The sequence below is a fragment of the Chryseosolibacter histidinae genome (assembly GCF_018598225.1).
Lineage (GTDB): Bacteria > Bacteroidota > Bacteroidia > Cytophagales > Cyclobacteriaceae > Chryseosolibacter > Chryseosolibacter histidini.
Window position 1 is genome coordinate 1 of the sequence record NZ_JAHESF010000018.1, and the last position, 57671, is coordinate 57671.

The window sequence follows — 57671 nt, forward strand, 5'->3', positions numbered from 1 at the left end:
CCTGTCGCGCAAGATCACGGTTGACGTGCAGGGCGAGATCCTCGAATTGAAAAATACCATCAACACCATGGTGGACCAGCTGCGCGGCTTTGCCTCTGAAGTAACCCGGGTGGCCCGCGAAGTGGGTACGGAAGGAAAGCTCGGCGGACAGGCTAACGTGCCTGGTGTTGCCGGTACCTGGAAAGACCTTACCGACTCCGTGAACCAGATGGCGGGTAACCTTACCGCCCAGGTGCGTAACATCGCCGATGTGGCCATCGCGGTGGCGAACGGAGATCTCTCGAAGAAGATCACCGTTGACGTGCGCGGTGAGATCCTGCAGCTGAAAGAAACACTCAATACCATGGTGGACCAGCTCCGCGCCTTTGCTTCTGAAGTAACACGCGTGGCCCGCGAGGTGGGTACCAATGGTAAGCTCGGCGGCCAGGCATTCGTGCCCGGTGTTGCCGGCACCTGGAAAGACCTTACAGACTCTGTAAATAAAATGACCGGTAACCTGACCGACCAGGTGCGTAACATCGCCCAGGTAACGAAGGCAGTGGCTTCCGGTGACCTGTCGAAGACCGTGGCCATCGATGTGAAGGGCGAGATCCTCGACCTGAAGAACACCATCAACACCATGGTGGAGCAGCTCAACTCCTTTGCGTTTGAAGTAACCCGCGTGGCCCGCGAAGTGGGTACAGAAGGTAAGCTGGGCGGCCAGGCTGAAGTGAAAGGTGTTGCCGGTACCTGGAAAGACCTTACCGACTCCGTGAACATGATGGCATCCAACCTCACCTCGCAGGTGCGTGGTATCGCCAAGGTGGTAACGTCCGTGGCAACCGGTAACCTGCGCCAGAAGCTCTCCATCAATGCAAAAGGTGAAGTGGCGCAGCTCACAGAGACCATCAACGAAATGATCGAGACCCTGGCGGTGTTTGCCGATCAGGTGACCACGGTGGCCCGCGAAGTGGGCGTTGAAGGACGACTCGGCGGACAGGCCAACGTGCCCGGTGCATCGGGTATCTGGAAAAACCTGACGGAGAACGTGAACCAGCTTGCCCAGAACCTCACCACGCAGGTGCGCTCCATCTCAGAAGTAGCTTCGGCGGTAACCAAGGGTGACCTGACCCGAACCATCCGCGTGGAAGCCAAAGGTGAAGTGGAAGCCTTAAAAGACACGATCAACCAGATGATCGCCAACCTGAGGGCCACGACGTTGCGTAACCAGGAAACCGACTGGCTCAAGTCCAACCTCGCCAAGTTCACACAAATGTTGCAGGGTCAGAAAGACCTCAACACCGTGACCAAACGGATCCTTTCAGAGCTTGCACAGGTGGTGAACGCGCATTACGGTGCCTTCTACATTCTGAAGCAGGATGACGAGAACATGACGGTGAAGCTTTCCCTGTATGCCACTTATGCCTACAAGGAAGACAAGAACGTACCCAAAGAATTTGCCATTGGCGAAGGGCTCGTGGGTCAGTGTGCTTTTGAAAAGGAAAGGATCCTGCTTACCAACGTTCCTTCCAACTATATCAAGATCAGCTCGGGGCTTGGAAAATCGAAACCTACCAACCTCATCATTCTGCCGGTGCTTTTCGAAAACAGCGTGAAGGCCGTGATCGAGCTCGCTGCCTTAGACGCTTTCAGTCAAACGCACCAGGACTTCCTGAGCCAGCTCACGGAATCCATCGGTATCGTGCTCAACACCATCGAGGCCAACACCCGTACGGAAGAGCTGCTGGCGCAGTCGCAGTCGCTGGCCAGCGAGTTGAAAGTGCAGCAGGAAGAGCTCCGCAGAACGAACGACGAGCTGCAGGACAAAGCGCTGCTGCTGGTGAAGCAGAAAGAAGAAGTGGAAGAGAAGAACAAGGAAGTGGAAGAAGCGAGAAGATCGCTGGAAGAAAAGGCAGAGCAGCTGCAGCTTACTTCCAAGTACAAGTCCGAGTTCCTCGCCAACATGTCGCACGAGCTGAGAACACCTTTGAACAGCTTGCTCATCCTGGCGCAGCAGCTGTATGAGAACGCCGAAGGCAACCTGAACGAAAAGCAGGTGCGTTACGCCAAGACCATACACTCCTGCGGTGATGACCTGATCCAGCTGATCAACGACATCCTTGATCTTTCGAAGATCGAATCGGGTTTCATTTCAACCAACATCTCCCCTGTTCATATCTCAGAGATCGCCGCCTTCGTGGAAACCACCTTCAGGCCGATCTCCGAAGCGCGCAACCTGCGCTTCAGCATCCAGCCTGCACAGGATATTCCGCCGCAGATCGATACGGATATTCAGCGCCTGAACCAGATCCTGAAGAACCTGCTGTCGAACGCATTCAAGTTCACCGAAAAAGGTGGCGTGAACCTGCGGATCTACGAAGCCAAAAAAGGTGCATGGAAATCCAACCCTAACCTTGACCAGGCGCGGAAGGTTATCGCCTTCTCCATTACCGACACGGGTATCGGTATACCACAAGACAAACAGATGATCATATTCGAAGCCTTCCAGCAGGCAGAGGGTTCTACGAGCCGTAAATATGGTGGCACTGGCTTGGGCCTTTCCATCAGCCGCGGTCTCGCCGAACTGTTGGGCGGAACCATCGAGCTTGAAAGCTCACCGGGCAGGGGAAGCACGTTCACATTGTACCTGCCGAGCGAGAGCATGCCCATCTCTACGTCCAAGCAGACAACCGATAACATCAAAGCCATCCAGCAGCAGCTTCAGCTCGAGAACGACGACCAGGAGATCAACAGCCTGCTCACCAACCTGCGCATCACCAACGAAGGTATCGAGAACAGGAACCTGGAGATCGTGAGCGAGCTGATCAACGAAACCGGCGACGACCGCAACAACATCCAGAGCGGCGAAAAAGTAGTGCTGATCGTGGAAGACGACCTGCGTTTTGGCAAGATCGTGATCGAAAGGGCACACCGCGAGAACTTCAAGGCCATTGTGGCTACGAACTACCTGGAGGTGTTCGATTTCATCAACCGCTTCAACCCGATCGCCATCACGCTCGACGTGAAGCTACCCGATACCAGCGGCTGGAAAGTGATCGACCTGCTGCGCAACGATCTCAACTACAGGCATATTCCCATCCACGTGATCTCGGGAGAAGAGAACCGGGTGCTGGCGCTGAAACGCGGCGCCAGGAGCTTCATGCTGAAACCCATCGGCAACGAAGCGCTGGACGAGCTGTTCGACGACATCGTTAAGTTCAGCCGGAAAGATCGCAAGCATGTATTGGTGGTAGAAGACAACGAGATCGACTCTTCACAGATCGCCAAGATCCTGAGAGAAGACAGCGTTGATGTGGAGATCGCGCCTACGGGTGAAAAAGCGCTCGAGCTGATCCAAACCGGCGATTATGACTGCATCATCCTCGATTATACACTGCCGGATATCTCGGGGCCTGACCTGATCATGAAGGTGAGCAAAGCCAAGCAGAAGCTCACACCCGTGATCGTTTACAGTGCCAAGGATTTCAACAGGCAGGAGCTGGCGCAGATCAACCTCAACTCCAACGCCGTGCTGCTGAAGGGTGTAAATTCTATCGAGCATTTGCTTGAAGAGGTTGTTACTCATTTGCATATTGCGCACAAGGAGCTTCCACCGGAGAAGCGGCGGATCATTGAAAATATCCGCAGCAAGGAGGACATCCTGACGGGTAAAACTGTTCTTGTAGTGGATGACGATGTGCGGAACCTCTTCGCCCTGACAACGGTGTTCGAACGTTTCAACATCAATGTGATCACGGCAGAAAGTGGCAAGGAGGCTATCCAGATCCTGAACGAGAATACGAAAATAGAAATGGTGCTGATGGATATCATGATGCCGGAAATGGATGGTTACGAGACAACGCAGAAGATCAGGCGTGAGCATAAGAACAGCTCGCTGCCGATCATCGCCGTAACCGCCAAGGCCATGAAAGGAGACAGGCAGAAGTGTATCGAGGCAGGCGCTTCGGATTACATCACTAAACCCGTAAAAATAGACCAACTGCTTTCATTGATGAGGCTTTGGTTTTGTAAATAGATATGCAGCCTAAGATCCTGTTAGTAGACGACCGAGAAGATAATCTGTTGTCGATCGAAACTATTTTCGAACCGGACGGCTATAAGCTGGTAAAAGCCAATTCAGGCAGGCAGGCGTTGAAGATCCTGCTGACAGAAACGGATTTTGCCCTCATCCTCATGGATGTAAAGATGCCGAACCTGAATGGTTTTGAGACAGCTTCGCTCATCTACGAGCGCGAGAAGCTTAAACACATACCGATCATCTTCATCACGGCCAATAACTTCGGCGACGAGAACATTTACAAGGGTTATCAGTCAGGCGCGGTGGATTACATCTACAAGCCCATCAATCCGGATGTGCTCAGGGCCAAGGTGTCGGTGCTTATTGACCTTTACAGGAAGAACCGCCAGCTGCTCGCACAGGAACAGCGCCTGGTAGCCATCAACAAAAGTCTCGAGATCGAGATCAAGGAACGGAAAGCCAGCGAAGAGAAGGTGAAGCAGCTCAACCGTCAGCTGCTGGAGAACATCGCCAGCCTGGAATCGGCCAACAAGGACCTGGACCGTTTTGCCTTCATGGCCTCGCACGATCTGCAGGAGCCGCTGCGCAAGATCAGGATGTTCAGTGACCGGCTTTTTTTGAAGTATAAGGAGGCCATCGACGACGACGGGCGCACCACCATTCACCGCATACAGAAGGCCGCAGAGCGCATGCAAACGCTTATAACGGATATCCTCACGTTCTCCAAGATCTCCGTGGATAAACCGTCTTTTGTTGAAAGCGACCTGAATGCGCTGATCAGCGAGATCCTCACCGAAATGGATGAAGACCTGCGTGAAAAAAAGGCCCGGGTGCTGGTAGACAAGCTGCCCTCGCTGTTTGTGAACCCCAGCCTGATGAAGCCACTTTTTCACAACCTCATCGGCAACGCGCTCAAGTACCGCAAAAAGGACGTGGACCCGCAGATCCGCATCACGTCAGACATCACCGGTCAGATCAACGGAAAAACACTCAAAGATCCCCAGCAGAAGTATTGCCGGATCTTTATCGAAGACAACGGCATCGGGTTCGACCAGAAATATGCAGAAGAGATCTTCGGCATGTTCAAACGCCTGCACCACAACACCGAGTTCGAAGGAACGGGCATCGGGCTGGCGCTGTGCAAAAAGATCGTGGAACAGCACAAGGGTTATATCTCCGCCCGCAGCAAGGTGAACGAAGGTTCCACTTTTATTATTTCCATTCCCATGCACCTGCAGCAGGAATCGCTTCCCGTGAACTGAGCTACAGCTTGCGCCAGTCCTGGCACAGGATCAGCTTCAGCGACCGGCACAGGTCTTCGAAGCGCGACGGCTTCTGAAGGTGGTGTGCGGCGCCTAGCGTATCGATCTCTTCCAGGTCGCGGGGGGCGAACGATGTTGAGTACATGATCACGGGGATCGATCTCAGCTGTCGTAGGTTCTTGATCTCCCTGAGGATCTGCTTCCCGTTCAGCTTGGGCATGTTCAGGTCAAGGAATATCAGGTCGGGCAACATGATCATTTCGCGCTCAAGCTGTTTGAGGGCTTCTTCTCCGCTGGTAGCCGTGTAACATTGAATGGACTTATCCACTTCACTCACTGCTTCCATAAAGATCTCCTGGTCTTCCACATCGTCGTCGATAATAAAAAGCCTTTTGTGCAGGATCTCTGCGCGGGGATACGTCTTTAAAGTAGTTACTTCCAAGGGATAAAGGTTAGCGATATTTTCTAAGAAACGCTTTCCGGATGCTGCATCTCCCCTTCCTCCTTCACCATTGCTTTCTTTGATTCAGCCTCCTCGGGCACCGGGCAGAGGCCCTGTACGGCAGGGGGAAGTTTCTGGCGAAGATCCATCCCCTTGTTTGCGGCCTCCTGGTGAAATACCCTGAATACAGATCTCAGGTTGTTGCGCAGTGTCGCATCGTCAGCGGGCAGCTGCGCTCCTGTATGCGGGTACTTCATTCTCACCGCGGTTAACAAATCTTCCTCATTGAAGAGACGTTGAGGCAGGCTGCTCAGTTTCCAGCCGTGCGCATAAACGCCTTTGACATGCATGGGTAAAAAAGAAATGATCTCCAGTGATTCCTCCAGCGAGATCCTTTCGCGCAAAACGTTGAGCAGCGTTGTCACTAACCGGTCTGCATACCCCAGATCGCCTGTCTGCAGCTCGCGGGCAACGCGTTTGTAAAATTTTATTCCTTTGTGTCTGTACTCATCAAAGTTTAAGACCATCGTTAAAAATTAGTTTTAGTTGTCGGCAGGTAAGATTCAAACTAGTTCAGGGAGGGCAGTCTGGCGATGATGTTTCTGGCCTCTCCTTCACTGAGGTATTTTTTTAAGACACGTATAACAGCCTGGACTTCTTGTTTAGCAGTGTCGTCGCTGATCAGATATCTTTCAGCGATGTGCTCATCCTGCGAGCGGAGTTGATCGAGCAGATCGGCCATTGAACCCGGCTGCATCTGCGCAATGCCAGGTTTCCATCCATCGACGTAGGCAGCCTTGATGTACAGCGGAAGCTGCGAGATGAGGTGAAGCGACTCTCCGGGTGACAGGATATCCCTGAGTGTGTGCAGCACAGAAACAATAACACGGGAGGCATGATCCGTGTTCTCGGCATCGTTGAGCTCCCGCGCTACATGGCGAATAAATTCATTGCCTTTAAGCACATATTCCTCTACCCTAATGGCCATGCGTAAAAATGTTACAAATCACAGATTATTAAAATGGTACTTTCTGGTGTGGCCCCCCATAAATGCCATGCTGTATTTTACACTGCAGAACATTCCTTCGTTGGTTGCGTTTCCATTCTTCCACTTACTGTGGACTTCCAGAAACAATTCACGCCGGGTAACTTACTTCGTTTTATGCGAAGAAAGGCCTGACTGAGCTGATTTCCCTGATGCTGGATTTGCCAGGACGAGAGGTATTGCCCATGGATAGCCGTTAATAATGCCGTTTCGAAAAAAATCATACCCAAATTCAGTTATTTTGGGTCATGCAAATGGTTTATGGCCCCCAGAGGCACGTTCTTTTAGACCGCCGGTTGAACATTTATGCGAACCAGGACTAAAAGGATATGGGCCATTGTAATGATACTGGGCATCGGCGTGGCCGTGCTGATCGCGGCCCGCTCTTACATTTTTGATCGTCTGAAAGAAACGTTACACGAAAAGGTCAGGAGCCTCAACAAAACAGATCTCAACATCCGGTACGATTCAATTTACATCGACTGGCGCAGGAACCTCATTATGGTTGACAAGCTCGTGGTGGAAAAAGATGCTTATGACACTACCTGCGCTTACCCGGAGTTTATCTCAGTGGAGAAAGTGAGGATCGAAGGATTCAGCCTTCTGTCTTATCTGTTCCGCAAGACGGTAAGCTTCGAAAACGTCTCATTGATGAAGCCACACATTGTCATGAGGCAGGCTTCCCGTCTGCTGCAGGATTCTTCCAGGGGAAAAGAGAACGGGTTCAGGCTCGCCATCGATGCAGTTCATCTCTACGGTGCCCATTTTGAATACACAGACAGTGCAGCCTGCAAACCCATCACAGAAGTTAAGTCAACCCTTCATGCGCTGTCCCTTGCCGTTGATGCACAGCCCGGCAGGACACCCAAATTTTCGCTGCAGGCTGTTCAGCTCGACAGCACAACGGTAGAACTGCCCGATGAATTTTATACCCTGCGCGTGAAAGCCCTTGCCGCAGACCTCAAAAAGGGAACGCTCAGGCTCGATACACTCAAAGTGAGCCCACACCACCCCAAACTCGCCTTTGGCAGGAAGAAGGGTTTTGAAACAGATCGCCTGGAAGGTGTAGTGCCCTTTCTCAATTTATCGGGCCTCAAGCTGCGATACGTTGATACGTTCGCCATCGAGGCAAAGAGCGCCAGCGTTCAGACATTCATGAAGATCTTCCGCGACAAGCGGCTGCCGGATAAAAAGAAGGTTACACTGCTGCCGCTCCCGCAACTGCGAAAACTGCCATTCGGCATCAGCATCGATTCACTTCGGCTGGTGAAGAGCTACATCTCCTATGAGGAGTTCCAGGTCGAAGCCGGCGTGCCGATCACCGTGTTTTTCGACGATATCACGGCCACCGTCCTGCACCTCAACAACGACCGGAGCCTGGCACAGGGAGAAACGATCTTAAAGGCAAAGTGTGCTTTTATGAGCAAGGGCAGTGTCGAGCTGGTTGCGGTGATGCCATGGCAGGAAGAGAAGAATTGTACGGTTGAGGGGAACCTGAAGAATTTCAACCTTGAAAACATCAACCCCCTGCTCGAGCCGCTGGCCAACATGAAGATTGAATCAGGCATCATGAAAAGGCTTCACTTCAAGTACGCCTACAACAGCACCCGCGCCGATGGTGAAGTGGCGCTCAACTATGAGAACCTGAAGGTGATCAGTTACAAAGACGACGAGAAATTAGAAAAAGACAAAAAACGCAAGCGCAACAGGAACAAAGACCCAGAAGACCTGAAAAAAGATAACCTCAAAAGTTTCATCATCAATGCTTTTGTGATCCGCAAGAACATGGATGAGAGCGTGCCCGAAGAAAAACGAACAGGAACAATACTGTTTTATCGCGACACCTCGAAATCACTCTTCAATTACTGGTGGAAGTCAGTCTTCTCCGGTGTCAAGGCTGCGTATAACCTCGACAAGCTGGAAGCGCTGGCGAAGAAAAAGAAGAAGTAGGGAGTAGGCAAATAGTAGCAGTAGGCAAATCCGATCGCAAGCGATCGGGCAGTAGGCAAAGGACGAGTTACGGCAATTCTGGAGAGCTTCGTATGTTTAGCGCGAGCACAGTCTCGTAAGTCAACGCCTCGCACGTTGCCTGCTGCATGATAGCGCAGCTATCATATTTTGCCTACTGCCTACTGATTTATAGGTAGTTCTTCAGCGTACTCAAGCTCAACGGCTTTTCAAGGATCTTGACAGAAGTACGGCCGGTGAGCTCCGGCGGCAGGTATTTGTATGCGCTGATGAGGTTGATCTTACATTCGGGATATGCCTGCAGCAGGTAATCCATCTTTTCCCAGCCCAGACCGTCAGGAAGGTTATTGTCGATAAATACGATATCCGGAGAAACTTCTTTCATCAGCGTTAAGCCCGTACCGAGGGTGTTGGCTAAAAACACATCGTAATTCAGTTCAACAAGGTAAGTTTTCATGAGATGACACAGGTCTTCTTCGTCATCGATGATCACTATCTTTTTTTTATTCATAGCTGCTCCCTTGCATTTATCGTCAAAATCTATGCAAATGTTTCCGCTTTACAAGAAAAAAAATCTTGTACCTGAAGATGTAGATATTTTTTCACACGGCAAAATGTGTTAAAAAGGCTCTTTAGGTACAGTTTTTTTTGACGTTTTCCTCATCAAACAAAACCTTAAAGTATAAAATATTATGAACTCAACAGGCAAAGTACTCTTGGCAATTATCGGCGCAGCAGCCGCAGGTGCAATCATAGGGATGCTCGTTGCTCCTGAAAAAGGAAGCGACCTGCGCAAAAGAATCTCTGACACTACCGGTGACTGGGCTTCTCAACTGAGCAACCTTCTGGCACAGGGAAAAGAACAGCTTGAGAATTTAAAACAGTCGGCAATGAGTGAAGGAGAAAACGTTGCTGGTGAAGCAGAAGGTCGTTTTAATAAAGTAAGAGAAAAAGTTTCTTAAAAAACGGTGGTTGTCTCAAAAGTCATCCGTTATGCACGGGAGATCATGACTTTTGAGACAGCCTTTTCGTTTCTTAAAACCGCACAAAGATCCCAGAGAAACCATTCTCTTTTGCCCCGCACATTTTGCCTGATCATGGCCCTCAGAAACACAAAGCGTTGTTTCCACTTCATCCGGAGCATTATCGTCAGAAAGCATACGAATTAACACACGCTTCAGCGGATCAGTTTTTCCGAATGGCTTTTAGCATGAACGCAGCCGCCCACATGCCATTGGTTTGTTCAACCTGTCAAAACCGCCAGCAGCGTACAAGATCCCGCAGGAAGGTGTAGAAGCACATCTACATACCAGATCAATCTTTTTCGGGGAAAGTGAACTCCTTCTCCGGGGGCACCATTTTTTCTTCCTAAGTAATGGAACAAAACATGATTGCCATGGAAAAGAATAAAAATCAGCGGCAAGCAGGCCCTTCGGAACGACGCACCAGCAGACCCGGGCGGCAGGAACACACCAACAAGGGCAGGCCTGATCGCAGAAGTGAACCTTCGGCACGTCAGGAAACTGAGCAGGATACAAACGCCGCAACAGGTCATGCGAAACCTATCACAAACCAGGATGCGCAGCGGAGGGCAACCAACGCCGGCAACTCAAACGATGTTATGGGCGAGCAGGAAACGGAAGGCGACCGATGGCGAAACGATAGATCCAGACCCTATGTGAACAGTAACGATTTTATGAACATTCAACGCAAAACACCAACGATGGAATAACAAGTATGTAGACACCGACGAGGCCAAGCAGGCCCGCCGTTAAACATGACAACATTATGAAAAAGCAATCGATCTTCGTGATTGGCATTGTCGTAGTTGTGATCAGTTGCTTAGGTGAAGGTGCCCTGTCTATCCTTGAACATGAACAGTGGTCAAACTACGTTCAGACCTGGCAGACACCATGGGCGTCCGTAAACAAGAAAAAAGTTAAAAAATCAGAGCAGGAAATACCTTTGTGTGCTGAGAAGCTCGCAAGGGTGAGAATTTAGGAAATAGAGTGAAGTTATTTTAACCGCAGAGAACGCGGAGAAGGCGCCGAGGGCCGCAGAGATTTTTTGGTAACCCTGAAAGATGCTCTATTAAGAGCACGATGAGATTTGCCTGCATTTTCTTTGCGCACTTTGCGTTTTCTTTGCGGTCTTTGCGTTTTGCATTTCTACCCGTGATTAAAGATCACCACAAAGGTGGTTCCCTCATCCACTTTAGACCGCACTTCCACGGTGGCGTTATGGGCCTGGATGATGTTGAGCGTGGAAGCAAGGCCGAGGCCGATGCCGTTGCGCTTGGAGGTAAAATAAGGTTCGAACAATTTTGAAAGGTTCTCGGTAGGGATACCGCAGCCATTATCGGAAATTTCAACCGAGTTGCTTTCTTCCGTGGAGGTTACCGCAATGCTGAGCTCTCCATGGTCATGCGAAATAGCCTCGATGGCGTTGATGATAATGTTCAGGAACGCGATCTTCAACTTGTTCTTGTCGCCCCTGATATAACACGGGGTCTCTGGATAGTTGAGCTTAAGCTTGATCTGCTTCAGGGTGATCCTGTCGAGCGCAATGGCGATGGTATCGTCGATCACGGTTTGCATGGCGATCTTTTCGAAGCTCATTTCCGCGGGCTTCGATGATGTCAATAGCTCGGTAATGAGGTCGTTGATCCTTTTGCCGTTCCTGTCGATGATGTCGAGGTAGATCCTGTCTTCGTCCCTTGTAAGACCATTGAGCTGCTCCAGCGACATGTGGATGTTGCTTAGCGGATTCCGCACTTCGTGGGCCAGTGTTCTCACAAGCCTGCCTGTGGCCGCCAGTTTTTCCGCCAGCAGTGTAGCACGTTCTGTTTTCTTCTGGTTGGTGATATCGTGCAGGATGCCCTGTACGTAGACGTTGTTATTACTATCGCGCTCCAGCGAAAGGTTCAGGATGCAGTATCGCTTTTTGCCTTTCGTGTTATTGAATTCCAGCTCCATGTCGTTGATCTCACCCGCTTTGGCCAGTCGCTCCTGGATCTGTGCGCGTGTGGATTCATTGTCGATGAGCTGATAAAGGTTGGAATTGAGCAGCTGGTGCTTGTCGCAGCCCGCGAGCCTTGACATGGCGGTATTCACATCTCTGAAAACGAGCGCCTGATCTGTGGTAAACACCGCCTCTTTCGATTTTTCGAAGATGTTCCTGTATTTCCTTTCGTTAGACCGCAGTGCCTTGGTGGAGGCTGCCCGTTCCAGCGAGTAGCGGATGCATCTTTCGAGCTTTTCAGTGGTGAGCTCGGCTTTCACCAGGTAATCGACGGCGCCCATTTCCATGGCCTGCTTATCGATGTTCGGGTTGCCTTTGCCCGTGAGCAGAATGATGGGCTCTTCACAGTTCATGCTCATGGCTTCCTTCAGCAGGTCGATACCTGTTTTCGCGCCAAGCCTGTAATCCACGAGATAGAGATCAAAAGCTTTGGACGCGATCTGCTGAAGCGCCGCCTTGTAATTATAGCACCACTGGATATCGAGGGTTCGGTCTTCGATCCCTTTCAGAAAACCACTGGTAAGTATGAAGTCATCCTCATCATCATCAATGATCAGTATACGCACAGGCTTGGACGGATCGTACATGGGTTAAAATTGCTTTTCCGGAAGTATGACGGTAAAAGTAGCCCCCTTCTCGGGCTCGCTGTGAGCGAAGATTATTCCATTATGATTATCGACAATTTTTTTACAAATGGCAAGGCCGATGCCCGAACCCGGGTATTCTGTTTTGCCATGGAGCCGCTGAAAGATCAGGAAGATCTTGTCGGCATATTCTTCATCAAACCCGATACCCTGGTCGCGGATATCGATCTTATAGAAGGTGCGCTCCGCCGGAAGCTGCCACGCCTTCTTCTCTTCCCGCGCCAGCTTTGAACAAATGATGTCCACCATAGCGGGAGCGTTGTTTTTCCTGAACTTGATGGCGTTAGACAACAGGTTATTGAACAACTGCTTCATTTCCGAAGGCACGGCTTCTACTTTAGGCAATGTTCCGGAGACCCTGATCGTGCTTCCGGTCTCCTCGATCTTCAATTCAAGATCGGCAATGGCCTGGTCGATCACCGTCTGGAGCGCGAGCAGGTTGAAATTGTGCGAGCTCCGGTTGATCCTTGAAAATTCCAGGAGATCGTCGATGAGCAGGCGCATGTTGGCAGAAGCAACCATGACCCGTTCGATGAACAGCTCTCCTTCGCGGTCAAGGGCGTTGCCGAGCTTCAGCTTCAACCGCTCGCTGAACATGGAGATCTTGCGCAGCGGTTCCTGCAGGTCGTGGGAAGCCACATAGGCAAATTCCTCCAGCTCCTTGTTCGAGCGGTTCAGTTCCCGGATGCTTCGCTCCTGCTCTTTTTCAAAATTGCGGATGGCGGTAATATCGCGGGTGATGCCCAGGATTTTTTCAACAGTGCCCTGATCGTTCATCACGACCTTGCCCTTGGTGAATACCGTCTTGCGGACACCGTTGCGTGTCTGAACAACATATTCGTAATCGAATCCACTTTCAGCCAACATGGCCTGGCTGATGATCTCGTTCAGTCCATCGCGGTAGCCATTCACGATATGATCGAAATAAACACTCTTGCTGACAGGTGCACCTGCCTCTTCTTTCGGGTAGCCCAGCAGCAGGCAGAGACCCGGCGTCCAGGTCATCGTGTCACCGGGTACTTCCAGGGTCCAGGTGCCGAACTGGAGCAGCTCTTCTGTTTCAACAGACAGCTTCTTCAGCGAATCGGCCTCCTGTCGCGATCTCAGCGTCTCGGTAATATCCTGTGCGATAAAAAGCAAAGACGCAGCCCTGCCATCCGCATCTCTCACAACATAACCGTTGGTCTTGAAATGACGGCAGTTGCCATCCCGGCCGCAGAGCCTGCTTTCGTAGGTGCAGGCATCAACGTCCGGATCGTCGGCGTAAAGTTTATCGAGCTCGTGCTTTACAAGGTTTACATCATCGGGGTGCACCAGGTTGTAAATGGCGTTGGGTGTGTGGCGGATCACTTCATCCGGATAGCCGAAGTATTCGGTAAACTGGAGATTCATATAATCCAGCTTCCGGCTTTCAATATCACAGGTGTAAATAATGGCGGGAAACAGATCGGCGATCTGCCCCGTCAGTGATTTGTCATCCGCATATTTCCCGGATTCAAAAAAGGATCTTAAAAAGTCGATCTTGACACTCATATACTGCCCCCTCATAACTGTGATATTACAGTTCCTGGTTATTCAGATCCTTGTATTGTTTGATCTTATTGTACAAGGTCTTCCTGTCGATCTTCAGCAACTTGGCAGCTTTGCTTTTGTTAAAATCAACTTTCTTAAGCGTTTCAAGGATCCATTCATATTCAGCGTCGATGCTGACGCTTTTCAGGCCAGGCTCTCTTATCACAGGTGGCTGATTCACGGCTATCGCCGGATCTTTGGGTACGGCAGGCTGCTCGCCCGTATTTTCGAACTGCAGCTTGCGGTAGTTCACTAACTCGAAAGGAATGCTCTTGATATCGATCACACTGCTGTCGGCCAGCAGTGTTGCACGCTTCACAACATTCTTAAGCTCGCGCAGGTTGCCATGCCACACATATTTTCTGAACACTTCTTCCACTTCGGGAGAGAAACGTTTCACATTTTTTCCGAGCTCTTTATTGGTTTGCGTCAGGAAGTGGTTGGCGAAAACCATGATGTCGTTCACCCGTTCACGCAACGGCGGAACGTTGATGGCAAATTCATTGAACCGGTGATAGAGGTCTTCGCGGAAATGACCGGACTTGGCGGCATCCCACAGTTTCCGGTTACTGGCCACGATGATCCTCACGTCGAGGTCGATGTCTTTGGTACCGCCTACCCTTCGCATCTTGCGCTCCTGGGTTACCCTGAGCAGCTGAACCTGCACATCGTAGGGCAGGTTGGAGATCTCGTCGAGGAAGATCGTGCCGCCATTGGCAAGCTCGAAGCTTCCCATTTTTTGTCCGATGGCACCGGTGAACGAACCTTTCTCATGACCGAACAGCTCGCTGCCGGCCAGCTCGCGCGATAAGGTTCCGCAGTCGATGGCGATAAAAGGTTTGCTGCTGCGTTTGCTGCGTTTATGGATCTCCTGGGCGATCACTTCTTTACCACTTCCGCTTTCACCATAAATGATGATGCTGTAGTTGGTGGGCGCCACCAGGTCTATCTGGTTGAGGATATTCTTGAAATCGGAGCTGTCGCCGAAAATATAGCTGCCCGATTCGGTGTGTGCTCTTTTGGCATTTAATAAATTAACGCGTTCCTGCTCTTTCAGGGCTGCGTCCTGCTCATTGGCGTCTGCCGAAGCTTTGTCTTCAGCCGACGTGTTCAACGCTTTTTTGATGGTCAACAGGATCTCATCGGGCAGCAGTGGTTTGGTGACATAGTCCATGGCACCCAGCTTCATTACTTCCACCGCGGTTTTGATGTTGCTGTAACCGGTAATGATGATCACGGGCACGGAAGGATTTTTCTCCTTGATCTTCTTCAGGATAGAGCTCCCGCTCATGTCCTCGAGACGGAAGTCGCACAGGATCAGGTTGGGTTCTACTGAATCCAGGATCTCCAATGCGGCTCTGCCGGTAGTTGCCTCCAGCACTTCAAATCCGTGTTTTGAAAGGAATCGTTTAAGAACAAAACATAAGTCTTTATCATCGTCGATGATCAGTATTTTTTCCATGAGCGTTGTTATGTAAAACTATTTAAGACATCAGCTATCAGGCCAGAAAAGCACGCATCTGGGCCGCGGGTATATGCAACTGTTCGCGGTACTTGGTCACTGTTCTTCTCGCGATCTCAAACCCTCGTTTGGCCAGTACTTTCACCAATTGCTGATCGGAATACGGACACTTCTTGTCCTCTGCCTGGATTACCTCTTCTATCGTCTTCTGAATAACTTTGTTGCTTACAACTTCGCCTTTATGGTTTGCAATACCTTCGGTGAACAACGACTTCAGCAGCACGTTCCCGAAATGCGTCTGCACGTATTTATTGCAGGTGATACGCGACACCGTCGAAATATCCACACCCACCATATCGGCAACGTTTTTCAGGATCATGGGCTTCAATTTGGTAATATCCCCTTCCTGAAAAAAATCGTGCTGAAGACGCACGATCGCCTCCATCACTTTAAGCATGGTGTTCTCCCTTTGCCGTATGGCGTTCACAAACCACTCGGCAGCGTTGAGCTTGCTTTTCAAATATTGCTTGGAACGGTTGTCCGTCTGGCTTTTTTCCGTGTCGTATACCATTTTCTTCCATGACGAGCTGATGCACAACTTCGAAGAACGTTCGCGGGCCAGCGAAACGTGCGTGCCCTCCTCATCCTGACTCAATATAAAATCGGGCAAAATAGTTTCCGTTTGTGTTGTTGTGCTGGCGGCGGCCACCGGTTTTAATTTCAAGGTGCCGAGCAGGTGAAAGATATCCTTGAGGTCGTCTTCCTCGATCTTGAGGTCGTTGATGATCCTTTCAAAATTCCGGTGCATGAGCTCCTGGTAATAAGTATCCAGCAATCGGATGGCGAGCTTTACGTCAGGGCTCTGTTGCATTTTCCGCAGCTGCGCGATGAGGCATTCTTTGATGTTGCCTGTTCCCACGCCCACAGGCTCGAGCTGCTGGATCACGTGAATGATCTTCTGAACAGTTTCAGGTTCTACCCAGCGGCTGAACTTCATGGAATAATCATCCGCAAGATTCTCAGTGGTGAATTCGAGGAAGCCTTCATCCGTCAGGCTATCGATGATAAAATAGCCGACCTCTGTTTCGAGTTCGGTGAGACTCTGCAGCGCAAGCTGGTTCTTCAGCTCCTGCCGGAAGTCTTCCACTTCTATGATCGGTTTTTCAAGCGGTGCCTGGGTCTGAAAGTGCTGCGCATTCTCGAGCTTGTAATCGGGAATATCGTCATAGCAATATTCATCATAGTCCTTGAAGTCCTGTGAATCCTGAGTGCCTGTCTCGAATGCGGTTTCTTCTTCAGCCTTCTCCTCAATCAGCGGATTCTCTTCCAATTCGTTTTGAATGCGCTGCTCCAGTTCCACTGTATTCAGATGTAATAGCTGCAACATTTGGAGATGCTGAGGGTGTATCTTCAACTGTTGTTTTTGTGTCAGGTTTTGGTAAAGCATAATATAAGGGCCGGTTAAGTTCCTCCCAAACATTACAAGCTTGGCTCCATTTTCTGCCAAAACCCGGACCGTTTTAATAAACATCTGTAAATCAGTTAGTTAAATTCACTTAGTACGACAGCGGCTGTAATCGTTTAAACAGCCGTGTAGAATGATTTCCCATTTTGTTGCTATCTAAGTTAGCTCATTTGAGGAATAAATTCCACACCAAAAATGGGTTTTTCCGGCGAATTTAGAGGTTTTTAGATGCGATGAAGTGAAGCTGAAAGGTGAAAAATAGCGATCTGAAAACAGCCATTTTCAATAAAATCTTACAGGGAAATAGAAAATACCGGAGAGGCTACTGTAAATGGTAATCGGTTTTAATAGTAATCGGTATTCGGTAATCGGGTATTCAGGTAATGGAGTCCGGTATTCAGTAGTCGGTTGGGGTCAGTTACCGATCACCGATTACTGTTTACTGATAACCGATTACCAGTTTACTGATTACTAATCACCGATTACTGTTCACTAATTACGGTTTGTTCCGTGACAACGGAGGAGTCAGGCGACGCCTCTACAGGAGATAAAACTGAAAGCAGCGCGAAGGCTACGGCGGAGGTTTCCTTCTTCCACTGCATGAAGTATAACCAGCATATCTCAGTTCCGTTCATCGTGCCCGGGAGTATACAACCATCCACTATGCTGCGCAGCAGTGTTCTCACAAATACAGTTATTGTCATCAGTTCCATTCTGTTGCTGAGAAAAAAAACGAAATGCCCGCTGCTTATAGCAGGATTTCCGTTTCTATACGGCACCACTGTGAGCATTTTTTTACACACCCATCCGCATCTGCACTGTGTAATTGACCGGAAGCCGCGTTTTGCTCTGGCATGTTAATGGTGAAGACATCAGTGGATAACCAAAATTGTAATACTATGCTACGATGGACATTAACATTTCTGGTAATAGCGCTGATCGCTGCTATTTTTGGTTTCACGGGGATCGCCGCAGGCGCGGCTTCAATTGCAAAAATTATCTTCTACATATTCCTGGTATTCTTTGTGATCTCGCTGATCGCAGGCGCTTTCAGACGATCGGATTGACGACCGAGGTATGCAGAACAAACAAAAAAAGTGCAGCTCCAATGGCTGCACTTTTTTTATGGTCTTAACCTATCCATACCTTTCACTGCCGTCGGACTCCCTCTTCCTCTCACGGGTCCTTCGTTTGCGCAATCACTCAAATCATCGCTCCAGACAACGTGCCCTCAGGAGGCTCCTATGGAGCCGAATGCAAACTCAACTTCCATTCTATAAACAGGAAGCGCCATCCGGAGCTGAATGTATTTCGCTCTGTAGGAGCGTCCTGTTTATAGAAATGCATCAAATTACGCGCTTGGCTCTGTAGGAGCTCCCTGAACTGGTAACAGTCTTCAACACGTCTCCTCCTGACTCCTTACTTCTTGCTCCTTACTCCTAATTCTTCTCGCTCCTGACTACTATTTTTCGGCACCTGCAACTCCTTCGCTTCCTGCTTGATAATAAAAACCGCCGTATCATCAGGCGTGATACCACTTCCGAAGTTGAGCGTATACACCTTGGTGAACTCGGCGCCGAAAAAAAGAATAATGGATGAGTAGTACACCCAGAGCAGAATGATGATGATGGATGCCGCGGCGCCGAAGGTTAAACCGATATTGGAATTGCCGAGGTAAAACCCGATCAGGAATTTGCCCACCAGGAACAGCAACGCCGTGAACGCGGCGCCTACCAGGGTATCCTTCCACCGGATGTGCGCGTCAGGCAGTACTTTGAAGATGATGGCAAACAGCAACGCGATCACTACATATAAGATCACATAGTTGACCACCATGAAGATATACACAGTGGCGTCGCTGAAGAAACGCGTGAGCTTTTCAAAGAGCAGGTCTGACAGGGCGTGAACGGCCAGCGACACCATCAGCACGAAGCCGAAGCCGATGATGAGCGAAAAGGAGATGAGCCTGTTGAGCAACAGCTTGAGCCATCCCTTCCTGGGCTTCGCCTTCACAGACCAGATATAGTTGATGGAATCCTGGATCTCTGTGAACACACCGGTAGCGCCGATCACCAGAACGATCACCCCGATAAGCGCTCCGCTGGCGCCGAGCTGCGACTTCTCGATGTTGCGGATAATATCCTGGATCTGGAGCGCAGCCTGGCTTCCTACCAATCCGTTGATCTGGTAGTAGATCTTTCCGTGCACGGCGTCTTTCCCGAAAAAGATACCCGCCAGCGAGATGATAATGACCAGCACCGGCCCCAGAGAGAAGATCGTATAGTATGAGAGCGAAGCGCTGAGCTTCATTCCATGGTCATCCAAAAATTCTGTAATAGCCTGGCGCAGGATGAGCCAAAACTTACGCATTCACTTTCGACGTATTGATCTTCTTCTGTATTTCGTGTACCTCAACAATGAACTTCGAGACATCGCTGTCGGAATAAGCACCGTAGGCATCTACCAGTGTTCCTTTCACACCGTCGTCGGTCTCAATAACATACAGTATCGAATTATCGCCGGGATCCGATACACCCTCGAAGCGGTAGAAGTTGATGATGCTGATCTGGTCCGGCTTGTAAATTTTGTTTTCACTGTATGTGCTCAGACCTTTCTTCGTTACCTGAAAATCTTCTTTGTAGCCGTCTTCTTTCATTTTATTCACACAGGATGAAAGGCTTTTCATCCAGGGTACTTCTTGTGTTTGTCCTCTCGTTTCCATTTCGTTTCGGTTTATAGTTAAAAAGTCGGCAACAACGCTACCGACTTTCGATCTTCTATTCGTTCAATCAATTTCATTGCACAGGCATTCATGGCTTCACCGTTTCCTGCATATCGCGGTGACGCTTCACGGTGTCATGCATGGCCTGTATGCTGTGTTTCTGTTCTTCGATCAGTTCCCTGACGTCGCGTGGCATGGGCACTTCATCTTCCAGTGAAAGCCTGTAAACCCTGAGCGCGGCATCTTCGCCAAATTCACAGAGCGAGAGAATGGATTTGCGGTCGCGCGCACTCACGCCCGAGCGTATGTCCATCCACACGCGATAGATCTTTCCTGACTGGGTCGAGTCTGAAGACGGATCTCCGCCCAGGTTTCTCACTTCGGCAGCCAGGTCATTGGCGTACTGCACGCTGGCGCTGGCAGCGTTGGTGAACATGGTTCTCAGATCGATATCGGTGGGCTTCAGCTCTTCCACCGCTTTCTGGTAACCTTCTGTTCGGTCGTGATTGATCCTGATAAGATCATTCAGTATCCCTATCAATTCGTTATCGGGTTTCATGGCTCTTTGGTTTTTTGCATTATACACACCGGCCGGAATCATATCCACTACGTGACTATGATACTACCGATGCTCATTTGCAGAACAAGTGAAAGAAACTTGTGCCATGCCTGGGATAAAAACAGCTGCGATCAAAAGGGCTGAATGCCTGCTTCGCGACCTATCTCCACAAACTGGGCAAAAAATGCCTCAAATTTTAGTAAAGCGTCTTTATAAGGACGCTTAAATCCTTTAAAAACCCGCTTTTAATATTTTGGCATAAATTTTAAGATTTAAGGGCATCAGCCGTTGAATCAACAACCAGATTTGAACCGGCAACATTGGAGAAGTTGAAAAAGCGGAAAGGATGAAAACGTTACTTCGCATTTTGGCCATGGTGATGCTCACTTTTTTGATGCTGTCGCTAACCAAATGCAATCCGAATAATGATCGTGTAGCTGGAAATAACGAGGAGACCACTTTGGCGGAAGATCTAGAACGCGAGCGTGACGAAGTTCGCAAAGATCTCCGGGAACTGAGAAAGGACCTTGATCGTGAGCTGGAAAAAGTAAACAGAAAGATCGACAAAGCTACCGATGTACAACGCGAGCGGCTCGAAGACGCGAACCGCAGATTGACAGACGATCGTGCTAAGGTAGATGAAACGTTGGAAGACCTGGAAAACGCCAGCAACGAAACCTGGGAAGAAGTAAAAGTCGCCGCCCATAACACATCACGCGATGTAAAGGCAGCCTTCAGGGAAGTTGGCAACGAGATCAGAGATCTCTTCCAGGATGATAAAACAAGCAATTAAAGATAGTTGTTCTATAGTCAGGTTTTAGCTAGTGGGGTTTAAAAGTCGTTACCGTCCTGGTAGCGGCTTTTTTTTTGCCCATACTTTTCCCATGAAGCCTTTAGCGCAAGCGTCCCCAGCCCGCGACACAGTAGTGCGATGATAGCCAAGAGGATCCCCACCTTCTAACTCCCGGGCTCCTGGCTCTTCTCCTTACTCCTTACTCCTTACTCCTACTTCTTCCCCGCCTCCTGCCCCCTGGCTCCTTGTTCCTGACTTTTTTTCAAATCCATCGGCTTCCGTTTACGCTTCTTCTCCCTGTGAACCTCATCCGCGTCATCGATGGAGTGAGAGCTATGAAGATCGCGCTCCTGCTCCGCTAACGCTGACAACTTGATATAGAATTTTTTCAGTGTGATGAGCTCTTCTTCGGTCAGGTCTTCGATCACGATCAGCCTGTTGCTGGCCCTTTCGTCGCAGGCAATGAGCTCGTTCAGCTTCAGCTGCGCCGCCATGGTATCCTTATTCTGCGATTGCTGGATGATGAATACCATCAGGAACGTGATCACGGTAGTGCCGGTATTGATCACCAGTTGCCATGTATCTGAAAAATTGAAAAAATATCCGCTGGCAGCCCAGACCACAACAATCGTTGCTGCAAAGATAAAAGCGGCAGGGCGCCCCGCAGCCCTCGTAACAACGGCGGAGATCCTGTCGAACGGATGTGATGTTCTCTGCGAAGTATTATTTGTTTTCATGACTTTATTTAATTGAATGGCACAAGGTACAAAAAACAAAAAGTCAGGACAGCACCTGACTTTTTTTGGATCGGGAAATTAGGCATTTTGCAAGGTACGAGGTACGATTTACGAAGACGATTTAGCGGCCTCGCACGATACGCAATGCCTGTTGTTTATTCTTCAACTTCCTGCTGTGCAGACTGATTGATGTTGTTCTCTGCAAGGTTGGTCAGCAGTTCGTCGGCTTCTTTTTCTTCTTCCAGGATCTCTCCCAGAATATTGGCGATGTCTTCTTTGCCGAGTGTTTTGGCCAGCTGTGCCAGTCCACCGTAAGCAGCTATTTCATAGTGCTCCACTTTCTGTGCAGAGATGATGAGGCCTACATCGCGTGTAGAGGTGCCGTCTTCGGTATCTTCGATCACCGACTCACCTTCTTTCACCAGGCCTTCCATACCTTCACATTTTTTGCCGCGGGGCTTTTCTCCCAGCATTTCAAACACCTGCTCCAGGCGGCTTACCTGCTCCTGGGTAACGGCCAGGTGGTCGGAGAATGCTGTGGCAAGCTCTTCTGATGTTGCCGCTTTCTCCAGCTTACCCAGTGCTTTTACAAGATGTTTCTCTGCCCAGTAGATGTCGCGTAGTTCATCAATGAACAGCTCCTGGAGCATCGATTGGTTCTCTTCCTTGGAATAAGTAGTTGCCGTACTTTTTTTGGCTGCACTCTTTTTACCTGTTCTTTCCATAGTTCGATTTTTTTAAATGTGTGTCCGATGATTATTTCTTTGACCTGCTGCGGGAGCGCGTACTCTTTTTGGCGGTCTTCTTCCGTGGCTTCGAGGTTTTTTTACGCGGGGTCTTGTAACCTTTCTTCCGCGACTCCGAAAGGGCAATGGCGATGGCTTGCTTCCGGCTCTTCACCTTTCTGCCTGAACCGCTTTTCAGGCTTCCCTTCTTCCGCCGGCGCATGGTCCTTTTCACCTGGTCCTGCGTCTTCTTCCCGTACTTGGCCATAGTTTTACCAACACGGTTGAAAAACGCCATGCCGTTAAGCAACTATGCTTTTAGTGTAAGGGGTTGTACAGGTTGTACTAATTTATCCGCAAACGGGAAGGAGTAAGTAGTAAGAATTAAGGAGTAAGAATGGGCAAGAATTAGGAGACAGGAGCCAGGAGTCAGAAGAGGTTACTCCTGGCTTCACTTTCTTTTTACTTCACTCGATCTTCAGATCCTTCCTCACCTTCTTCGTGAGCTTGGAACTTACCAGCTCGTACGATTGCCGTACATGATGCTCCCACTCCTTCTTTTTGAGTGCCGAGGGTTTGGTTACCAGTACCCATTTGTTCCTGGCCATGTAGGGTGCCGGCTCGAAGCCTTCGCGGGAGGTGAGCTCTTCGAACTCGTCGTCAGTGACCTTGAAAGAGGCGGAAAACGGTCCCTCGAGACCGGTCACACAGAACATCTTGCCGCCCACACAAAAACACAGGTCGTGCCCCCATTTTACATCTTCTGTGGTGCCACGAAGCGACTTGCAAAACTGCTGCAGGAATTCTATTGACATGCGTGTTGATTTGACTTCGTCAAATTTAGGACAGATTTCGGTGTATTACTAGAAGCCAGAAGTCAGGAGCCAGGAGTCAGAAGGTGCGGTGCGGTGTAAAAATCAGCCTGGGCACCGGTCTGGGAGACGTCCTGGGGCTGGTTACACCGAAACCTGGTTGTCACGCTGTATTCTCCTGGCTCCTGACTCCTGGCTCCTGGCTTCTTTTTACTAATTTTAAGCCCCATGAAGAAAATAGTCGGAATCATTCCTGCACGATACGCCTCTACCCGCTTTCCAGGCAAGCCCCTGATCGATATCCAGGGCAAAAGTATGATCAGGCGGGTTTATGAGCAGGCCCGAAAATGCGCCTCGCTGAGCGACGTTATCGTGGCTACCGACGACGAACGGATCCGGCGTGAGGTGCAGGGCTTCGGTGGAAAGGTATGCCTCACATCGCCTGATCACCCCAGCGGCACAGACCGTTGCGCCGAAGTAGTGGAGACCCTGGACCTGAACTGCGACGCCGTGGTCAACATCCAGGGCGACGAGCCTTTTATTGACCCCGAGCAGATCTCGCTGGTGTGCCGTTGTTTTGACGACGAAAGGACCGAGCTCGCCACCCTCATCAAAAAGATCTCGAACCCCGAGATCCTGTTCAATCCCAATTCGCCCAAGGTGATCATCGATCGCGACCAGTTCGCCATCTACTTCAGCCGCCATCCCCTACCCTACATCAGGGGTGCCGAAGAAAAGGATTGGATCAACCGTCATACTTTTTACCAGCACATCGGCATTTATGGTTATCGCACGGATGTGCTCAAAAAAATAACACAACTTCAGCCTTCATCGCTCGAAAAAGCGGAGTCGCTGGAGCAGCTGCGATGGCTCGAGCATGGTTACAGGGTGAAGACAGCCGTCACAACATTCGAAACGCTGGCGATCGATACGCCTGACGACCTCAACCGGGTACTCCACACGCTAAACCTGTAAAATATGATTTGTAAGAATTGCGAGGTAGCCCTCGATGGCAAGTTCTGCGCAAACTGCGGGCAGAAGGCCAATATCTCCCGGCTCACCTTTGTACACGTCATGCATGAGTTCTTCCACGCCTTTACCCACGCTGACAAAGGTGTGCTGCTACTGGCTAAAAAAATGATCCGTTACCCGGGAACAGTAGCCAGGGAGTATGTTGAAGGCAAACGAAAGAAGTATTTCAATCCGCTGAGCTTCATCGTGATCACCTCGGCCATCAACGCTTACATCTGCCTGAAAACGGGATATTACGCCGCCATGAGCCATGGCAGCGAACCCAGCAGCGGAGGCAGAAAAATGCCGGAGATCATGAAGGAGGTCTTCGAATTCAGCGACCACAACGGAAAACTTTTAAGTCTCATCGTTGCAGTGCCCCTGCTCGCCTTTTTCTCGTGGGTGTTTTTCAGGATGTTGAGATTCAAAGCTACAAAATACACGTTCCCCGAAACCTTTGTGCTCAACTCATTTATCGTCGGCGAAAGCAACATCATCAGGATCCTGATTTTCATCCCCCTCTTTTTGTTGTTTCCGGCGTATGTCAACGTGAACCTGTGGATGTTCGAGTTCCTGCTGCTGATCTACCTGATCGTTGCCTATAAACAATTTTTCGGTCAGCATATTCTGCTCACCATTGTCAAGTCAGTGCTGACCATGGTGCTCTTCATCATCTTTTACTGGGTCTGCATTCTGGCTTACGTGTCCTTTAAGCATCTAATCTTTTAGCAGCGCGTACGGAGTTTTGGGGAGCTTCACCTGGTGGATCATGAACTGTTCCATTTCACGGTACACGCCATCAACATCGTGTGACGTGATGGACGAGCCGATCACATGCGCGCCTGTATTGGGCACCGCCTTGATCACCTTGAGCGAATCGGGTGTGCCGAGCTGCGCATTCATTTCAAGCATGGCGCTTACTTTCACCTGCGGATCCTGCTCCTGTTCGTTCTTGTAGTAATACAGGGTGAGCACGGGTTGCTTCACACGGCTGAATGTTTCGGGGTTCATGGAAGTTTCCAGGAGCTCTTCGAGCTGTACGGTAGCTTCAAGCCTGTATTTTTCATTCCAGTATTTCTGCTTCTCTTCGTTTGTGTCTTCCGCTTCGCTGTATTTTCCACCCATCACCATGCGTGCGATCTGCAGGCCCCAGTGGTTGTTCAGCACGAATGCCGCAGGGTTGTTGATGGCGATGTTGGGCGATAAGTTGATGAGCGCATTCACCCGCTCCGGATACTCGGCAGCCAGCATCAGGCTCAGTGTGCCTCCCGTTGAGGTGCCCACCAGGATCACTTTGTCGCCAATAGCGTTACCGATGGCCAGCGCTTCCTTGGCGGAGTTCCAGAGCCGGTCTGCTGTCATCAGCTGAAGTGACTCCGTAGTGTCGATACCGTGATCGGAAAGCCTTGACAGGTACAGGTTGCAGCCGAATTCAGTGGCAAGCTTGCGATGCACCGGGTCACCTTCCCGCTGGCTGGCAGAAAAACCATGCAGGTAAACAATGGCATATGGTGTTTTTCGATGGGCGCTGTCGAACCATACGATGCGTGCTTCGTTGTCGGCTTTCAGCTTATGCTGACTCTCGTTGCTGCGGATGTGGTCGTCAAGCGCAGCAGGATCTGACGGCACAACAGGCATTGTTTTATCGTATACGGGCTTATCGGGCGAAGGCCCCAGCAGATAAATGACAAACAGCAGGATGATGGGAATGAAGATCTTTCTCAGTAGTTTCATAAGGGCATAAATTAAGGTGAAGATACAAGGCTCAGTCCGGTAAGCCAAATCAACTTAATGTTATGCGAACACAGCGCGCCTGCTGGTTTTTAGTGTGAAGGTGAAAACGGTTCCTTTGCCCAGCTCGCTCGTTACCTTGATGGAGCCTTTGTTTGTTTCGATGAACTCTTTGGAGAGCAACAGGCCTATGCCCACACCTTTTTCCTTGTAGGTGCCGGGCCGCGTAAAGTGTGTTTCGGCATTGAACAGCTTTTGAATATCCTCATGGCTGATGCCCACGCCGGAGTCTGATACGGTGATCTCACAAAGGTCTGCACGTTCCTGCGCGGCGATCACTACCACCCCTCCCGGCTTACTGAACTTGATGGCATTGGCAATGAGGTTCCTGAAGATGAGGCTCACGTGATTGCGGTCTGCCATCACCAATGTGCCGGCCTGGATCTCGTTGACCATGTTCACTTTTTTATTCGCCGCAAGGTCGTTGAACAGCACCAGTTTTTCTTCCGCCAGCTTTCGCAGGTCGAACTCTTCGGGGAATGCCTGCAGTCCCTTCAGCTGGGTCTGTGCCCACAGCAGGAGGTTGTCGAGGTCATCGTAAACCGAGTCGAGGTTGCGCTTGAGCGATCGTGTAACATCCACAAATTCCTGCTGGGTCAATCCGGCGGTATCCAGGATCTCGAGCAGCGCCCTCAGGCTGGCCACGGGGCTTCGCAGGTCGTGACTGATGATCGAGAACAGTTTGTCTTTGGTTGAATTGAGGTTGCGCAGCTGATGCGCCTGCGTTTCAACTTCCTTGTTCTTTTCTTCCAGCGCAAACTTGGCTTTGCTGTTATAACGGTTGTTATAGTACAGCACAAATGCAAGGATCAGGAGCAGGGTGAGACAGCCTACATAAAAATAGATCCATACACGCTGCTGGTTGATCTGCTCCGCCTGCAACGCCGCATCTTTTGTGAGCAGCTCGATCTCCGCCTGCTTCATCTCGGTATCGAACCGGATCTGCATGAGCGCGATCTGCTCGCTGCTTCTTTGGTTGTACAGCGAATCGTGCAGCTCGATATACTTCGACTGGTATTCGTATGCTTTTGTAAGATCGTTCTGCTTGTAATGGATCTCGGCCATCATTCTGTAGGCGCGCTCCAACTCATCCTTGAATCCATAACGGTGGGCTATGCTCAGGTTCTCTTTCAGGTAATCCATAGCCTTACTGTATTGTCCCAGCAGGCTGTAGGTTTTGGCAAGGCGATGCAGCACCGAGACCCGCAGAAAGGTGTTGGCGTGTTTGATGGAAAGGTCGAGGCAGATATTGAAGTTGGCCAGCGCCTCCGGGGTGTTGTTTCTGGCCAGGTAAATGTCACCGAGGGTTCTTCTCCCAAAAGCGATCAGGTAAGGATCTTTTTCCGCTTCGCTGAGCACCAGGCTTTTTTGCGTGTAGATGAATGCCGAGTCGAGTTCTTTCAATCCAAGGAAACTGTAACCGATATTGCTGTGACACCTTGCTTCGATGAGCCGCTGACCGATGGCACTGGCAAGGCGTCCGGCCCTGCGGAAAGCTTCGATCGCTTCCCTGAATTGCTTCTGCTCATAGTGAATGGCTGCAACGTTGATCTGGCATCGCGCAATGGCCGCGCTGTCTTTCAACTGCGATGCAAGCCGCACTGCCTGCGTGGAAATATCGAGCGATTTTGAATAGTCTCCTTTGCGGTAAAGCAGCCACCCGTAATTTTCAAGGGCATCGCAGCGACCTTTGTCGTACCGCAGCAATTCTGACAGGTCTTTGGCCTGTTGAGCAAAAACAAGCGCTTTATTATTGTCTTTTTCGCGAAGGGAATGCACCAGCCTGTTCAGGAGCCACACCTTGTTGGTATCGGAAGGCACAGACGACACCAGGCTTTCCAGGCTATCGATTTCGCTTTTTTGTGCGAAGCCTTGAATGGCCAACAATACCAGGGCAGCCAAAAATATCCTAAAAGACATGGTTTTTACCGAGATCAGATTAAATCCAACCTTATAACGCTGCAACTACGAGAAGAGCGGCAATAAATACCATTGAAAATCAGGCAAAAACCTACATAATAGGTTGCAATTAAATTATAAAGAATTCAAAAAAAGGGAACTTTTCAGGCGTTTCTTCAATATTCCGGACAACCATGGAACAGGGTCTCGCCAATTGGCTGCCCTGGCGGAGGTGGCAAAAGCTCATCCTGCTTATATTCTCCGGGACTTTGCTGAAAGGTGTTGATCCGCGAAACAGCGTAGCCATAATGCGCTTTCCACTGCTGGTCGGTCGTATTTTTTTCCATCGCCGTCAAGGCTGTCTTAAGCTCGGCAAGCTTCAGGTACACCACTCCCTTGACGATGGCCGGCGACTCTTTATGCAAGGCAAGCCTGAAAAGATTATTGAGCACCACGTCATTCACCGTGATCTGCACCGCTCCCTGATACCCGGCAGATGGACGGGCTTTGAGGCTTGACGCGATCAGCTTATCAAGTACACTTTCAAGAGAAGGTTGTTTGGGATCTCTTGCATGATATTCAACAAGCCTGGCTGCGCGGGCAGGATGCAACAACAACGAGACCGTCATGTCTGCAGCGCTCTCAGCGGCACCCAACGCATCGAAAGTAAGATCGGTGCGTACCTTGATCACTTCCCTGGTGCGTGTATAACCGATGGGCCGCGGTGGAATATGCTGCAACAGGTCTTCAGGCAACATCAATGACGCTGGCGCGATGGTGCTGAGCAAGGCATCGAGGGCTTTGGCCTGCTGCTCGGCCGGTACCATCTCCGTTACAGGCTGCGCGTCACCCCGCAGCGCATACCGGTAGTTCAAACCTCCTATGAGCTTGGCCGAAGCTTCCGCCTGATACCGGTGGAAAAAATACATCGGCACGAGCACCTCTTCCAGGGTAGCCCAAGGTGTGCCGGGCCTGATATTCTTTTCGCCGAAATTTTTAAGCACCACAGCGCGGATCTCCATCACACGTTTCAGCTCATCGGCGGCGTTGCTCCCGTTGTCCCACAGGTGAGCGTAGGGATGCGCGCTGCCCGTGGGTCTTGCATCCTGGTCAGACAAAAATGTGAGTCCTTCTTTCAATGCGTTCTGTATAATGGCCTCGAGGGCTTGCGCTTCATTTGTGCCGGCAGCAAAATGCTGATACCCGAAAGCGATGGAAGCTTTATCCCAGGCGCCGATCTTATCATCATAAGCGTTTTGCAGTGTTACTTTTCCATTCGCCAAGGTTGCTACAGGATGCGGATAGTCCATGACAGAGGCGAGCTTTTCGGTGCTGGAGGCATAGCTGTGGGCCAGTCCCAGGGTATGGCCTACTTCATGCGCCGCCAGCTGCCGCAGCCGTGCCAGGGCCATTTGCTCCATTTCCTTGGAAGCAGGCTTACCTTCTTCGTAGGGTGCCAGCAATCCTTCGGCGATCAGAAAATCCTGACGCACACGCAACGAGCCCAGCGTGACATGCCCTTTGATGATCTCGCCCGTACGGGGATCAGTAACGGAGGCGCCATACGACCATCCTCTTGTTGAGCGGTGCACCCACTGGATCGTGTTGTACCGCACATCCATGGGATCGATACCTTCCGGCATGATCTCTACACGGAAAGCATTTTTATAACCCGCAGCTTCGAACGCCTGGTTCCACCACCGCGCGCCTTCGAGCAACGCTGACCGTACAGGTTCCGGTGTGCCATTGTCGAGATAATAAACGATGGGCTCCACGGGCTCGCTGATGGCCGCGGAAGGATCTTTCTTCTCAAGCCGGTGCCGCGTGATGAACCGCTTCTCTATTGTTTCATGGATGGGCGATGCATAGTCGGCGTACGACATGCTGAAATATCCCGCGCGCGGATCGAACTTCCGGGGCTTATACCCATTGTCGGGCAGCTGCACAAACGAATGATGCTCGCGCACTGTAACACTCGAAGGGGTCGGGGTCACACTGCGGATGAAGTTTCCGGCGGGTTGCCCCGTGAAGGTCAGGGTCACTTCGAACTCGCTGTTCTGCGGAAAGCTTTTGGTGCGTTCCATAAAAAAAGCAGAACGTGTTCTGTCAAGTGAATAGCTACCCTGTTGTGTGGCGCGCAGCTTGCCGGCAACATCGTGCACATCCTGCAGCAGGAAATCCGAGGCATCCACCAGCACCTGGCCGTTGTCCTCAGCTTCTACTTTGAAACCCCAGAGCACAGAATGCGCAAAGGCTTCTTCGGCCGCCTTTCTTTCGGCTTCATTCTCCGTAACCGCACGATAGCGGTAATTGGGTTCCACCAGCAACACCTTCGGACCGCGCCGGTCGAACTTCACAATACGTTCGCCTCCCAGCTGGCCGCGGTCCAGGCCTATGTCATTGGAGCCCACACCTGCTGGCAGCGAATGCACATACAGGAACTCCGTAGCAAACTTATCGATGACCAGGAATACCTTGTCCTGCTTCTCGTCATAGTAGAAATCAAAAAATCCGTCATAGGCCTTCATACCTTTCACCTTTGCCGCGATGGCATTCTCGGGTGGCGGCGGTGTATCATTCTGTTTTTTCTTCTGGGCGTAAGCCAGGGTTGAAAGGAAGATGAGGAGAAGAACAGGTTTCAGCTTCATTGGGTTATCAGGTTTGGATAAAACTACAAAGACTTCCTGGGAGCGGAAAGGAAATTCTGTTACCGGTTGCCAGTTGCCGGTTGCCGGTTCAGTACGTCCCTGGCGAAGTGGATTCACGGTGCTCATCCAGAGTTGAAAAGAACCAAACGGTGAAAGTTCACACTGCTCAAACAGGCTAACTGGCAACTGGCAACGAAAAAAGGGAAGCCGAAGCCTCCCTTTGATAATGCAAACGTGTGCTTTTCCTGGCACTAGTTATACGCCTCGTTCTGTGCAATGTCATACACTTCGCGTTCACGCTCGGGTATCGGCAGGATCAGCGAAGGACTGGAGAAGGGCAATCCGTTGATATCAAATTTCCAACGCCTGAAATCGTGAAGCCTGAAACCTTCGAAGGCAAGCTCGCGCTGGCGCTCCAGCCTGATCTCGTCACGCGTTACCACAGCCAGCGGATCAAGACCTGCGCGCTCGCGGATCACGTTGATGTCATTGACAGGCGCATCGCCCACAGCGGTACCTGCTTCAAAGTTTGCCTCTGCACGCGTGAGATACATTTCGGCGAGGCGGATCACCTGGATGTTCACGTTGGCATCGCCCCATTTCGCCGTCTGGATATGTCCTGAATTCTGGCTGAATACACCGATGTAGAACATGTCTTCCACGTTGGTGATCGTAGCCGCATCGTTGAGGTCATCCTGTATAAAGCCACGAAGGTCGCCAGGCTCATAGATATGAAAATGCGGTTCCTGTACCTGCATGTCGCCACGGCCTGTACCGTTGAGGCTGGCGTAGAATGTGGATACACCGCCGTTGCTGGTACCTGCGTTGCTCAGCGTAGACTGCTGGATGGCGAAGATATCTTCTTTTGAGTTGGCGGTATTATTGAACGCATCCAGCGGTTCACCCGACAGCTCAAACAACTCCGAGCTGATCACAAAGTCTGCCTTCTCCGCGGCCTTGGGATAATTGCCCTGTTGCAGGTACACGCGAGACAACATGGCCGCTGCCGCATAAGCCGAAATGTTCGTACCGTTTTTATCGAACGGTGTCAGCAGGGTCTGCGCCTGTTCGAGGTCGTTGATCACCTGTGCATAGACAGCAGCTACTGTTGAACGTCCAATGGTCTTCAGCGCATCCGCTTCGGCCACCGTGTTCACCGGCGTCAGCACCAGCGGAACCCCTGGATCGGTTGCCTCTGTACCGAGGCCCCACGTTTTGGACCACAGCCGCACCAGCTCGAAATACAACATACCCCGCAGGCATTTTGCCTCACCTTCAATCTGCGCACGGTCTTCCGGTGTATCGGCCACGGTCAGGTTTGCCAGCACATTGTTGAGCACATTGATGGCCGTGTAAGCGCGCACCCAGTTAGCCGTAACCCGTGAGTTCACCGTGATCACCCGTTTATTTTCAAACTGCCTGTATTCGCCGAATGTTCCGCCCCAGTGTACGTTGCTGTCTGCGGAGATCAGCTCGCTGATGATGTTGAAGTCACCGCCATAAAGCTCGCCGTTCTGCGGACCGTTGAAAGTGCCCTTCACTTCTGAATAGGCACCGAACAAAGCCGCGCGCAGGTTGGATGAGTTTGTAAAAACACGGTTCGATTCAATGCTGGCCCTGGGCTCGATGTCCAGCTTGCTGTCGCACGAAACAATGGACAGCGAGAGCGACAGTACCAGTGACAATCCTAATGATGTATATAATTTGGTTTTCATGTCATTCGATCTTTTAAAGTCCTACATTGATGCCCACCACAAAGGTCTTGTCCTGCGGAGCAGTGTAAAAGTCATTACCCTGGATCAGGTTGTCGTTGGTAGTGGTCTGTCCGCCGGGGTTGTAGCTCACCTCAGGATCCCATCCTTTGTAATCGGTCAGCGTCCAGAGGTTCTGGCCAGAGATGAAGATCCTGGTAGAGCGCAGCTTCAGGCGGTCGATGATTGCGCGTGGAAGGTTGTATCCCAGGGTCACTGTTTTTAATCTCACGTAAGATCCATCGCTGAGGTAACGCGACGAGCTTTCAGTGCCAATGGAGCCCACCAGCTCTGCCCTGGGAACATCGGTGATGTCGCCGGGTTTTCTCCACCGCCGCATCTGGTCTTTGGTCTGGTTGTCAACAAAACCGGAAGCATTGTTCGACTGGTATTCGCCAGCCGTGTTATAGATTTCGTTGCCGGAAACAAACTGGAAGAAAACACCGAGGTCGAAACCTTTATACGAAAGATTGTTGTTAAGTCCGCCGTAAAAATCCGGGTTGGGGTTGCCTACCACAAGATCAGGCGCGTCGTTGTAATCATTGGTGGTGCCGCCTTCGCCATCGTCATACAAGGCATCGCCATTCGCGGGATCCACACCTGCATACCGGCGGGTAATGAACACACCGATGGGCTCGCCCAGCCTGGCGCGGTTCACACCGGAGCCTGCAATGATATCGGCATCGCTGTTGAGTCTTGTGATCTTGTTCTTGTTGAAGGCAATGTTGAACGAAGTATTCCAGCGTATGGCGCCGATCAGGTTCTGGCTGTTCAGCACCACTTCAAATCCCTTGTTCTCCATCTCACCCACATTCTCGAAAATAGAAGTGTAACCCGAGATGGCGGGCAGCGGCCTGCTGAGCAACAGGTCAGTGGTATTCTTCACATAGTAGTCTACCTGGCCTGTGAGGCGGTCGTTGAACAAACCGAAGTCGATACCTAAGTTGGTCTGTGCGGTGTTCTCCCACTTCAGGTCAGGGCTCGGCAGTGTAGCGATGGTGAGACCTGACGTCGTTGTGTAATTGGCACCGGTCCATGTGCCAAGGTGTGCATTGTTCGCCAACGGAGCATTACCCGTGAGGCCGTAGCTGGCACGGAACTTCAGGAAGCTCAGCACGCTCGATTCGTCGAGGAACGACTCTTCTGAGATGATCCAGCCCACAGAAGCTGAGGGGAAGAATCCATACCGGTTCTCCTGCCCGAACTTCGACGAGCCATCGATGCGGCCACTGAGACCGACCAGGTACTTATCGAAAAATTTCAGGTTGGCGCGGGCAAAATAAGACGTGAATGCAAAACTGGTCTGGTTGCTGAAGATGTTCACCGGAGACGCTGCGCTGGCAATGGTGCTCAGGTCGTCTGACGGGAAATCTTTGGCCTGAACCGAAGTATTTTCCGAATCGGATTGCTGGAAGCTCATCCCGGCTACGGCATTGATGTTATGCTTGTCGCCGAATTTTTTATCCAGTGTCAGGAAGTTGTTCCAGGTGTAATTGAGCACGCCGGTTGATCTGCTGGTGCCCAGGCCGCCGGGGGCGCCGTCCTGTGTCAGGCGTCCGTAATAATTGTCTTCCTGCTGATCGAGCAGGTCAAGTCCCAGCTCAGAGCGGAAAGCCAGGCCAGGCACTAATTCATAGTTGACGTTGAATGTACCGAGCGCGCGGTGCACAACGGTGATGTCCCACGCATATTTTTTCTGAATGAGTCCGTTGTAGTAAATGGTGTTGGGGTTGGGCTCGCCATTTTCGAGGTAAGCTTTCTGTACGGGCGCCAGGGCTACCATCTGCAACGGTGTGGAGAAAGCGTTGTCGTTCGATACGCGGTCGAGCCTTGTCCGGATCAGGTTCAGGCCCATGCTGAAGTTGAGCCTGTCGGTAACACGCTGATCGAGGTTCAACCTTCCGCTCAGGCGTTTGAACTCATTGTTGATGAGGATACCAGTCTGGTCGCTGTAAGAAAGCCCTGTATAGAATTTGGTCTTATCGTTCCCACCACTGGCTGTAAGGTCAAGCTGCTGGTAGCCGGCATTGTCATTAAAGGCCAGGTCTTCCCAGTTGGTGTCGGTGACTTTATCAGAAGCAAAACCATCCACCAGCTCATCTTCCAGAAACTGCTGGGCGTCCTGCTTATCCTGGTCTGTAGCAGTGATCGGGTCTATGCCGAGCAGGCGCAAGGTGGCTTCAGTGTAAAGCTCGCGGTATTCGGCTGCATTCAGGAATCCCACTTTGTTGGTGGGTGAGCTCTTGCCGAAGCGATAGTTCACGTCGATATTGGTTTTACCGGAGCTGCCGCGTTTCGTAGTGATGATCACCACACCATTGGAGGCGCGTGATCCGTAGATGGCCGCAGCCGATGCATCCTTGAGGATCTCGATGGCTTCGATGTCGTTGAAGTTGAGATCAGCCAGGGGATTGGTGGGCTGGTTGTTGGTGATGCCCTGGTTATCAGATGTGATCGGAATTCCGTCAACCACATACAGGGGCTGGTTTCCTGCCGATATGGACGACGCGCCGCGCACACGTACCTTGATGCCTTCACCGAGCTTGCCACTCGCCTTTTCAATGAACACACCCGAGGTGCGGCCCTGCAGCGCCGATTCGAAGCTGTTCACGGGCAGCCCATGGATCTCTGCGCCTGACACCGATGCGATGTTGCCGGTGAGGTCCTGCTTCAGCTGTGTACCATACCCCACCACTACCACTTCTCCGAGTTGCTGCATGTCGGCACTCATCTGCGCATCTACCACGGCGCGGTTCCCGATCTCAACTTCCTGCGAGCCCATGCCGATGAATGAGAAAAGCAGTGTATTCTGACCCGTGGGAACATCGAGCCTGTAATTTCCTTCGGCATCTGTAACGGTGCCGGCAGAGGTTCCCTTCACTACAACATTCACGCCGGGTAGCGGTGCACCATCTTCCGCCGCGGTCACTTTACCCGTGACGGTTCTATTTTGCGCCTGCACCGGATCAATGGCCATCAGGCTCAAGCCGAACAAGAACAGTAAAATTTTCTTCATACAAATATTTTTGATTGAACTTCAGACTCCACCCTGCAGTGACGTATCAGCCGGAAATCAACGGAAGTTAAAAAGCGTCAGGCCAGAACAGGCTGCAGTACGGTAGTGGTCTCTGTATACATCGCCCGGTGGTTCCTGGATCGTCTCATCGCGCAGGATCGTAGTATATCCTACCCGTTGAGGTCCTTACTTCCGTCAATTTAAGTGCAGCACGCCGCAAGCAATTTTTGGTGTTAACCAAATATAGTTTTCCCGGCAATGAAGTTAAATCGCCTAAAATGGGGTGAATAAGAATAAAAATAATCCCGTGAAATAAGGTATTAAAAACAAGTCGCCGGACCACAGTGAAGTGATCCGGCGACCGAACAGGAATTTAAGCGATACCGGGTATTACTCGTTGATCATAACACGCACGGGCATCGTCACAACGGACGAACCATCCGACATTTCGAGCGTAAAGATGAACTCGTAATACATGCCCACACCGACTATAGACGCCTGGCAGGTGGCCGTAGCGTTGGCTGTCAGCGTGCTCAGGGGAACACTGTAGCTGAAGGTGCGGCTGTCAGTGATATCTGTCTCTGTAGCCTGCACCACGCCGTAGTTCGTGCAAGCACCGGGCGCAGGCAGCTTGGCGGCACGGGCCTCTACTTTCAGCACTTTGCTGATGCTTACGCTTCCGCCACCCGATACTTCCATCGGCACCACAACATCAGGTGAGCTGCTGAAGCCGCTGATCATCACAGCCAGGCCTGCATTCTGATTGTATTGTCTGCCCGGAAACTCTATGGCCACCGGCGGCCGGGTATCCGTCAAACCGTCCATTTCATCTGATTCAAGGCAACCGCTCACAGCTGCAGCCATCACGATCATTACGATATATAAATATTTCATAGTCTGTTTAAATTTTAATTATCCCACCAAACTTTCAGGTTCACCAGGGTCTGCGCAGGAGCCTCGGAATTAGATTGGAGCTCGGTTGCTGAGTAAGGCAGTCTCACCGGGATCTGTCCATCAGGGCTCGAGTTCACCGTGGCCGGCTGAAGCATCGGGTAACCAGTTCTGCGCCAGTCAGTCCACGATTCTGTAGCCTGTGACACCTGCGATGCCCACTTGTCGCGCATCGTTACGCGGAGCTTCGCTTCATTGGTACCGGCAGCATCGTAGGTAGCGAGCCTGGCATTTTTATAAGTGTCGGCGGGGCCTGACGTAACACCGACATCGGCCATCGACAACTCTATACCTTTGCTGAAATAGGCCCTTGCGTTGGCAGCCGTGCCGAGGGTGAGGGAAAACTCTGCCAGCATGAACTGCACCTGTGCCGCTGTGATAAACCGCTGCGGTGCTTCACCACTGGCGCCGATGTTATACGGTCCCAGCAGGGCACGTACAGCTGCTGTAGGAGGCGTGCCTACACCGCCGTTGTTGAAACCAACATACTTCGGATTATTGCTGCCATCAACCTGGCCGTTGTTCCGGAAGTAAAAACCGATCCTGGGGTCCGCCAACTGGTTCAGCGAATCGATGAAGCGCTGGCTTACCGCGATATCGCCAGACCTGGAGTTGATCGCAAAATCATACATCGGGTGCTGACGGTCGATGGTGGTCAGGAAGCGCACCTGGAAATTTTCAGCGTTCGTGCTAATGAAGTTGTTGGCTGTGATCAGGGCGTTGATGCCTGTTGTGGCCAAATTCGAATCGCGAAGTCTGAGCTGTAGCAGCATCTTGAGCTTCAGCGAATTTGCAGCCTTTACCCATTTGGCAGCGTCACCTCCATAAATAAGATCCGCCGCTCCGGGATTCAGTCCTGGCGTAGCCTGGCCGAGCTCGCTGATGCCTGCGTCAAGGGTCTGAAAGAGGTTTGTATAGATCTCCTGCTGCAGGTCGAATTTCGGTTTAAGGTTAGCAAGACCTGATGTTGCCTGGCTGTAAGGAATATCGCCCCAGACATCTGTCGCCGTGCTCATGGTATATACCTTCAGCACCTTGGCAATACCTGTATACAAGGGGTTAGCGGTACCAGAGATCCGCTCTATTTCCTTCAGATCTTGTAGTATGCCATCATACACCCTGCCCCAGTTTGCGTCGCTGTCAGTACCCACAACGTTGTACTGGTCATAGGCCAACAGCTGGTTGTTGGTACCCGCATAGTACTGCATGAACGCGGCGCTCATCCGCTGCAGGTCGTTGCCCATCAGGAACGCTATGTTCACCTGCACAGCAGACAAAAGCTGGCGGGTCTCGACTTCTGTAGGCGAGTTGGGATCGTTGTTGATATCGAGATAATCACTGCAGCCACCGAGCATATATAACGCCGGTACGAGCAGCAGGATCACTTTGATTTTCATGATTGTATTCTTCATATGCGATTGATCATTAGAATGAAACTTTCAGGTTCACACCATAGTTGGCCACACCTGGCGTAGAGTTGAACTCCAGACCCCTGGTAAGCGCACCCGGAGCGTTCGATACTTCCGGATCGATGTGGTGGCCAAGGTTCGGCGCGTAAGTCCAGATGTTGCGCGCAGAAACGGAAAGATCCACACCCTGCAACTTCAGTGACTTGACAAGATTAGCGGGAAGTGAATAACCCAATGTTATCTCACGCAGGCGGATGTAAGAGGCATCGAATACAGAGAATTCGTTAAATCCTCCGGAGAAAGCCCTCCAGTAGGTCTCCGCCGTTACCTGGATATTGTTTGGAATGCTGTTACCCTGGTCGTCGAGCACAACGGCACCGGTAGGCGTTGCCTGCACACCTTTGATGATGTGTGGCTTATCGCGGTCTACAGCGGTCTCTTTGATAGAGCCGAGCTGGGTAGCAAAACCAATGGTGTTGGAGATAATATCGCCACCTTTCTGCATATCGAACTGGAATCCGAATCGGAAACCTTTATATGAGAGGGTGTTGATCAGGCTTCCGTTCCAGTCAGGGTTCGGGTTGCCCACCACTTCGTCGGTCTCGCCGGGAAGCAGTGTTCCCCGGTTCACGCCACTGTTGATCACCAGCAGCTCGCCCGTCTGGGGATCGCGTGCAAACTTGGGAGCGATGAATACACCGAAGGGCTGGCCTTCAACAGCAAACGAACCAGTGCCTGTGAAACCGGCCAGCTGCGTCTGCGTCAATCCCTCGGCAAGCTTCACCACCATGCTTCTGTTCCTTGAAAAATTGATGGTAGCATCCCATTTGAAGTCACCGGCCTTCAGCACATTTCCGCTCACCAGCACTTCAATACCTTTGTTGGTAATGAGACCGGCGTTGGTCACGTAGCTGTTAAAGCCTGTGGACGACGGTACCTGAAGCGTGATGATCTGGTCTTCTGAACGCTGGTCGTAATACGTGAAGTCAACTGTGAACCTGCTCTTGAACAGGCCGAGCTCTGCACCATATTCGTAACCGGTTGTTCTTTCGGGCTTCAGCTTGTTGTTACCCAACACACCGCTCTGTGTGAAACCGCCGGTAGAACCAAACGGGAAGTTCACGTTGGCTACGTTGTTTCCATAGTTCGGGATCACATACACCGTGCGGGTGAGGAACGGATCGGCATCATTACCAACCTGTGCCCAGTTCACACGCAGCTTGCCGGCACTCAAAATGTTGCTGGAGATATTGAACGCATCGGTGAACAGGAAGCTCAGCGCGGCGCTTGGATAGAAGAAGCTCCTGTTATCAACGGGCAGGGTAGACGACCAGTCGTTCCTTCCGCTCACGCTTAGGAAGAGGTAGTCATTGTAACCGACCGTAGCCTCACCAAACACACCGATGAGCCTGCGGTGGAAGTCAACACCATTGCGCGGATCCACAGTGACTGTCTGCGTGTTCAGCACATTATAAATGGTAGGTGTCAGCAAGCCTGAACCACGAACGATGGAGCGGTCGCGACGGGCATCGTTGAGGTTGTGACCCAGCGTAGCTTTCAGCGAGATGCTTTCACCGAACTCCTTATCGATATTGATGAGGAAGTTAGACTCGATAGAACGGTAGTTGAAGATATCATCCGTTACCTGGCCGGTGAGGAACCTGCGGCTATTGACGCCGTAAACCTCCTTGCGGGATTCATTGTAGATATCGAAACCTGCCTTATAGGTAGCAGACAGCCACTCGGTGAACTGGTAGCTCAGACTTGCAGAACCGATAAACCTGTTGGTCTTGCTGGTATATGGGTTGTGCGTTGCCGACCAGATCGGGTTGTCACTGCTGGTAGAATAGAAGTCTTGCGTTCCATCAGGTTTGGTTGTAGGACGGCCCAGCAGGTTGTAGCTTCTCGGGATAACCGGCAGCGTAAAGAACACGCTGGATCCACTGTTGCCCTGGGGAGATCCAACGATATTGGTATTGATATAGTTGAACGATCCGTCAAGCGAAACGCCATTCTCAAAAGCCGTATTACCTGCCAGCCTGATGTTGGTTCTTTCCATTTCCGATCCGGGAATAATACCGGTCTGGTCTGTTCTTCCCAGTGAAAGGATAAACTTGGTAGTGGTGCTTCCGCCCGACAGCTGAATGTTGTTAGTGAAAAGATGGCCGAGATCGAAGAAATCTTTCACATTGTTCGGATATGCCTGATACGGCACTTTTTTGCCGTTGTGATCAACGATGGAGTCATTGGCAATGGCACCGAAGCGTCTGCCCCATGAGTTTGACGATACCGCCGAGTGATGTCTGAACGAAAGTCCCTGACCGTACTCATTCTGATATTGCGGCAGGATGTTAACCTTAGACAGTGTATAAGAAGAGGTCACTACACCGCTGAATTTGTTTGCACCGGCGCCGCGTTTTGTGGTGATCACAATAGCACCGTTGGCAGCCCTGATACCGTAGAGCGCAGCAGCACGCGGGCCTTTGAGCACGCTCACAGAAGCTACGTCTTCAGGATTCAGGTCAACACCCCTGTTGCCCATGGCGGCAGATCCGAAAACCTCCGCAGAGCCTGCAGCGGCATCTGTACCAAAAACGCTGTTGTCTATAGGTGTACCATCAACAATGATGAGCGGACCGTTCCTGTTGCTGCCGCTGAGTGAAGTCACACCCCTGATCAGGATCGTGCTTCCCGCACCGGGAGCGCCGCTGTTCTGGTTGATGCTCAAGCCGGCAACCTTGCCTTGCAGCGACTCGAACACGTTGTTGGTAGCTTTTTGTGAAACCTGTTCACCATTCACGTGCTGCAGCGAATAGCCGAGCGCTTTTTTCTCACGCTCGAGGCCGATGGCGGTAACGACTACTTCGTTGAGCTGCTGCACATCCTGGCCAAGCTCTACGTCAATGATGCTTTTTCCGTCAACGGCGATTTCTTTGGTAACATAACCGATGAAAGAAAACACAAGCGTGCTGCTGCCGGAAGGTACGGTGATGCGGAAGTTGCCTTCCACGTCTGTCACCGTTCCCATGGCGGTTCCCTTGACTACTACGTTGACACCGGGCAACCCGGCGCCGTCTTCCACGGCGGTAACCTTACCGGTCACTGCCTGTTCCTGCGCCCTGACCTGCCCCCAGGCAATCACAAGACACAGAATTTTTAATAGTAAAAATTTCCTCATACTAATGGATTTGTTGTTAGATTAATGAAGTATCCCTACCCTATTTGTAGGGTGCTCCAAAACTGCCAAAAGCATGAGCTAAAAGAATGACGCAATCAATGGGAATTTGTACTGGTACATATACCGCACGGTGTGGTAAGACCAGGGAAAAATCATCTCTTTTGCTGTATCATCGCACCTGAAGCATACCGTATTCTTCGTTACCGTTGCGCACAACGGATGGCCTGCCAGGGAAAAAATCAGCTGCAACGTTGGGTCCTTTTCTAACCGCCGCATCGTTCTATTCCGCCGTCCTGGCCGGTGACCATCGTATCAGAAAGTTGTTTCGCATCATCGCCCAGCTGAACGTCGATCACGGAAGCGCCGCCGACAGTACGTTCAACGGTGATGTATCCGATGAGTGAAAAGACAAGCACACTGCCACTGCATTTAACCGTGAGGGAGTACCGGCCGTGATGGTCGGTCACCGTACCGATGGCAGTTCCTTTTACCAACACGTTGATTCCCGGCAGCTCGGATCCGTCTTCGGCGGCTGTGACCCTGCCCGAAACAGTTCGCTCCTGTGCCAGGGCCGTTGTTACCTGTAATAATGAGATCAATACGATCAGTAGCACCATACGGTGTGAACGTGGCTCAATCGTACCTCTTATCCCGATGGCTATCGGGACGTACTTCGTACCTTTAAACATACATCAACAAAGGGTTTGCTTTTTATGAATTGATCATCCACTTTGGGGGACACCGTTCAAAGCTGAAAAAACAAAGGCCAAAAAAAATGACGTATTCATGGGTATTTAACAACCACAAGAATCACCTCTCTGGAAATGGACTGGCAAAATAAACCTGCGTGCGCTTTTTCTGCGGGCGATATTGCAGCGAGAACGGTGATTAAAAAAATAACCCTTTCCGGGTTAAGAATTTAGATATGAGATGTAAGACTTGAGATTTGAGACCCGAGACCGTGCACGGACACAGAGTCACCGGGAGGTATTATCTCATGTCTCATATCTAACATCTTATCCCGATAGCTATCGGGACCATTGTCAAAAAAAAGCCCCTCCGGCTGAGGGGCAGATCCTTCGAGTGAAATTTTCATTAACCTAAACTTATGAAGAAATTTCTACGTGTATGATGAAGGATGTTGTTACAAAGTTTGTCTACGATGAGAGATTTTCTATCACCCACTAAGGTTGATTTTTGAAAACCGTGGGGGGTTTAAAATTTAAAGTTTAAAGTTATTCGAGTGAACGACTGCCGATTTCAGAACCTCCAAACTTGAAACTTCAAACTTCAAACTTGAAACCTTAACCCTTAGACTTGTCAAATGAGCTTTTCCAGGTTTGCTTTCGCGATGGCTTCTGACTTGCTGTTGACCTGCAATTTTGAGTAGATATTTTTGATATGCGTTTTTGCGGTTTCTTTTGAGATGAACAATTCTTCCGAGATCTGTGTGTAGGTTTTGCCTTCCGAGATCAGCTGCAGGATCTCTGTTTCCCGCTTGGTAAGGGGAGAATTGGGATTGACATGGTAGTTGTCGATGACCATTCTGGCGATACGGCTGCTCATGGGTGCGCCACCTTTTACGATCTCCTCCAGCGCGGTGAGCAGCTCCATGTAGTTGGCGCTCTTGGTGATGTAACCAGAGGCACCGGCCTTCAGCGCTTCAAACACCAGCTCGCTGTCTTCGTATACGGTAACCATGATGATCTCGGAGTGAGGACTCTTCTCCTTGATGATCCTTGTACCCTGGATCCCGTTCATACCCGGTAACTCAATATCCATCAGGATGATCTCGGGCTTGTCGCGGTTAATATTGTCAATCGCATCCTCGCAGTTGCTGTAGGCATTGATCACCATAAACTTCTGCGAACTGTTCACAATCAGACTGAAGCTGTTCCTGATCTCCTGATCGTCCTCAACTATCAGTACTCTCTTCTTAAAAGGCAAGGCCATACTTTAGTGTTTTATTGAGCTTAAAATTGAGAACGATTTTCGTCCCCTGATTCTTGATACTCTGTATACGCAAAACAGCGTGTATCCTATCGGCTCTTTCGCGAATATTTTTAAGACCGTTCGATTTTTGTATATCACCGGTATAAAACCCTACACCATCGTCTTCCAGGCACATTTCGAAATCGTCTTTTTCACGGTTCAGTGAGAAGGTCACGTTCCTGGCGCCGGAGTACTTGAAGGCGTTGGTCATCGCCTCCTTGAAGATCAGGTTCGCCTCGCGGCTGAAACCGTAAGGAAGCTTGGTCCGCTCCTTCACCTCGTTAAAGGCCCTGAAGCTGATATTCTTTTCCTCGAACAGCTTCTCGCCAAAATCGCGGATGTGAATGAAGAGCTTCGAGAGCTCGTCGTTGCCCGGATCGATAGACCAGATAAAGTCCCGTGTACCGGTATACAAATATTTGGCTGAGTCCTCAACCTTGGTATACAGATCATGGCCATTTTCGTTGCCATTGAGCTTGAGCAGGCTCACGTAGTTGATGATGCGCGTGAGCTGGTTTCCCATCTCGTCGTGAAAGTCGCGGGCGATCTCCTTGCGCAGGGTCTCCTGCTCCTTGGCGCGGATCCGCTCCAGCACCATCACCTGGTTCACACGCTGCTTCACCCTCAGGTACAACACCAGCGTAACAGCGCCGGCGAAAAGAATGAACACCCCCACAATGAACGATGCTGTCTGGTAGAACGGCGTCTTCACCGAGAATGCATAGGCCTGCGCAGGCGACCAGCTGCCCTGGTTGTCTGTAGACATGACCCTGAAAACGTATTTGCCCGGAGGCAGATTACTATAGGTTACTTCGGTATTCGAAGAAGGTTGCGACCAGGTCTTGTCAAAATTTTCAAGGAAGTATTTGAACCGGACAGACTTCGGATAACGCTTATCCACCCGGTTGTAGTGGAACGTGATGTGATTTTTCTCCGGGGGCAGTTGCGGATTGTAAGGGATCTTGAAAAACCCCATTAGGCTATCGGCATAGTTGCGAATGGAGTGTTCTCCGTACGACAGCTGAATATCGGTCAGGTGAAGGTCAAACGACCGCCTGCCATCCTGTTTCAGATCGTTGAACTGGTAAACACCATCGATGAGGCCAAAATATTTTTCGTTGCCTGAAAAGTGGAATGCGTTGAAGTTGGTTTCCACACCCGTCAGTCCGTTATCGTAATCGTAGTGAAGGTTCTCCACGATCTCCAGCTGATGGTTGAGCCTGATGCGGGTGATGCCTTTCTCTGTGCCGATCCAGATGTAGTTCTGCTGATCGGGTGCCACAAAATAGATAAAGTCGGAGGCCAGGCCGAGGTGTGTGGTCAGGATCTTTTTGTAATGGGTTCGTGGGTTGAATACCGCTACCCCAGCGCCGCCCGTGCCAATGAGCAGCAATGAATCCTGGTAAGCGTTGATGGAGGTTACAGAAGTATTCTCGATGCCTGAGATTCCCAACGACTGGATCCTGCCACCGGAGATGGTGGAGACCCCGAATTCATTCCCGATAAACAGTGTCTTGTAAGGGATCGAATAGTGCGAGGCGTAGATGGTGTTGGAGCTCAGTCCGTCGCGGATGGTGTAAGCCCTGAAGGTGGTGCCATCGAAATAATTCACACCTCCGCTGAACGTGCCGATCCACAACTTTCCCTCGGCATCGAATTCTATACTCCAGACGGAAGCGTTAGACATGCCATCGTCGCGGGTATACCACGTGAATGAATCCGTATCCCTGTCATACTTTCCAAGGCCATAACCGGTTCCCACCCACACGGTTCCATCGGGGGCTTCGGCAAGACAATACACTTCATTCCGGTATGGCTCCTTGTGATCTACATAAGAATGAACCTTGCCCTGATGGATCTTCCAAAGCCCTTTGGTATTGGAGCCCACCCAGCTTGCACCGGTCTTGTCTTTCAGGATCGCCCACACGCTCTTCAGGTTTTCAGAGCTGCAGCGGTCAAAGTCCTGGATAAAATATTTATACAATCCTGTTCCGGCGGTGGCAAACCAGGTATTGCCTTCTGAGTCCACCAGCACCTGCGTAACGTCGATGTCGCTGAGCACGGTATCGATCTTCACGGCGCCTTCGGTGATCTTTTCCTTCAGGAGGAAATTGGCGTGGCGTGTCCAGAACACATCGTTCACGGCATCATAAAAGAGTACGTGGTTCCTGATGGGCAGGGTGCTCCGGAGAAATTTGCGTTGCTCGAAATCCACCGTAAAAAATCCGCTGTCGGTGCGAAGCCATACTTTCCTGTCGTAGTTGAACATTGCCTGCAGCCTGTTGAACTCGCGCTTGTGGCCCAGCACATAGTCGCCCCGGTGTGACCGCACGAAGAAGGTACTGTCACTGAGGTACATCATGATCTCGCGGTCGGGGTTCAGGTGGCAATAGCGAACGAGCAGCCTTCTAGCAAAAGGTTTGGCCCAATAGTAAACTGAATCGTGATAGATCTTCCCCAGGTCTCCCTGGCCGGAGGTGAAGAACAGTGTGTCACGGTATTCGAAGATGCGCCTGATCCTGCGCGCGTTGAGGGGCGAGCCGGGCTGCCTGAATTTGGTGAACTGGATGCCATCGAATTTGGTGATGCCGCGGGGGTGAACGATCCAGAGGTTCTGATCCTCATCCAGCTTGAGGTAGCTGATGATGTTGCTCAGCAGCCCATCGAGTGTGGTGTATACCGTGAATTTTCTTCCGTCGAACCGCGCCAGTCCACCGCCCTGCGTGCCGATCCAGAGGTAGCCGTTCCGGTCTTCGAGCATGATGTTTACCTGCGACTGCGGAAGGCCGTCAACCGCTTTGTAGTTGCGTACAGAATAAGCGTATTCCTGGCCGAGTGCCGACGAAACCCAACAAAACAACAATAGCCCTGCAATCTGAAGAATCCGCATAAATCGATCAATTGACAAAGTAGGAGTATTTGACCATAAAGGTAATACCCCGTTCAACGGTATAATCAGTAGCTTATGGGATTCTTTTGCCATAAATTGCCCGAAAAACAGGCATGCCGCGCCTGCAACCTGCCCCGGTGTGCGTCAGTCTAATAGGTATATTATACGTAAATCGTCACGGCATGATTAAAAACTATATTCTAATAAGTTTCAGAAACTTACGTAAGCATTTTCCCTACGCGCTCATCAACATCTCGGGGCTTGGCCTGGGGCTTGCCACCTGCCTCCTCCTGGTGACCTGGATCACACATGAGCTGAGCTATGACAGGTTCCATACGAAGGCAGACCGCATCTACCGAGGTTCCCTGGAGTATGGCTTCGGCGGGCGGGTGTCACGCATCGCTGTATCGCCCACCGCACTGCTTCCCGCCATGCTCACGCTGCCGGAAGCGGAGACCGGCGTAAGGGTTTACAATCCATCCGCACGGAATGCCTTCGTCGTAAAGTATGGCGAAAAACTTTTCCTGGAGAATGATTTCTACGCTGCCGACAGCACCTTCTTTGATGTGTTCACCCATGAGCTGGTGCAGGGAGACGCTGGAAGAGCCCTGGCGGATCCTTACACCGTAGTGATCACCGAATCGATGGCAAGAAAATACTTCGGCAACGAAGACGCTATTGGGAAGACGTTGCTTGTGAATAACGTGCAGGACTATACTGTGACAGGTGTAGTGAAGGATGTACCCTCGAACTCGCTGCTTCAGTTCGATTTCGTCGCTTCGTTCCACTCCATGCCGCCGGGCCGAACCGAACCCAGCTGGTGGAGTGCCAATTACCAGACGTTTGTGGTGCTGCAACCCAACGCGGATCTTCAGGCGCTGGCTGACAAGACCAACAACATTGTGAAGGAAGCAGTGGGCTCCGATGTTTCAGGCGGCAACTACGTTAAATACAACTTCACACCGCTTACCGACCTCTACCTGAAGTCTGACTTCTACGGCGAGCCTGAAGTGGTGAGCGACATCCGGTATGTTTACATTTTCACCGCCATTGCCATTTTAGTGCTGGTGATCGCCTGTATCAACTACGTGAACCTTTCCACGGCCCGCGCTACCGACAGGGCCCGCGAGGTGGGGGTTCGTAAGATAGTTGGCGCGTTGCGAAACCAGCTCTTCGTTCAGTTCATCGGCGAGTCGCTGCTCATCACAACATTTGCTTTCTGTTTCGCTTACATGCTTGCGCTGCTGATGTTACCGTTGTTCAATGAGCTTACGGGGAAAACTTTCAGCGCCGCCATCCTGTTCGAGCCTTCGTTTGCAGCGTTGTCGATCGTGGCCCTTGTGGCCATCGCCATGGCATCCGGCGCATACCCTGCCCTGGCCATTGCGTCTTTTAAACCGGTGAGTGTGCTCAAGGGTAATTTCAGAACTTCAGGACGGGGTATCTGGCTGAGAAAATCGCTGGTAGTGATCCAGTTCGGTATCTCGGTAGTGCTCATCACGGGCACACTGATCATTGTCAGGCAGCTGGACTTCATTCAAGGCAAGAAGCTTGGATATGACCGTGAGAATACGATCATTTTGTCGCTGGATGCCGAGACTAACAAGGCCTTCGAGAGCCTGAGCACGGAACTGCTACGCAGCGGTGCAGCGGTCCATGTGGGCAGGGGCTCCGAATCACCCGTGAATATCCTGGGGGGCTACTCGATTACCACAGACGACTCGCAGGGCATCAACACCACGGGTCTGGTGGCAGACGAGGGTTATATACCAGCCATGGGAATAGAGATCATTGCGGGAAGAAATTTCACAAAAGCGGACCTGGAGCGTGCACAGAAAGATACCGCTTACGTGTTCATTTTGAATGAAAGTGCTTTGACAGCGTTGTACATCGATGCCAACGATGCTATCGGAATGCCAGTGACGATCGGTGAACGAAGGGGCGAGATCGTTGGCGTGGTCAGGGACTTCCACTTTGCATCGCTGCACGAGAACATCGGTCCGCTGGCAATATTCCCGGAACAACAGTTCAACAAAGTCTTCATCCGGATGCCACAAGGCGATGTAGCCGCAAACCTTGACAAGATCAGGAGCATCTGCGCCAGCGTGATCCCGCACAGGCCGTTCGACTTCGAGTTCCTCGATCAGCAATACAGCGCACTGTATGCCAACGAACAACGGATGGGCACCGTGTTCATAATCTTTGCCACCCTTGCCATCATCATTGCGTGTCTGGGATTACTGGGCCTCGTCTCTTTTTCAGCCGCGCAGAAGACAAAAGAGATCGGCATCAGAAAAGTGCTGGGCGCCACGGCAGGCAGCATTGTTGTGCTCATCACCAAAGATTTCACCAAGCTCGTGCTCATTGCCATCGCGTTGGGTTTGCCCCTGGCTTACTGGGCGATGTCGCAGTGGCTGGACGACTTTGCTTACAAAACAGACATCGGCATCTGGCCTACCGTGATCGCATCGTCCATCTGCATCACCATCGCGCTCGGAACTGCAGGCTACCAGGCGATCAAGGCTGCGCTGGTTGATCCTGCGCGGACGTTGAGGAACGAGTAGTCCACCCCTGGTGAAACCGGTTTCCTGAGCAGTGGTTTGCGTTGGGGAATGCGGGCGCGAAGGATCCCCGGATCGGCCAGTGTGTACTTAATTCGTAAGCATGGATTCATGGTACGCACCTTGTAATTCGGGGATTCTTCGCTCGCTCAAAAGCCAACGCACATGCTGCGCTCAGAATATCGGACTTATGACGCTAACTGGGTTATTGTTATCTAACACCCGTCACCCTATCTTCAACACCATGAAACAACTTCTACTGATCGGTCTGTTAGCGATGGGAATATGTCCGGCGATCGCGCAACCAAACGCGCTGCCGGAGGCTCTTGCCAAAGCACGTGAAGCTTACAAGGCGGGTGATCACCAGCGGTTTTATGAGCTGATGCTGGAAGCGCACAAGGTTCACCCCTATCACCAGGGCGTGCTGTACCAGGCGGGTCTTGCCGCGGCGCTGAACAACAAACCGGAAGAGGCCATCACCTGGCTGACCAGGGCGATCCAGGTCAACGCAGCGTACGACCTCACACACCAGGACCTGGCATCGCTGAACGGAAGAGAAGATCTCGAAAAGCTCAAGATATTGCAGCAGGAGCTTCAGCAGCCGATCGTACACTCGGATACAGCCTTTGTGGTGAAAGACCGCACCTTACATGTGGAGACCATCGCACCCGGAGAATCGAAAGGTGTTTTTTACCTGGGCAGCATTCACAGGAGCAAGATCGTACGGGTTGACGAAAAGGGAAACAGCCGCGACTTTACCACCGACGGACAGGACGGACTTACCTCGGTGTTTGGCATCAAGGTGGATGCGGCCAAAAAAGTTCTCTGGGCGTGTGCTGCTCCCGTGCCGCAGATGGAGGGTTTTGATTCAACCCACACGCCTGCCGTATTCAAATATGATCTTCGCACAGGAAAGCTCCTGACCCGGTACTCACCTCGCGTGCCCAAGCAACCAATCTTCGGCGACCTGGTGCTTTCTTCCAAAGGTATTGTTTTTATTCCTGACAGCAGGAACAACATCATCTTCACGGTGAATGAGCGCAGCGGACAACTGGAGCCCTATTTTACGTCTCCCGAGTTCTGGAACATTCAGGGCATCACCTTTTCGGATGATGGCAAATACCTGTTCATCGCCGACTATATCAAGGGCATCTTCAGGCTCGATATGCAAAACAAAACGCTGACGTTCCTGCCCGCAGATTTTCCGCTCTCGTTAAAATCCATCGACGGCCTTACGTACTACAACAATTCGCTTGTGGCCATTCAGAACGGCGTGACACCCATGCGCGTAACACGGTATTACCTGAATGATACGCACGACAGGCTTACAAGCTATTCCATCATAGACCGCGCGCATCCCGCGTTCAATGAGCCTACTACAGGTTGCAGGATCAACGATACCTTCTATTATGTAGCCAACAGCCTGTGGTCAGGATATGACAAGGCGAACAAGCTAAAACCAACGAATGAGCTACAGGATGTGGTGATATTGAAGGTTGGGTTGAAAAAGTAGATTGTTAATTGTTGCCGGTTGCCAGTTGCCGGTTTGGTCTGGGTCGCGGAAGAAACTTCCGCATCGAGGTGTTGCTACGAATGAGTTTTTTTTTGCGCACGGAAGAAACTCCGCGCCAGTTGTCAGACCACTGCGCCGCCGCCCGCGCACAAGCAGTGGTCAGACGACTCTCAACCCGCTACCCGGTAACCGGCAACCGGCAACCGTTCATAGGCGTTCCGGAAAGCGCTGCGTCCTTCCTCGATGATCTCGTTGGCGCGATAGAATTCAAAGACACCGCAGGCATCGCGTGAGATATTCACCACGAGGTCGGGTTTATGGACGTCGATCATCAGGTCGGTGAGGCGATCCAGGGTGAGGTCGTACGATCTGTTCATGAGATCGAAGAAGCCGAATTTTTCTACCTGCTCTTCCTGTTTTGGATCGGTCTTGAGAAACTGCATGCGAAAGGCGTCGAGCATCTTCAGGTATGCCGCTCTTTCCTGGTTCACCACGGGCGCTGCGAGGCGAGGCGGCGGAATGTTGGCATTGACGTTCACTGCCACCACCAGGTCACCCTGTTCTTTGCAGACCAGGTTCAGCGGCAACGGGTTCAGCACGCCTCCGTCAACGAGCTGTGACCTGCCTTCGGTCACAGGTGTGAATACACTGGGTATGGCGATAGACGCTCTTAGTGCCTTGAACAAACTACCAGTCCTGTAATGCACTTCCTGTTTCTGGATGAGGTCTGCCGCTACCGCGATGAAGGGAATCCTGAAGTTTTCAATCTGATGGTCGCCAATAAGTTGTTCAATGGCTTTGAAGACCCTTTCTCCCTTTACAAATCCTTGTGATGAAAATGTGAAGTCAAGCAACCGGAAAACTTCCAGCTTGGTAAGACTGATGAGCCAGTGTTTATATTCGCTGAGGTACCCGGCGCAATAGATCCCGCCCACTACGGCGCCCATGGAGCAACCAACAACCTGCTTGATATTATAACCTTCTTTTATAAGCTCTTCAATAACGCCGATATGCGCCATTCCACGCGCACCACCGCTTCCCAGCACCAGACAAATATTCCCTTGTGGCATGTGACCAAGATAGTCAAAATGCCGCTTCGAAGAAATACGCGGTAGCCTATTTATTGCTGCTCTGTGCACCGGTGCCTGTATCCGCGGAAGCGTTGTTGGCATTATGCCCGGCCACCGCCATCATGGTCTGCACCACTTCACCAACGGGTTTATTGTTCAGGTAGTCGAGTCCGAGGAAGGCGGCGATCGTTTTGGCTACCTGTTTCTGATAATACTTGGCTTTGAATCTCATTTCGCCAAAGGGTGGTGTATCGGGACCCATCACGGCAAACCAGATCTGGCCCGAGCCCGGGGTGATCAGCCGGTGTTTCCGCCAGTTATTTTTGCCACTGCCGCGGCCATGGTCTGTAGTGATCAGCAACGTGGTCTCGTCTTTGTAGCCGGGAGTTGACTGGATCCATTGCCAGAGCTCGCCGATCATGCCATCGGCCTTGTGTGCGGCCTTCAGGTATTCATCATACCGGCCTTTGTGGGCATAGCTGTCGGTCTCGTCGAAACTCAGCAGCACCACCCGTGGCCTCTCCCGTTTCATAAACTCGAACGCATACCGGAACGTCATGGCATCCGGCCGCACGGGCATTCCCAGCTTCGCCTGCTTTTCGTTCAGCCGCTGTTCCGCTTCAGAGATCTCTCCTTCTGCCACATCTTTGCCGCTGTTCACCGGTATGCCGGAGCGTTCTTCGCGGATAATGAATGGAAAGGCATCCCACGTTGTAAAAGCGGCAACCTGGTTTCTGAAACCGTCATGGGCATGAATGAATTCAAGCACCGTGGCGTTGGGATTTTCGATCTTATCATTAGAAGCTACGGAAGGATCAGGAAATCCCACCAGCATCTCGCTGTACCCCGGGTAAGAGAACAGGCGGAGGTTGGCACAATTTACTTTGCTCTTAAAATTTCGATTGCCATAGAGCTGCCCCTTCGCGGCGATCACATTCCAGAAAAAAGGCATGAGCTGCTCCCGGCTCTCCTGCGCCGACCTTCCGGCAAACCGCCATACGGAAGTATCTTTCACATATCTGTTATTAAAAAGTATATCGGGATCAGTGCCCTCAAACAGCTCCTTCCAGCGATAACCATCGAGCGTAACGATGATAACGTTCTTCGTTTTCGGTACCTGTGCCTGGATACCGACGCTGATATGGAGGAGTGTGGCAATGAACAAAAGAAATCTCATGAACTACTGTTTTCCTGATTCATCGAACCAAAAACCGTACCTGCTTATTCTTCTTCGATAGATGCGGTGTATTGGAAAATAGAAGCCAGAAGTCAGGAGCCAGGAGTCAGAAGTGCAGGGCGTTGAACCAGCTATTTCCGGCTATGAGTTTGGTGACGACAAAGCATCCCCTAACCACCGCTTACCTCTGGGCTTGGATTCGTCACCCATTCTCTATTACCTGGACGTTCCCTGACTCCTGACTCTGGCTCCTGACTTCTTTTCCTCCGAAACAAACCCTACCTTTATTCTGAAACTAAAACTCCGAAATAACTCCAAATGTGGTTTAACTGTCATACCCACAGCCGCTACTGCGATGGCGTTGGTGAATTGTCTGATTATGCAGCACAGGCTGTTGCCAACGGTGTGACCTCATTGGGGTTCTCGTCGCATGCCCCGGTTCCGTTCGACTGCAGCTGGTGTATGAAAAAAGAGAACGTGAGGGCTTACCTTGATAACATCGAGCAATTGAAAAAGGAACAGCCGTCGCTTCAGCTTTACAAGGGGATGGAGGTCGATTACATTCCGGGCACGGTTTCGCCCAGCGACTTCAGGCCACTGCTGGATTACACCGTCGGCTCCGTTCATTTCATCGACCGGTTTCCTGACGGCAAACCCTGGGAGATCGATGGCTCGCATACCGTTTTTCTTTCCGGACTGGAAGCGATCTTCGGCAATGATATCCGTGCGGCCATTACACGGTATTTTGAGCTCACACGCGAAATGATCGTCAACGCTGTACCGGAGGTAGTGGGTCACATCGACAAGATCAAGATCCAGAACCAGGGCAACAAGTTCTTCGATGAAGGTGATGCGTGGTACCGTGACGAGGTGATCAAAACACTCGATGCTGTGACAGGTTCAGACATGATCGTAGAAGTTAACACGCGGGGCCTGTACCAGAAAAAATCCACCACACCGTATCCGAGTCCCTGGATGCTGGAAGAGATCCTCCGGCGGAACATTCCCATCACCCTCAGCAGCGACGCCCACCATCCGAAAGACCTCGTGAATCAGTTCGAACAGATGGCTCCACTACTGGTAGCAATAGGTTTCAGAAAAATCTCCATATTGAGGGATGGATCATGGCAACCTGTTACCTTAACCCCGGATGGCCTCGTATATTAGTTCGCTCATCACAGAAAAACTTCGTCGCACCAACGCCTTCTGGTTCACCCTCTACGCTTCGGTTGCCGCCTTCTGTCTTTACACCTGCATTTATGCCTTTCGCAAAACATTCACCGCGGCAACTTTTGAAGGCATCACTTACGCCGGTTATAGTTACAAGTTCTGGCTTGTCATCTTCCAGGTGTTCGGTTATGCCATGGCCAAGTTCTTCGGCATCCGGTTCATTGCCGAGCTCAAGGCACATTCGCGTACGTCGGGCATCCTGCTGATGGTGGCTATCGCGGGCGCCGCATGGTTCCTGTTCGCCATCGTGCCCCGTCCTTACAATTTGATCTTCTTATTCATGAACGGTTTCCCGTTAGGGTTGGTCTGGGGCATGGTGTTCGGTTTCCTGGAAGGCAGGCGAATGACGGAAGTGCTGGGCGCCGCGCTCTCCGTAAGTTTTATCTTTTCTGCGGGCCTGTGCCGTTCTGTTGGCGCATACCTCATGCGCGACTGGGGTGTATCGGAAACATGGATGCCACTGGCCGCATGTGGTGTGTTCCTCGTTCCGTTGCTGATCTTTTTGTGGATGCTCGATAAAATTCCGGCACCGTCGTCGCTGGATGAGGAGCTGCGCACTAAACGCCAACCCATGGACAAGGTGGAGCGCAAAAAATTCATCAGCACCTTTTTACCAGGCATCGTCTTGTTTGTGCTCGCTTACATGCTGCTGACCGCCTTCCGCGACTTCAGGGAAAACTTCGCTTCGGATGTCTGGAAAACCCTGGGCTACGGAAACCTGCCCGGCATTTACACCCGCACAGAAACACCGGTGTCCATCGCCGTGCTGGTGATCATGGGCAGCATCATGGTCATTCGCAATAACAAGACGGCACTGATGGTGAACCACCTCATTATCATCATTGGCATGATCATGGTCGGCGCCGGAACGCTACTCTTCGAACACCAGGTCATCGATGCACCACTCTGGATGATCCTCATCGGCACAGGACTCTACCTGGGCTACGTTCCCTTCAACAGCATTTTTTTCGACCGCCTCATCGCCGCCTTCCGGTATGTAGGTACCGTCGGCTTTATCATGTACGTAGCCGACGCATTCGGTTACCTGGGCAGCATCGGCGTTCTGGTGTTCAAGGAATCTGGCTACACCAACCTGAGCTGGCTTGAGTTCTTCATCAGCGGAGGCTACGCGCTTTCTGTGACCGGCACCTTGCTTATTGCAGGGTCCATGATCTACTTTCATTGGAAGCACAGAAAAATGGGTGCGGGTACCAAGTCCTGATCGAATGGAAATACAATCACGCAAAGACCGCAAAGGAAAATGCAAGAAATGCAGACAGTACTTCCTCTGAACTGCTCAGATTTCGTGAATCGCTTAATTAATATTGCAGAAGAGCGCAAAGGTTTCGCTGACGCTCTACCAAGGTTACGCTCTGCGCATTAAAGGTCTATACGGTCAAACGTAAAAACATCTTTGCGTGCTTTGCGCTTCTTCGTCTCTTTGCGTGAACCTGTATTTGCGTGAACCAGCACTCTACTGCGCATAAGAAACAGTACCTCCCATCGCCAGGGGAGCTTTGTTCACATATTGTTGATTGAAACGATCGATGATGCGGACCACATCGTCGAGCCGGGTGCGGCTGAGCTTGTTCTTGCGGATGTAGGCGTTGAGATTTTCGGTTGATGAGCGCTCCAGCTCGGGAAGTACCTTGCGTTTGAACTTGTACATGATGGTGAGCACATCGTCTTTCTTCACGTAGTAATCGTAGTCCACGGTCTCTAAATGAACGGAGTACCATACCACGTGCTCCCTCCTCAAAACGCTCACGTATCCATCCAGCATCACTTCATAGAACTGATGCATCTTTGCGGCGCCAAGGGTAAGGTGAAGTGAAACATACTGGCGATTGCGCTCCTGCGTGTCGTCATAAATATAGAACGAATGAACTTTGTGCGCGGGATACACCGTGAGCTCGTTGCCCGACCTGAAAAGCACAACATCATAGTCGTACCTCACGGCAAGCTCTCCCTTCAGTGTTTCTTTTGATTTCAGCACCAGTGCCCCCTGATACCAGTCTTCGGCCTGTGCCTGTAACGATCCGAAAATAAGTGATGTGATAAGAACGGATGCGATCAGAATAAATGCGTGCAGCCTCATACCTTTACCTCTTTACCCGCTTCGTATGATGAAAATAAATGTGCCAACAGCTGGTGAAAAAGTTGACATCCCGATAGCCATCGGGAGACAAAAGAACAGTTGACAAAGGTTTGACCAGACTTTCCAGGATCGTAGCTCGAATAATGATGTCGACTCCAACAGTTGTCAATTGCCATTTGTCAACTGTCAATTGATCTACAGCGCTCTTATATTCGCTTTCTCCCAAAATTCGCGCAGGCATTCGTCTACGGTGCGAACGGCGCGTTCATATAGTAAGGGATTGCCGCGGGTCATGCCCTGTAATAGTTGTTTGCTTTCACGGAGGTATACCAGGGCGAAGTCTGTGTCGTGTTTTACGATGTCGGTGGCATTGTCTATGACGTCAGAATATTTGATGGTCTGCGCGTCAGGGGTCACGTCCGATAACCTTTCGGCTTCCCGGGTTCTGCGTGCCCTGCGGTTCAGCAATGGATAGTCTTCCTTAATAAAAACATCTGTGAGCGCCACTACGAGGTCGAAGGTCCTGGCCGCCTGCGATGGCTCCATCACCTTTTCGAGGAACGCCCGGAGCTCCTCTTCTGTCACATGGGTATCTTCCAGCGTATCGTGAAGCAACGCCGCCGAAAGCATCGCCACATCCTGTGCATATTCCCGTACCACGGCCATAACCCTGTCAAGGTGCGCGATGTAGGGCTCGTCGGCATATTTTCGCATTTGACCCTGGTGGGCCTTCTCTGCAAAAGCCCGGACCTGCGCCAGTATATCGTCTTTATCTACTGTCATTCCCAGCTATTTGGAAAAAACTATGCGCGTGATTTACGGTGACAACAGCCAGGGAAGCGGCAAAAAAGTGGGGCGTTAACTGCACAAAATTGGTTGCCAGTTGCCGGGTGGCCGGATGGCCAGTTCAGTTTTGTGTGAACATCACATCTGTGCTTCGCTTCCGGAGCATCAACTGGCGCGGAAGTTTTCCGTGCGCTTAAAACTTATTCGTAGCAATACCCTCGATGCGGAAGTTTCTTCCGCCAACCCGCCTAAACCGGCAACAGGCAACTGGCAACTGGCAACCCGACTACGCCAGGCTTCGTCAGGCAAAGCCACCATTCCGGGCAACCTATTTATAAAATGTTTACACTTTAACACCGCCTTTTAATGAAATCTTTATACCGTATACCATACTTTTGAGCTGGCTTGAGGCCCGGTTTTGAAAAAGCTCATTTTCTATAAGCAGGATAAAAAGGTGCAGTACATGATCAGCGTACTGCTGGTATGCACGGTTTCCCTGATCGGCCTTTTTATTCATCACCTGACCGGGTACAGGGTGGTGGCTTTTATGCTGCTGGTAACGGTCTCTTTCCTGGCCATGTCACTGGATATCCTGCCGGTGCTGGTGGCAGCCCTGCTCAGCGCCCTGATCTGGGATTTCTTTTTCATCCCGCCCCGGTTCACCTTCACCGTAGGCACACCGGAAGACCGCATCCTGCTCTCGATGTACTTTATCGTAGCCCTCATCAATGCGGTGCTCACCTTCAAGATCAGGCAGATGGAGAAGGAGGTGAAGTCGAAAGATGAGAAAGCGAACGCCGTAAAATTCTACAACACCCTATTCAACTCGTTGTCGCATGAACTCCGCACGCCGATCACCACCATCATCGGGTCTACGGATAACCTGCAATCGAACACGCAAAAACTTTCCGACGCAGACAAGGCCGAGCTGCTGGCCGAGATCTCGGTGGCATCGCTGCGCCTCAATCAGCTGGTGGAGAACCTGCTGAACATGTCACGCCTCGAATCGGGCATCCTCCAGGTAAAAAAGGACTGGTGTGACATCAGCGAGCTCGTTTACAAAACGCTGCAACGCCTCGAGCCGAACCTGCAGCACTACCGCATCGACGTACACATTCCTGAGCACCTTCCCCTCTTCAAGCTCGACTTCGGGCTCATGGAGCAGGTGATCTACAACCTGATCATCAACGTTACCCAACATACCTCCGCCGATACACAAATCACCATCCATGCAAATGGTGTGGGCGATACGCTCGTGCTCACGGTAGCAGATAACGGCAATGGATTCCCGGAAGATGAGATCGGCAAAGTGTTCAACAAGTTCCACCGGATGAAGGGCTCCGGCAGTGGAGGTACAGGCCTGGGACTCTCCATCGTAAAAGGATTTGTAGAAGCGCACCAGGGCACCGTGAAGCTCGAGAACCTGCCAGTGCGCGGCTCCAGGTTCACCATC

General features: G+C 51.1%; 45 protein-coding genes (1 of these 45 running past the window's edge). 15 read left to right on the forward strand and 30 right to left on the reverse strand.

The genetic code is table 11. The annotated features are described in order from the left end of the window. Together KK083_RS17990 and KK083_RS17995 are read left to right on the forward strand one after the other, a co-directional pair. Positions 1-4015 (forward strand): response regulator (locus tag KK083_RS17990; protein ID WP_254165594.1); only part of this gene is annotated, 4015 nt, incomplete at its 5' end. Positions 4016-4017: 2 nt separating this feature from the next. Continuing rightward, complete coding sequence (locus KK083_RS17995) at positions 4018-5280, forward strand: hybrid sensor histidine kinase/response regulator (protein WP_254165596.1); 1263 nt, start codon at positions 4018-4020, stop codon at positions 5278-5280. Between the two features lies 1 nt (position 5281). On the opposite strand, the gene KK083_RS18000 is transcribed toward KK083_RS17995, so the two are convergent. Genes KK083_RS18000 through KK083_RS18010 form a run of 3 tightly spaced genes read right to left on the reverse strand, consistent with a single transcriptional unit; the run spans position 5282 to position 6710 of the window. After that, on the reverse strand, positions 5282-5722 hold the full coding sequence (locus KK083_RS18000; protein WP_254165598.1) for a response regulator: 441 nt from the start codon (positions 5720-5722) through the stop codon (positions 5282-5284). 23 nt (positions 5723-5745) lie between these two features. Next, positions 5746-6249 carry a DUF2267 domain-containing protein gene (locus KK083_RS18005; RefSeq protein ID WP_254165599.1) on the reverse strand — a complete coding sequence of 168 codons (504 nt, stop codon included), beginning with the start codon at positions 6247-6249 and terminating at the stop codon, positions 5746-5748. Positions 6250-6290: 41 nt separating this feature from the next. After that, a complete protein-coding gene (locus KK083_RS18010; RefSeq protein ID WP_254165601.1) occupies positions 6291-6710 on the reverse strand; it encodes a DUF2267 domain-containing protein in 420 nt (139 codons plus the stop codon). Positions 6711-7073: 363 nt separating this feature from the next. On the opposite strand from KK083_RS18010, the gene KK083_RS18015 reads away from it, so the two are divergent. Continuing rightward, entirely contained in the window at positions 7074-8717 is a 1644-nt protein-coding gene (locus KK083_RS18015) for an AsmA family protein (RefSeq protein ID WP_254165603.1), read from the forward strand. Positions 8718-8904: 187 nt separating this feature from the next. Here the strand turns inward: KK083_RS18015 and KK083_RS18020 are convergent, their stop codons facing one another. Continuing rightward, positions 8905-9246 (reverse strand): response regulator, encoded by a 342-nt coding sequence (locus tag KK083_RS18020; RefSeq protein ID WP_254165605.1) that lies wholly within the window; start codon positions 9244-9246, stop codon positions 8905-8907. Positions 9247-9427: 181 nt separating this feature from the next. Between KK083_RS18020 and KK083_RS18025 the strand changes: the two genes are divergently transcribed. From KK083_RS18025 to KK083_RS18035, 3 genes are all read left to right on the forward strand, one after another. Further along, the gene (locus KK083_RS18025; protein WP_254165607.1) at positions 9428-9697 is read left to right on the forward strand and encodes a YtxH domain-containing protein; all 270 of its coding nucleotides are present in this window, start codon (positions 9428-9430) and stop codon (positions 9695-9697) included. 434 nt (positions 9698-10131) lie between these two features. Continuing rightward, positions 10132-10467 (forward strand): hypothetical protein, encoded by a 336-nt coding sequence (locus tag KK083_RS18030; protein WP_254165608.1) that lies wholly within the window; start codon positions 10132-10134, stop codon positions 10465-10467. A gap of 56 nt (positions 10468-10523) precedes the next feature. Next, complete coding sequence (locus tag KK083_RS18035) at positions 10524-10736, forward strand: hypothetical protein (RefSeq protein ID WP_254165610.1); 213 nt, start codon at positions 10524-10526, stop codon at positions 10734-10736. A 167-nt stretch (positions 10737-10903) separates the two neighbouring features. Here the strand turns inward: KK083_RS18035 and KK083_RS18040 are convergent, their stop codons facing one another. From KK083_RS18040 to rpoN, 4 genes are read right to left on the reverse strand one after another with little or no spacing between them, the layout of a single operon-like run. Beyond that, positions 10904-12343 (reverse strand): hybrid sensor histidine kinase/response regulator, encoded by a 1440-nt coding sequence (locus KK083_RS18040; RefSeq protein ID WP_254165612.1) that lies wholly within the window; start codon positions 12341-12343, stop codon positions 10904-10906. Positions 12344-12346: 3 nt separating this feature from the next. Beyond that, positions 12347-13948 (reverse strand): PAS domain-containing sensor histidine kinase, encoded by a 1602-nt coding sequence (locus tag KK083_RS18045; RefSeq protein ID WP_254165619.1) that lies wholly within the window; start codon positions 13946-13948, stop codon positions 12347-12349. Between the two features lie 10 nt (positions 13949-13958). Beyond that, positions 13959-15434, reverse strand: coding sequence for a sigma-54-dependent transcriptional regulator (locus KK083_RS18050; RefSeq protein WP_254165621.1), 1476 nt, complete (start codon positions 15432-15434; stop codon positions 13959-13961). A gap of 37 nt (positions 15435-15471) precedes the next feature. Then, entirely contained in the window at positions 15472-16965 is a 1494-nt protein-coding gene (gene rpoN, locus KK083_RS18055; RefSeq protein ID WP_317195236.1) for an RNA polymerase factor sigma-54, read from the reverse strand. A gap of 833 nt (positions 16966-17798) precedes the next feature. On the opposite strand from rpoN, the gene KK083_RS18060 reads away from it, so the two are divergent. After that, complete coding sequence (locus KK083_RS18060) at positions 17799-17966, forward strand: DUF1328 domain-containing protein (RefSeq protein WP_254165625.1); 168 nt, start codon at positions 17799-17801, stop codon at positions 17964-17966. Positions 17967-18318: 352 nt separating this feature from the next. On the opposite strand, the gene KK083_RS18065 is transcribed toward KK083_RS18060, so the two are convergent. The 3 genes from KK083_RS18065 to KK083_RS18075 all read right to left on the reverse strand — a co-directional run bounded on the left by KK083_RS18065 (position 18319) and on the right by KK083_RS18075 (position 20180). After that, positions 18319-19269 (reverse strand): YihY/virulence factor BrkB family protein, encoded by a 951-nt coding sequence (locus KK083_RS18065; protein WP_254165627.1) that lies wholly within the window; start codon positions 19267-19269, stop codon positions 18319-18321. Next, positions 19262-19621 (reverse strand): hypothetical protein, encoded by a 360-nt coding sequence (locus KK083_RS18070; protein WP_254165629.1) that lies wholly within the window; start codon positions 19619-19621, stop codon positions 19262-19264. The genes KK083_RS18065 and KK083_RS18070 overlap by 8 nt, the downstream gene beginning before the upstream one ends. Before the next feature lie 88 nt (positions 19622-19709). Beyond that, positions 19710-20180 carry a PA2169 family four-helix-bundle protein gene (locus KK083_RS18075; protein WP_254165631.1) on the reverse strand — a complete coding sequence of 157 codons (471 nt, stop codon included), beginning with the start codon at positions 20178-20180 and terminating at the stop codon, positions 19710-19712. Positions 20181-20526: 346 nt separating this feature from the next. Between KK083_RS18075 and KK083_RS18080 the strand changes: the two genes are divergently transcribed. Continuing rightward, positions 20527-20973, forward strand: a complete 447-nt coding sequence (locus KK083_RS18080; RefSeq protein ID WP_254165633.1) for an apolipoprotein A1/A4/E family protein — start codon at positions 20527-20529, stop codon at positions 20971-20973. Positions 20974-21185: 212 nt separating this feature from the next. Here the strand turns inward: KK083_RS18080 and KK083_RS18085 are convergent, their stop codons facing one another. The 4 genes from KK083_RS18085 to KK083_RS18100 form a co-directional block, all read right to left on the reverse strand. Further along, positions 21186-21710, reverse strand: coding sequence for a low affinity iron permease family protein (locus KK083_RS18085; protein ID WP_254165635.1), 525 nt, complete (start codon positions 21708-21710; stop codon positions 21186-21188). Between the two features lie 155 nt (positions 21711-21865). Beyond that, the gene (locus KK083_RS18090) at positions 21866-22435 is read right to left on the reverse strand and encodes a YciE/YciF ferroxidase family protein (RefSeq protein WP_254165637.1); all 570 of its coding nucleotides are present in this window, start codon (positions 22433-22435) and stop codon (positions 21866-21868) included. Between the two features lie 31 nt (positions 22436-22466). Continuing rightward, entirely contained in the window at positions 22467-22703 is a 237-nt protein-coding gene (locus KK083_RS18095) for a DUF6496 domain-containing protein (protein WP_254165639.1), read from the reverse strand. Positions 22704-22902: 199 nt separating this feature from the next. Next, the gene (locus KK083_RS18100; RefSeq protein WP_254165641.1) at positions 22903-23250 is read right to left on the reverse strand and encodes an MmcQ/YjbR family DNA-binding protein; all 348 of its coding nucleotides are present in this window, start codon (positions 23248-23250) and stop codon (positions 22903-22905) included. 225 nt (positions 23251-23475) lie between these two features. Here KK083_RS18100 and kdsB point away from each other — a divergent pair, with 225 nt between their 5' ends. Together kdsB and KK083_RS18110 are read left to right on the forward strand one after the other, a co-directional pair. Further along, positions 23476-24222 (forward strand): 3-deoxy-manno-octulosonate cytidylyltransferase, encoded by a 747-nt coding sequence (gene kdsB / locus KK083_RS18105; RefSeq protein ID WP_254165642.1) that lies wholly within the window; start codon positions 23476-23478, stop codon positions 24220-24222. A gap of 3 nt (positions 24223-24225) precedes the next feature. Then, complete coding sequence (locus tag KK083_RS18110) at positions 24226-24987, forward strand: DUF3667 domain-containing protein (protein WP_254165644.1); 762 nt, start codon at positions 24226-24228, stop codon at positions 24985-24987. On the opposite strand, the gene KK083_RS18115 is transcribed toward KK083_RS18110, so the two are convergent. From KK083_RS18115 to KK083_RS18165, 11 genes are all read right to left on the reverse strand, one after another. Then, complete coding sequence (locus KK083_RS18115) at positions 24976-25992, reverse strand: alpha/beta hydrolase (RefSeq protein WP_254165646.1); 1017 nt, start codon at positions 25990-25992, stop codon at positions 24976-24978. The genes KK083_RS18110 and KK083_RS18115 overlap by 12 nt on opposite strands. 60 nt (positions 25993-26052) lie before the next feature. Further along, entirely contained in the window at positions 26053-27969 is a 1917-nt protein-coding gene (locus KK083_RS18120; RefSeq protein ID WP_254165648.1) for an ATP-binding protein, read from the reverse strand. A 155-nt stretch (positions 27970-28124) separates the two neighbouring features. Continuing rightward, positions 28125-30596, reverse strand: a complete 2472-nt coding sequence (locus KK083_RS18125; RefSeq protein ID WP_254165650.1) for a zinc-dependent metalloprotease — start codon at positions 30594-30596, stop codon at positions 28125-28127. Positions 30597-30847: 251 nt separating this feature from the next. Beyond that, positions 30848-32311: a RagB/SusD family nutrient uptake outer membrane protein gene (locus tag KK083_RS18130; protein WP_254165652.1), complete on the reverse strand. Its 1464-nt coding sequence runs from the start codon at positions 32309-32311 to the stop codon at positions 30848-30850. 13 nt (positions 32312-32324) lie between these two features. After that, complete coding sequence (locus KK083_RS18135) at positions 32325-35363, reverse strand: SusC/RagA family TonB-linked outer membrane protein (RefSeq protein WP_254165653.1); 3039 nt, start codon at positions 35361-35363, stop codon at positions 32325-32327. A gap of 390 nt (positions 35364-35753) precedes the next feature. Then, positions 35754-36257 (reverse strand): hypothetical protein, encoded by a 504-nt coding sequence (locus KK083_RS18140; RefSeq protein WP_254165655.1) that lies wholly within the window; start codon positions 36255-36257, stop codon positions 35754-35756. 14 nt (positions 36258-36271) lie between these two features. Continuing rightward, a complete protein-coding gene (locus KK083_RS18145) occupies positions 36272-37726 on the reverse strand; it encodes a SusD/RagB family nutrient-binding outer membrane lipoprotein (RefSeq protein ID WP_254165657.1) in 1455 nt (484 codons plus the stop codon). A gap of 13 nt (positions 37727-37739) precedes the next feature. Then, positions 37740-40901 (reverse strand): SusC/RagA family TonB-linked outer membrane protein, encoded by a 3162-nt coding sequence (locus KK083_RS18150; protein ID WP_254165665.1) that lies wholly within the window; start codon positions 40899-40901, stop codon positions 37740-37742. A gap of 263 nt (positions 40902-41164) precedes the next feature. Then, positions 41165-41590, reverse strand: coding sequence for a carboxypeptidase-like regulatory domain-containing protein (locus KK083_RS18155; protein WP_254165667.1), 426 nt, complete (start codon positions 41588-41590; stop codon positions 41165-41167). 631 nt (positions 41591-42221) lie between these two features. Continuing rightward, the gene (locus tag KK083_RS18160; protein ID WP_254165669.1) at positions 42222-42854 is read right to left on the reverse strand and encodes a response regulator transcription factor; all 633 of its coding nucleotides are present in this window, start codon (positions 42852-42854) and stop codon (positions 42222-42224) included. Beyond that, on the reverse strand, positions 42838-45783 hold the full coding sequence (locus KK083_RS18165) for a ligand-binding sensor domain-containing protein (RefSeq protein ID WP_254165670.1): 2946 nt from the start codon (positions 45781-45783) through the stop codon (positions 42838-42840). Before KK083_RS18165 ends, KK083_RS18160 begins: the two co-directional genes overlap by 17 nt. A gap of 182 nt (positions 45784-45965) precedes the next feature. Between KK083_RS18165 and KK083_RS18170 the strand changes: the two genes are divergently transcribed. Beyond that, the gene (locus KK083_RS18170; protein ID WP_254165672.1) at positions 45966-48347 is read left to right on the forward strand and encodes an ABC transporter permease; all 2382 of its coding nucleotides are present in this window, start codon (positions 45966-45968) and stop codon (positions 48345-48347) included. Between the two features lie 241 nt (positions 48348-48588). Next, positions 48589-49857 carry a hypothetical protein gene (locus tag KK083_RS18175; protein WP_254165674.1) on the forward strand — a complete coding sequence of 423 codons (1269 nt, stop codon included), beginning with the start codon at positions 48589-48591 and terminating at the stop codon, positions 49855-49857. Positions 49858-50027: 170 nt separating this feature from the next. Here the strand turns inward: KK083_RS18175 and KK083_RS18180 are convergent, their stop codons facing one another. Continuing rightward, positions 50028-50927, reverse strand: coding sequence for a patatin-like phospholipase family protein (locus tag KK083_RS18180; protein WP_254165676.1), 900 nt, complete (start codon positions 50925-50927; stop codon positions 50028-50030). Between the two features lie 46 nt (positions 50928-50973). After that, entirely contained in the window at positions 50974-52104 is a 1131-nt protein-coding gene (locus tag KK083_RS18185) for an alkaline phosphatase family protein (protein WP_254165683.1), read from the reverse strand. Positions 52105-52422: 318 nt separating this feature from the next. On the opposite strand from KK083_RS18185, the gene KK083_RS18190 reads away from it, so the two are divergent. Then, entirely contained in the window at positions 52423-53271 is an 849-nt protein-coding gene (locus KK083_RS18190; RefSeq protein WP_254165685.1) for a histidinol-phosphatase, read from the forward strand. Beyond that, positions 53255-54556 (forward strand): DUF5690 family protein, encoded by a 1302-nt coding sequence (locus KK083_RS18195; RefSeq protein ID WP_254165687.1) that lies wholly within the window; start codon positions 53255-53257, stop codon positions 54554-54556. The genes KK083_RS18190 and KK083_RS18195 overlap by 17 nt, the downstream gene beginning before the upstream one ends. A 252-nt stretch (positions 54557-54808) precedes the next feature. Here the strand turns inward: KK083_RS18195 and KK083_RS18200 are convergent, their stop codons facing one another. Beyond that, entirely contained in the window at positions 54809-55432 is a 624-nt protein-coding gene (locus tag KK083_RS18200) for a hypothetical protein (protein WP_254165689.1), read from the reverse strand. A gap of 195 nt (positions 55433-55627) precedes the next feature. Further along, positions 55628-56215, reverse strand: coding sequence for an HD domain-containing protein (locus tag KK083_RS18205; RefSeq protein WP_254165691.1), 588 nt, complete (start codon positions 56213-56215; stop codon positions 55628-55630). 421 nt (positions 56216-56636) lie between these two features. Between KK083_RS18205 and KK083_RS18210 the strand changes: the two genes are divergently transcribed. Continuing rightward, positions 56637-57671, forward strand: partial view of a sensor histidine kinase gene (locus KK083_RS18210; RefSeq protein ID WP_254165693.1) — the 5' portion only. The gene runs 48 nt beyond the window's last position; the window shows 1035 of its 1083 coding nt (coding positions 1-1035); it begins with the start codon at positions 56637-56639; its stop codon lies beyond the right edge, outside the window.

Coding starts and splice junctions, on each gene's coding strand:
- KK083_RS18130 (WP_254165652.1), bottom strand. CDS start 32,311: ATGAAAACCAAATTATATACATCATTAGGATTGTCACTGGTACTGTCG.
- KK083_RS18205 (WP_254165691.1), bottom strand. CDS start 56,215: ATGACAGTAGATAAAGACGATATACTGGCGCAGGTCCGGGCTTTTGCA.
- KK083_RS18010 (WP_254165601.1), bottom strand. CDS start 6,710: ATGGCCATTAGGGTAGAGGAATATGTGCTTAAAGGCAATGAATTTATT.
- KK083_RS18160 (WP_254165669.1), bottom strand. CDS start 42,854: ATGGCCTTGCCTTTTAAGAAGAGAGTACTGATAGTTGAGGACGATCAG.
- KK083_RS18035 (WP_254165610.1), top strand. CDS start 10,524: ATGAAAAAGCAATCGATCTTCGTGATTGGCATTGTCGTAGTTGTGATC.
- KK083_RS18120 (WP_254165648.1), bottom strand. CDS start 27,969: ATGTCTTTTAGGATATTTTTGGCTGCCCTGGTATTGTTGGCCATTCAA.
- KK083_RS18075 (WP_254165631.1), bottom strand. CDS start 20,180: ATGAAACCCGATAACGAATTGATAGGGATACTGAATGATCTTATCAGG.
- KK083_RS18170 (WP_254165672.1), top strand. CDS start 45,966: ATGATTAAAAACTATATTCTAATAAGTTTCAGAAACTTACGTAAGCAT.
- KK083_RS18090 (WP_254165637.1), bottom strand. CDS start 22,435: ATGGAAAGAACAGGTAAAAAGAGTGCAGCCAAAAAAAGTACGGCAACT.
- KK083_RS18015 (WP_254165603.1), top strand. CDS start 7,074: ATGCGAACCAGGACTAAAAGGATATGGGCCATTGTAATGATACTGGGC.
- KK083_RS18025 (WP_254165607.1), top strand. CDS start 9,428: ATGAACTCAACAGGCAAAGTACTCTTGGCAATTATCGGCGCAGCAGCC.
- KK083_RS18020 (WP_254165605.1), bottom strand. CDS start 9,246: ATGAATAAAAAAAAGATAGTGATCATCGATGACGAAGAAGACCTGTGT.
- KK083_RS18085 (WP_254165635.1), bottom strand. CDS start 21,710: ATGAAAACAAATAATACTTCGCAGAGAACATCACATCCGTTCGACAGG.
- KK083_RS18060 (WP_254165625.1), top strand. CDS start 17,799: ATGCTACGATGGACATTAACATTTCTGGTAATAGCGCTGATCGCTGCT.
- KK083_RS18110 (WP_254165644.1), top strand. CDS start 24,226: ATGATTTGTAAGAATTGCGAGGTAGCCCTCGATGGCAAGTTCTGCGCA.
- KK083_RS18155 (WP_254165667.1), bottom strand. CDS start 41,590: ATGTTTAAAGGTACGAAGTACGTCCCGATAGCCATCGGGATAAGAGGT.
- rpoN (WP_317195236.1), bottom strand. CDS start 16,965: ATGTTTATTAAAACGGTCCGGGTTTTGGCAGAAAATGGAGCCAAGCTT.
- KK083_RS18045 (WP_254165619.1), bottom strand. CDS start 13,948: ATGAGGGGGCAGTATATGAGTGTCAAGATCGACTTTTTAAGATCCTTT.
- KK083_RS18115 (WP_254165646.1), bottom strand. CDS start 25,992: ATGAAACTACTGAGAAAGATCTTCATTCCCATCATCCTGCTGTTTGTC.
- KK083_RS17995 (WP_254165596.1), top strand. CDS start 4,018: ATGCAGCCTAAGATCCTGTTAGTAGACGACCGAGAAGATAATCTGTTG.
- kdsB (WP_254165642.1), top strand. CDS start 23,476: ATGAAGAAAATAGTCGGAATCATTCCTGCACGATACGCCTCTACCCGC.
- KK083_RS18195 (WP_254165687.1), top strand. CDS start 53,255: ATGGCCTCGTATATTAGTTCGCTCATCACAGAAAAACTTCGTCGCACC.
- KK083_RS18185 (WP_254165683.1), bottom strand. CDS start 52,104: ATGAGATTTCTTTTGTTCATTGCCACACTCCTCCATATCAGCGTCGGT.
- KK083_RS18165 (WP_254165670.1), bottom strand. CDS start 45,783: ATGCGGATTCTTCAGATTGCAGGGCTATTGTTGTTTTGTTGGGTTTCG.
- KK083_RS18095 (WP_254165639.1), bottom strand. CDS start 22,703: ATGGCCAAGTACGGGAAGAAGACGCAGGACCAGGTGAAAAGGACCATG.
- KK083_RS18180 (WP_254165676.1), bottom strand. CDS start 50,927: ATGCCACAAGGGAATATTTGTCTGGTGCTGGGAAGCGGTGGTGCGCGT.
- KK083_RS18175 (WP_254165674.1), top strand. CDS start 48,589: ATGAAACAACTTCTACTGATCGGTCTGTTAGCGATGGGAATATGTCCG.
- KK083_RS18030 (WP_254165608.1), top strand. CDS start 10,132: ATGGAAAAGAATAAAAATCAGCGGCAAGCAGGCCCTTCGGAACGACGC.
- KK083_RS18200 (WP_254165689.1), bottom strand. CDS start 55,432: ATGAGGCTGCACGCATTTATTCTGATCGCATCCGTTCTTATCACATCA.
- KK083_RS18190 (WP_254165685.1), top strand. CDS start 52,423: ATGTGGTTTAACTGTCATACCCACAGCCGCTACTGCGATGGCGTTGGT.
- KK083_RS18100 (WP_254165641.1), bottom strand. CDS start 23,250: ATGTCAATAGAATTCCTGCAGCAGTTTTGCAAGTCGCTTCGTGGCACC.
- KK083_RS18065 (WP_254165627.1), bottom strand. CDS start 19,269: ATGCGTAAGTTTTGGCTCATCCTGCGCCAGGCTATTACAGAATTTTTG.
- KK083_RS18145 (WP_254165657.1), bottom strand. CDS start 37,726: ATGAAGAATACAATCATGAAAATCAAAGTGATCCTGCTGCTCGTACCG.
- KK083_RS18150 (WP_254165665.1), bottom strand. CDS start 40,901: ATGAGGAAATTTTTACTATTAAAAATTCTGTGTCTTGTGATTGCCTGG.
- KK083_RS18125 (WP_254165650.1), bottom strand. CDS start 30,596: ATGAAGCTGAAACCTGTTCTTCTCCTCATCTTCCTTTCAACCCTGGCT.
- KK083_RS18050 (WP_254165621.1), bottom strand. CDS start 15,434: ATGGAAAAAATACTGATCATCGACGATGATAAAGACTTATGTTTTGTT.
- KK083_RS18040 (WP_254165612.1), bottom strand. CDS start 12,343: ATGTACGATCCGTCCAAGCCTGTGCGTATACTGATCATTGATGATGAT.
- KK083_RS18135 (WP_254165653.1), bottom strand. CDS start 35,363: ATGAAGAAAATTTTACTGTTCTTGTTCGGCTTGAGCCTGATGGCCATT.
- KK083_RS18080 (WP_254165633.1), top strand. CDS start 20,527: ATGAAAACGTTACTTCGCATTTTGGCCATGGTGATGCTCACTTTTTTG.
- KK083_RS18140 (WP_254165655.1), bottom strand. CDS start 36,257: ATGAAATATTTATATATCGTAATGATCGTGATGGCTGCAGCTGTGAGC.
- KK083_RS18070 (WP_254165629.1), bottom strand. CDS start 19,621: ATGGAAACGAGAGGACAAACACAAGAAGTACCCTGGATGAAAAGCCTT.
- KK083_RS18005 (WP_254165599.1), bottom strand. CDS start 6,249: ATGGTCTTAAACTTTGATGAGTACAGACACAAAGGAATAAAATTTTAC.